Source organism: Vibrio sp. Vb1554 (assembly GCF_033344235.1).
On sequence record NZ_JAWPOJ010000029.1, the window covers coordinates 1 to 51,616 of the forward strand.

Annotated in this window: 42 protein-coding genes and 4 tRNA genes; 26 read left to right on the top strand and 20 right to left on the bottom strand. The window is 44.2% G+C overall.

Features of this window, described 5'->3' with window-relative positions; translation table 11 throughout:
• Window positions 1–186: 186 nt before the first annotated feature.
• Window positions 187–663, bottom strand: coding sequence for a DM13 domain-containing protein (locus tag R8N28_RS19310; RefSeq protein WP_005376099.1), 477 nt, complete (start codon window positions 661–663; stop codon window positions 187–189).
• Between the two features lie 195 nt (window positions 664–858).
• Window positions 859–3,183 carry an FdhF/YdeP family oxidoreductase gene (locus R8N28_RS19315; RefSeq protein WP_065275324.1) on the bottom strand — a complete coding sequence of 775 codons (2,325 nt, stop codon included), beginning with the start codon at window positions 3,181–3,183 and terminating at the stop codon, window positions 859–861.
• Between the two features lie 666 nt (window positions 3,184–3,849).
• Between R8N28_RS19315 and R8N28_RS19320 the strand changes: the two genes are divergently transcribed.
• The 10 genes from R8N28_RS19320 (at window position 3,850) to R8N28_RS19365 (ending at window position 17,283) form a co-directional block, all read left to right on the top strand.
• Window positions 3,850–4,734: a LysR family transcriptional regulator gene (locus R8N28_RS19320; RefSeq protein ID WP_005460961.1), complete on the top strand. Its 885-nt coding sequence runs from the start codon at window positions 3,850–3,852 to the stop codon at window positions 4,732–4,734.
• A 53-nt stretch (window positions 4,735–4,787) separates the two neighbouring features.
• On the top strand, window positions 4,788–5,618 hold the full coding sequence (gene fdhD / locus R8N28_RS19325) for a formate dehydrogenase accessory sulfurtransferase FdhD (RefSeq protein ID WP_025526892.1): 831 nt from the start codon (window positions 4,788–4,790) through the stop codon (window positions 5,616–5,618).
• Between the two features lie 406 nt (window positions 5,619–6,024).
• Window positions 6,025–7,419, top strand: a complete 1,395-nt coding sequence (uhpT, locus tag R8N28_RS19330; protein ID WP_021707729.1) for a hexose-6-phosphate:phosphate antiporter — start codon at window positions 6,025–6,027, stop codon at window positions 7,417–7,419.
• A gap of 138 nt (window positions 7,420–7,557) precedes the next feature.
• A complete protein-coding gene (gene uhpA / locus R8N28_RS19335; protein ID WP_065275325.1) occupies window positions 7,558–8,166 on the top strand; it encodes a transcriptional regulator UhpA in 609 nt (202 codons plus the stop codon).
• Window positions 8,166–9,668, top strand: coding sequence for a signal transduction histidine-protein kinase/phosphatase UhpB (gene uhpB, locus R8N28_RS19340; protein WP_065275326.1), 1,503 nt, complete (start codon window positions 8,166–8,168; stop codon window positions 9,666–9,668). Before uhpA ends, uhpB begins: the two co-directional genes overlap by 1 nt.
• A gap of 6 nt (window positions 9,669–9,674) precedes the next feature.
• Entirely contained in the window at window positions 9,675–11,015 is a 1,341-nt protein-coding gene (locus R8N28_RS19345) for an MFS transporter (RefSeq protein ID WP_005376086.1), read from the top strand.
• A 124-nt stretch (window positions 11,016–11,139) separates the two neighbouring features.
• Window positions 11,140–12,357, top strand: a complete 1,218-nt coding sequence (gene manA, locus R8N28_RS19350; protein ID WP_065275327.1) for a mannose-6-phosphate isomerase, class I — start codon at window positions 11,140–11,142, stop codon at window positions 12,355–12,357.
• Window positions 12,358–12,709: 352 nt separating this feature from the next.
• Window positions 12,710–13,972: a hydroxymethylglutaryl-CoA reductase gene (locus R8N28_RS19355; RefSeq protein ID WP_065275328.1), complete on the top strand. Its 1,263-nt coding sequence runs from the start codon at window positions 12,710–12,712 to the stop codon at window positions 13,970–13,972.
• 407 nt (window positions 13,973–14,379) lie between these two features.
• On the top strand, window positions 14,380–15,948 hold the full coding sequence (locus tag R8N28_RS19360; RefSeq protein ID WP_065275329.1) for a DUF1800 domain-containing protein: 1,569 nt from the start codon (window positions 14,380–14,382) through the stop codon (window positions 15,946–15,948).
• Between the two features lie 9 nt (window positions 15,949–15,957).
• A complete protein-coding gene (locus tag R8N28_RS19365; protein ID WP_065275330.1) occupies window positions 15,958–17,283 on the top strand; it encodes a DUF1501 domain-containing protein in 1,326 nt (441 codons plus the stop codon).
• A gap of 86 nt (window positions 17,284–17,369) precedes the next feature.
• Here the strand turns inward: R8N28_RS19365 and R8N28_RS19370 are convergent, their stop codons facing one another.
• The gene (locus R8N28_RS19370) at window positions 17,370–18,464 is read right to left on the bottom strand and encodes a ketoacyl-ACP synthase III (protein ID WP_053349917.1); all 1,095 of its coding nucleotides are present in this window, start codon (window positions 18,462–18,464) and stop codon (window positions 17,370–17,372) included.
• Window positions 18,465–18,626: 162 nt separating this feature from the next.
• Here R8N28_RS19370 and trxC point away from each other — a divergent pair, with 162 nt between their 5' ends.
• Together trxC and R8N28_RS19380 are read left to right on the top strand one after the other, a co-directional pair.
• Window positions 18,627–19,061, top strand: a complete 435-nt coding sequence (gene trxC, locus R8N28_RS19375) for a thioredoxin TrxC (RefSeq protein WP_065275331.1) — start codon at window positions 18,627–18,629, stop codon at window positions 19,059–19,061.
• Window positions 19,062–19,237: 176 nt separating this feature from the next.
• Entirely contained in the window at window positions 19,238–20,398 is a 1,161-nt protein-coding gene (locus R8N28_RS19380) for an MFS transporter (RefSeq protein WP_033907039.1), read from the top strand.
• A gap of 49 nt (window positions 20,399–20,447) precedes the next feature.
• Here R8N28_RS19380 and R8N28_RS19385 read toward each other — a convergent pair whose 3' ends face one another.
• Together R8N28_RS19385 and R8N28_RS19390 are read right to left on the bottom strand one after the other, a co-directional pair.
• Window positions 20,448–20,837, bottom strand: coding sequence for a nitrous oxide-stimulated promoter family protein (locus R8N28_RS19385; protein WP_054575964.1), 390 nt, complete (start codon window positions 20,835–20,837; stop codon window positions 20,448–20,450).
• Between the two features lie 14 nt (window positions 20,838–20,851).
• A complete protein-coding gene (locus R8N28_RS19390) occupies window positions 20,852–21,361 on the bottom strand; it encodes a GNAT family N-acetyltransferase (protein ID WP_054579612.1) in 510 nt (169 codons plus the stop codon).
• 136 nt (window positions 21,362–21,497) lie between these two features.
• On the opposite strand from R8N28_RS19390, the gene R8N28_RS19395 reads away from it, so the two are divergent.
• Entirely contained in the window at window positions 21,498–21,689 is a 192-nt protein-coding gene (locus R8N28_RS19395) for a DUF2986 domain-containing protein (protein WP_005376066.1), read from the top strand.
• A 49-nt stretch (window positions 21,690–21,738) separates the two neighbouring features.
• On the opposite strand, the gene R8N28_RS19400 is transcribed toward R8N28_RS19395, so the two are convergent.
• Window positions 21,739–23,910 carry a TonB-dependent receptor gene (locus tag R8N28_RS19400; RefSeq protein ID WP_005376064.1) on the bottom strand — a complete coding sequence of 724 codons (2,172 nt, stop codon included), beginning with the start codon at window positions 23,908–23,910 and terminating at the stop codon, window positions 21,739–21,741.
• A gap of 89 nt (window positions 23,911–23,999) precedes the next feature.
• Window positions 24,000–24,737, bottom strand: a complete 738-nt coding sequence (locus tag R8N28_RS19405) for a siderophore ferric iron reductase (protein WP_065275332.1) — start codon at window positions 24,735–24,737, stop codon at window positions 24,000–24,002.
• 419 nt (window positions 24,738–25,156) lie between these two features.
• On the opposite strand from R8N28_RS19405, the gene R8N28_RS19410 reads away from it, so the two are divergent.
• Window positions 25,157–26,488 (top strand): anaerobic C4-dicarboxylate transporter, encoded by a 1,332-nt coding sequence (locus R8N28_RS19410; RefSeq protein WP_065275333.1) that lies wholly within the window; start codon window positions 25,157–25,159, stop codon window positions 26,486–26,488.
• A gap of 87 nt (window positions 26,489–26,575) precedes the next feature.
• Here R8N28_RS19410 and R8N28_RS19415 read toward each other — a convergent pair whose 3' ends face one another.
• Window positions 26,576–27,064 (bottom strand): NYN domain-containing protein, encoded by a 489-nt coding sequence (locus R8N28_RS19415; RefSeq protein ID WP_005387978.1) that lies wholly within the window; start codon window positions 27,062–27,064, stop codon window positions 26,576–26,578.
• Window positions 27,065–27,183: 119 nt separating this feature from the next.
• Here R8N28_RS19415 and R8N28_RS19420 point away from each other — a divergent pair, with 119 nt between their 5' ends.
• Entirely contained in the window at window positions 27,184–27,624 is a 441-nt protein-coding gene (locus tag R8N28_RS19420; RefSeq protein WP_017820187.1) for a DUF4174 domain-containing protein, read from the top strand.
• A gap of 16 nt (window positions 27,625–27,640) precedes the next feature.
• Here R8N28_RS19420 and cobA read toward each other — a convergent pair whose 3' ends face one another.
• The 4 genes from cobA to nirB all read right to left on the bottom strand — a co-directional run bounded on the left by cobA (window position 27,641) and on the right by nirB (window position 32,520).
• Window positions 27,641–28,399 carry a uroporphyrinogen-III C-methyltransferase gene (gene cobA / locus R8N28_RS19425; protein ID WP_065275334.1) on the bottom strand — a complete coding sequence of 253 codons (759 nt, stop codon included), beginning with the start codon at window positions 28,397–28,399 and terminating at the stop codon, window positions 27,641–27,643.
• 173 nt (window positions 28,400–28,572) lie between these two features.
• Window positions 28,573–29,424 (bottom strand): formate/nitrite transporter family protein, encoded by an 852-nt coding sequence (locus R8N28_RS19430; protein WP_025767739.1) that lies wholly within the window; start codon window positions 29,422–29,424, stop codon window positions 28,573–28,575.
• Between the two features lie 194 nt (window positions 29,425–29,618).
• Window positions 29,619–29,942, bottom strand: coding sequence for a nitrite reductase small subunit NirD (nirD, locus tag R8N28_RS19435; RefSeq protein ID WP_005387969.1), 324 nt, complete (start codon window positions 29,940–29,942; stop codon window positions 29,619–29,621).
• A gap of 13 nt (window positions 29,943–29,955) precedes the next feature.
• Entirely contained in the window at window positions 29,956–32,520 is a 2,565-nt protein-coding gene (gene nirB / locus R8N28_RS19440; RefSeq protein ID WP_065275335.1) for a nitrite reductase large subunit NirB, read from the bottom strand.
• Between the two features lie 527 nt (window positions 32,521–33,047).
• Here nirB and rnk point away from each other — a divergent pair.
• The 5 genes from rnk (at window position 33,048) to R8N28_RS19465 (ending at window position 38,434) form a co-directional block, all read left to right on the top strand.
• Window positions 33,048–33,455 carry a nucleoside diphosphate kinase regulator gene (gene rnk / locus R8N28_RS19445; RefSeq protein WP_005390213.1) on the top strand — a complete coding sequence of 136 codons (408 nt, stop codon included), beginning with the start codon at window positions 33,048–33,050 and terminating at the stop codon, window positions 33,453–33,455.
• A gap of 238 nt (window positions 33,456–33,693) precedes the next feature.
• Entirely contained in the window at window positions 33,694–34,653 is a 960-nt protein-coding gene (locus R8N28_RS19450; protein WP_025767735.1) for a GGDEF domain-containing protein, read from the top strand.
• A 227-nt stretch (window positions 34,654–34,880) separates the two neighbouring features.
• Complete coding sequence (locus tag R8N28_RS19455) at window positions 34,881–35,867, top strand: ABC transporter substrate-binding protein (protein ID WP_065275336.1); 987 nt, start codon at window positions 34,881–34,883, stop codon at window positions 35,865–35,867.
• Window positions 35,868–36,000: 133 nt separating this feature from the next.
• The gene (locus R8N28_RS19460; protein ID WP_226977227.1) at window positions 36,001–37,206 is read left to right on the top strand and encodes a GGDEF domain-containing protein; all 1,206 of its coding nucleotides are present in this window, start codon (window positions 36,001–36,003) and stop codon (window positions 37,204–37,206) included.
• Window positions 37,207–37,441: 235 nt separating this feature from the next.
• Window positions 37,442–38,434 carry an LLM class flavin-dependent oxidoreductase gene (locus R8N28_RS19465; protein WP_005376038.1) on the top strand — a complete coding sequence of 331 codons (993 nt, stop codon included), beginning with the start codon at window positions 37,442–37,444 and terminating at the stop codon, window positions 38,432–38,434.
• Window positions 38,435–38,439: 5 nt separating this feature from the next.
• Here the strand turns inward: R8N28_RS19465 and R8N28_RS19470 are convergent.
• A tRNA-Cys gene (locus R8N28_RS19470) sits at window positions 38,440–38,513 on the bottom strand.
• A 36-nt stretch (window positions 38,514–38,549) separates the two neighbouring features.
• Window positions 38,550–38,636, bottom strand: a tRNA-Leu gene (locus R8N28_RS19475).
• Window positions 38,637–38,936: 300 nt separating this feature from the next.
• Between R8N28_RS19475 and R8N28_RS19480 the strand changes: the two genes are divergently transcribed.
• Window positions 38,937–39,866 carry a CHAD domain-containing protein gene (locus R8N28_RS19480; RefSeq protein WP_065275626.1) on the top strand — a complete coding sequence of 310 codons (930 nt, stop codon included), beginning with the start codon at window positions 38,937–38,939 and terminating at the stop codon, window positions 39,864–39,866.
• Between the two features lie 69 nt (window positions 39,867–39,935).
• The gene (locus R8N28_RS19485) at window positions 39,936–40,724 is read left to right on the top strand and encodes a lipase family protein (RefSeq protein WP_005375991.1); all 789 of its coding nucleotides are present in this window, start codon (window positions 39,936–39,938) and stop codon (window positions 40,722–40,724) included.
• A gap of 74 nt (window positions 40,725–40,798) precedes the next feature.
• On the opposite strand, the gene R8N28_RS19490 is transcribed toward R8N28_RS19485, so the two are convergent.
• The 4 genes from R8N28_RS19490 to R8N28_RS19505 all read right to left on the bottom strand — a co-directional run bounded on the left by R8N28_RS19490 (window position 40,799) and on the right by R8N28_RS19505 (window position 43,211).
• Entirely contained in the window at window positions 40,799–41,053 is a 255-nt protein-coding gene (locus R8N28_RS19490) for a hypothetical protein (protein WP_005375990.1), read from the bottom strand.
• A gap of 130 nt (window positions 41,054–41,183) precedes the next feature.
• The gene (gene amyS, locus R8N28_RS19495) at window positions 41,184–42,707 is read right to left on the bottom strand and encodes an alpha-amylase (RefSeq protein WP_065275337.1); all 1,524 of its coding nucleotides are present in this window, start codon (window positions 42,705–42,707) and stop codon (window positions 41,184–41,186) included.
• 307 nt (window positions 42,708–43,014) lie between these two features.
• A tRNA-Cys gene (locus R8N28_RS19500) sits at window positions 43,015–43,088 on the bottom strand.
• Between the two features lie 36 nt (window positions 43,089–43,124).
• Window positions 43,125–43,211 (bottom strand) — tRNA-Leu (locus tag R8N28_RS19505).
• A gap of 550 nt (window positions 43,212–43,761) precedes the next feature.
• Here R8N28_RS19505 and R8N28_RS19510 point away from each other — a divergent pair.
• From R8N28_RS19510 to R8N28_RS19525, 4 genes are all read left to right on the top strand, one after another.
• Window positions 43,762–45,393 carry a methyl-accepting chemotaxis protein gene (locus tag R8N28_RS19510; RefSeq protein ID WP_005375988.1) on the top strand — a complete coding sequence of 544 codons (1,632 nt, stop codon included), beginning with the start codon at window positions 43,762–43,764 and terminating at the stop codon, window positions 45,391–45,393.
• 201 nt (window positions 45,394–45,594) lie between these two features.
• On the top strand, window positions 45,595–46,824 hold the full coding sequence (gene alr, locus R8N28_RS19515; RefSeq protein WP_062730974.1) for an alanine racemase: 1,230 nt from the start codon (window positions 45,595–45,597) through the stop codon (window positions 46,822–46,824).
• Between the two features lie 311 nt (window positions 46,825–47,135).
• Window positions 47,136–47,867 carry an AzlC family ABC transporter permease gene (locus R8N28_RS19520; protein ID WP_062730973.1) on the top strand — a complete coding sequence of 244 codons (732 nt, stop codon included), beginning with the start codon at window positions 47,136–47,138 and terminating at the stop codon, window positions 47,865–47,867.
• On the top strand, window positions 47,864–48,172 hold the full coding sequence (locus R8N28_RS19525; protein ID WP_017820198.1) for an AzlD family protein: 309 nt from the start codon (window positions 47,864–47,866) through the stop codon (window positions 48,170–48,172). The genes R8N28_RS19520 and R8N28_RS19525 overlap by 4 nt, the downstream gene beginning before the upstream one ends.
• A gap of 140 nt (window positions 48,173–48,312) precedes the next feature.
• Here R8N28_RS19525 and dld read toward each other — a convergent pair whose 3' ends face one another.
• Complete coding sequence (gene dld, locus R8N28_RS19530; RefSeq protein WP_065275338.1) at window positions 48,313–50,019, bottom strand: D-lactate dehydrogenase; 1,707 nt, start codon at window positions 50,017–50,019, stop codon at window positions 48,313–48,315.
• 382 nt (window positions 50,020–50,401) lie between these two features.
• On the bottom strand, window positions 50,402–51,304 hold the full coding sequence (locus R8N28_RS19535) for a LysR family transcriptional regulator (protein WP_017633645.1): 903 nt from the start codon (window positions 51,302–51,304) through the stop codon (window positions 50,402–50,404).
• Between the last annotated feature and the right edge of the window lie 312 nt (window positions 51,305–51,616).

The window sequence follows — 51,616 nt, forward strand, 5'->3', positions numbered from 1 at the left end:
TCATAATGTCACCTGTTAACTTATGAGGTGATGATATCACCTCTAACTAAGTGACCAAATTCACTATGCCACTACAAAACAAAGGCTCTTAAATTTAGAATGTTTAAGAGTCTTTGCCTCTTAATTATGCGAAACAACATCCTAGCGTAAAGTGAAAAGAAAAGCCTTTCACTCTACTGCTAAGATTTATTGATACTTTGCCGAAGTAATGAACTCACCGAATGTCTCGCACCATACAACAACCGTATTGTATTCAGAAATTGAAGTGCTTTGAGGAACCTCAACAACGAAGTTATCGAACGTTTTGACATCACCAATTAAGCTCATCTCAGATTTAAGGTCATTAAACTCTTGTTCCGTTTCGACAAACTTAGGAGATAGATAGAGTTTATAGTCTGGTCCGGGAGCGAGTTTTCCTACCAACGTAATGACTTCAGAACTCAAATGAATTTCTCCCTCTCCCCAATGAAAAGCATCGCTACCTTTGAGTTCCCTCTTAAACACTGCGCTGTATTCTGCACCTTGCTTGCTCTTAGCAACTTGTTCATCGGTCGGCGCAGGTGGTGCAATAAGGATCGGTAAAGTATAGATACCTATCGCAATGCCAATAGAAACTGCCACTAAGTGACTGATTGTTAATTTAATTATATTTTTCAAGGTCATAAGCATCTTCTTATTAGTTTTACTACTTGAAATTAGATTCAAATCGGCCTTATCTGTCTATTATCGAGCAGCATAATGTCATTAACATTATACACAAGCTATGCGCACTAAATGCAGACTGAGCGCAATTAAAAACGGCTGATAATTAATATCAGCCGTTTGCTTATCGGAAATGTCGTTGTGCCGGTTTGGTCACTATTCCGCTTCCACCAAAGCGATCTTATCGGATGTCGATTTTTCCAATTTTATCGCAATAAACTTAGAGGTTGGCGTAAACGTTCTATCCCCATAACTGTCCAAAGGAACTAATGGGTTTGTTTCTGGATAGTAAGCCGCCGCCTGACCTGCTGGTACATCATAGGCAACAAGCGTAAATCCGCTCACACGGCGCTCAACGCCATCTTCCCACAATGACACCATGTCCACTTTGTCGCCCGGTTCAAAACCGAGTTTACGAATATCCGCTTCATTGATAAACAGCACTTCGCGCATACCAAATACTCCACGATAACGGTCATTCAAGCCGTAAAGTGTCGTATTGTATTGGTCGTGTGAGCGCATGGTTTGCAAGATCAAATCTGGCTTTTGGCCTTTTTCGAGTATCGCTTCGCTGATCAACTGCTTCGGCAACTCGCTAGAGCTGAACTGTGCTTTGCCGCTTGGTGTATTCCATCGACGCTCAGCAGCTGGGTTTACCAAGTGGAATCCACCCGGGTGTTTAAGCTTATGGTTAAAGTCGGTAAAGCCCGGAATCGTGTCGGCAATCAAATCGCGAATACGGTCGTAATCTTCAATCGCCCACAACCAATCAATTGGTTTTGCCCCGAGTGTAGCATTGGCAATACCGGCAATAATCGCTGGTTCTGAACGCAAATGCTCCGAACGCGGTTTTAGCTGACCAAATGAGATATGTACCATGCTGAAGGTATCTTCAACCGTCACGCCTTGTGGGCCAGTCGCTTGCTGATCAATCTCAGTACGGCCTAAGCACGGAAGAATAAGCGCATCTTTACCTGTGACAAGGTGAGAACGATTTAACTTCGTCGAAATGTGTACGGTTAAATTACAGTTTCGCATTGCGTTGTGCGTACGTTCTGTGTCTGGCGTTGCTTGTGCAAAGTTGCCGCCCAAACCGATAAATACTTTCGCTTGCCCTTCTTCCATCGCTTTAATGGCTTGCACAGTGTTGTGGCCTTCACCGCGCGGGACGGCAAAGTTAAATCGACTTTCAATGCGATCCAACAACAGCTCTGAAGGTTTTTCATCAATGCCCATCGTACGGTCGCCCTGAACGTTACTGTGACCACGCACTGGTGAAAGACCCGCGCCCGGCTTACCAACGTTACCTCGTAACATTTGCACGTTTGCGACTTCTTTAATGGTTGGTACAGAGTGACGATGCTGAGTCAACCCCATCGCCCAACACATGATCACACGTTCTGCACGTCGATACATGCTCGCCACCATCTCGATTTCACTTAAATCAAGACCCGATTGTTCCGCGATGTGTTCCCAAGAGGTTGCGTCCACTTCAGCCAAATACTCATCAATACCTGTTGTGTGTTGCTTGATGAATTCACGATCAAATACCGCTTTGCCACCGTTTTGCAATGCCTCGCGTTCCCATTGCAACAAGAATTTCGCGATGCCACGAAATACTGCCATGTCTCCGCCCAAAGCAGGACGCAGGTACGCCGTGTTGGTAGGCTCTGAGCCGTTACTCAACATCTCAATCGGCATTTGTGGGTTTTGGAAACGCTCTAACCCGCGCTCTTTCAGCGGGTTTAGACAGATAACCTGTGCACCACGTTTTACCGCTTCGCGCAGAGGTTCCAGCATTCGTGGGTGGTTCGTGCCCGGATTTTGACCAATCACGAAAATCGCATCAGCTTCTTCAAAATCATCAAAGATCACTGTGCCTTTACCAACACCAATGGTGTCTTTCATCCCTATTGCACTGGCTTCGTGACACATGTTGGAACAATCTGGAAAGTTATTGGTACCGAATGCGCGCACAAATAGCTGATACAAAAACGCCGCTTCGTTGCTTGCACGACCAGAGGTATAAAACTCAGCTTGGTGTGGTGAATCCAATTGATTGAGATGTTTCGCGACAAGTGCAAAAGCCTCATCCCAAGAGACTGGCACATAGTGATCGGATTCAGCATCGTATCGCATTGGGTGCGTGATACGGCCTTGGTATTCCAACCAGTAATCGGTTTGCGTTGAGAGAGATGAAACGCTGTGATTGGCAAAAAAATCAGGGTCAACCAGACGATTGGTCGCCTCCCAGTTTACCGCTTTCGCGCCATTCTCACAGAAATTGACTTTACCACTATCTGGCGACTCACCCCATGCACATCCCGGACAGTCGAAACCGCCATTTTGGTTGGTTTTGAGCATAGTGCGAATGTTTTTAACTGCATTTTCACTGCCCCACCAACTTCTGGTTACGGCTTTCAGTGCACCCCAACCACCAGCTGGACCTTTGTATGCTTTTATTTGTTCTTTTTGGCTCACGACTTTACTCCTCGCAGATATACCAGCAAGCAGGGTGCCCGTGAAAACAAGCGCGTTATTTATTGAGATAATGCGGAAGTATTGAAGGGCTTAGTTTCTAATCCATGTATTTTTTAATCCAAATAAGTAACCACTCAACATGCTCTCGCTTGTCCGAGCGTTTACTTATCTAGATTCTTGATATCGGATACCCGCCTACTGTTTCTAAGACTGGTAGATTCAATTCGCATTGTTGCGTCTTGATCTAAATCAAAGATTAAGTCGATATTCAATATGCGTCCAATTGATAATCCTGACCGAGTGATAAACAAAATCTATGACGAATTTTTCCACTGACGGTCATCACATTTTTAATCAATACAATTTATGAGGTTAATCGTTTTCCCATTCGATTCCACCTAGTTCGCTTAACGAACTCAATAAAATCGGCACTCTTGATAATAGATAATATCTATCACACTATAGATACTTTAAATTTGACCCTAATTAATATCAGGAATAGCCTTGATTCAGATCAATTTTGAGTGTGGTTTTATTCTTGACTTGGTTTTGGTTTTCCATTTCCCAGTTAAAACGCTCCAGCGCTTAAAAAGTACGGTAGTGCTGTGCCCTTTTTAGGGAGTTCCCCCGTACATGTGACTCACAACGCAAGGTTAACAAGCCATTATGGATATCAAACAACTTAAATATCTCATCGCACTTGAACAGACCAAACACTTTGGTCAAGCCGCCGCATTGTGCCACATTACGCAGCCTACCTTGTCCATGAGAATCCGAAGCTTAGAGGAAGAGCTCGATCTCGAATTAATCCAAAGAAGTCAACGATTTGAAGGATTCACTGAAGCCGGAGAACGCATTTTAGCTTGGGCAAAAACCGTCTTAGCCGCTCATGATGGATTGCAAGCTGAAGCCGCCAACTGCCGTGGTCAGTTGGTCGGCTCTCTTCGGCTTGGAATGGTGCCACTCGCCAGCCAAAACCCTATGCAATTGCTCAAACCATTAGCTCAACAGTTCCCTGAGTTACGCTTTCAAATACTCTCCATGACGACCGAACAGATCATAGACCAACTCAATCGCAATCAACTTGATTTGGGGATGTGTTATGTCGATCAAGTTAACACCGCTTACTTCGATGTTATCGAACTAGATTCAACCAAACTTGGCGTTTTATTCGATGAGCGTCATTTTGATTTTGCCGAATCTGAAGTGTTGTGGGAGTCACTCAATAACATTCCGCTAGGGCTGCTTTCGAAGGGCATGCACTATCGCCACTCAATTGATCTTAGCTTTGTGAGTAAAGGGCTGGTTCCGCAAACCGTCATTGAAAGTAACTCCACCTTTCACTTGATCCAAGCAGTAACCAGTGGCCTTTGTTGCGCCATTATGCCTCTGAATTGTGGATTGGAAGAGTTGAACGATACGCTTCGCATTATCCCTATCGAAGAAGCCGCTGTTCACGCCCCACTAGGTTTGTTAAAGCGAAAACAAGAACCCTTCTCCGCGCTAACCGATCAGTGCTTCGCAGAAGCAAAAAACATATTCAATCGATAACAACAACCCACACGTCAATTTTTGGCATACATAACGGCTTATGAGGTGATTTCATGAGATGTACTACTCAATCTTATTTTGAACTGTCCGATTTCAATCAAGCACCACCTCAACCAAGTGCGTTCAATTACCGAGAATTGATTGATGGCCGCCCAGTACAACAAATGTCGCTGGCGAGTGAATCCGCCTTAGCTATCAGCTACAACGGCATTAGCCAAGCGGTCATGATGGTGACGCCAGGCCATCTGGAAGACTTCGTAAAAGGATTTAGCCTAAGCACAGGCATCGTCCACGATTTCAAAGAGATCAAAGACATTGAAATTGGCGGCGATCACGAATCTCACTATGCGGAAGTGGAAATCAGCAACCGCGCTTTCTGGGCGTTAAAAACACAACGCCGAAATCTTGCTGGCACAACCGGATGCGGCATTTGTGGTGTAGAGGCTCTGGAACAAGCTTTGCCTGATTTGGCGTCGCTGACACCGTCTCTTCCTCCGCGCTCCGATGTATTCGAAGGGCTGCGAGACAAAGTCGCACTGCATCAAGAAGCCGCACGTGAATCTGGCGCGTTACACGCCGCCTTATTTGCAGATTTACAAGGCAACATCAAGTTGTGCCGAGAGGATATCGGCCGCCACAACGCGCTAGATAAGTTGATTGGCGCATTGGCCAACAATCACATCGAGCCTCAAAGTGGCTTCGCAATCATGACAAGCCGTTGCAGCTTAGAGTTGATCCACAAAGCCGTTCGCGCGCGTATCCCCACTCTGGTTTGCTTATCTGCACCTACAGCGTTAACCGTCGAATGGGCAAGAAGAAACCATTTGAACCTAATTCACTTACCAAAACACGGCTCGCCGCGTCTATACAGCCCTGCGCCTTAACACGTCAACCTAGCCGAATTCCTAATATTTCTAACAGAGACCTCCGGGTTTCTGTTGTTTGCTTCTCATTCCCAATTGATACTTAGCGACAAGCCACCATTCTCTCCAACCAAACGTGCTCACCCCTTGTCTGCACTAAGCTTACGCATATTAACCCGCTTGGATTTGAACGCTTTCCAATCTGATAAGAACCCAGTCAAAAACCCATAGATTAGTAAGGATTTTGTGTGACTCTTTTCACGCTTTTCCGCCTTACTAGGCATTTCTAGGAATTTTTCCTAGCCGATCTAGGCAACCATCTCATGTGCCTCACAAAACCACTCTCTAGAATTCCGCTCAGTCAAAGGTAACAAGAGCGCATAACGGTCTCCGTTGTGTTTCTAAAACAATTACAAGAGAGTTCATCATGTTAAAATTCCTCGAACAGGTGCGGAAGCCGACCCTCGATCTTCCTGTCGAAGTTAGAAGAAAGATGTGGTTTAAACCGTTCATCCAATCTTACTTGGTCGTATTCATCGGCTACCTAACCATGTACTTGATTCGTAAGAACTTCAATGTCGCGCAAAACGACATGATCTCAACTTACGGTTTGAGCATGACAGACCTAGGTCTTATTGGCCTTGGCTTCTCCATCACATACGGCATCGGTAAAACCGTTGTGTCTTACTACGCTGACGGTAAGAACACCAAGCAATTCCTCCCTTTTATGCTGATCCTTTCTGGTCTTGCAATGCTTGGTTTCAGCTTCAGCATGGGCGGCGGTAGTGCAAGCCTGTTCTTGATGGTGGCTTTCTACGCTCTAAGTGGTTTCTTCCAAAGTACTGGTGGCCCTTCTAGTTACTCAACCATTACAAAATGGACACCTCGTAACAAACGCGGCTCTTACCTAGGCTTGTGGAACATGTCACACAACGTTGGTGGTGCGGGCGCAGCGGGTGTTGCTCTTTTCGGTGCCAACTACCTATTCGACGGCCACGTAATCGGCATGTTCGTGTTCCCTTCTATCATCGCGATCATCGTCGGCTTTATCGGTATGCGCTTTGGTAGCGACTCTCCAGAAGCTTACGGTCTAGGTAAAGTAGAAGAACTTTTCGATGAAGCAGTGAGTGAAGAAGACACCGCCGCTGAAGAAAACCAGATGACCAAAAAAGAAATCTTTGTTGAATACGTTCTTAAAAACAAAGTTATCTGGCTACTTTGCTTTGCCAACATCTTCCTTTACATCGTGCGTATCGGTATCGACCAATGGTCAACGGTATACGCGTACCAAGAACTTGGTCTGTCAAAAGAAACTGCAATCTCTGGCTTTACTCTGTTCGAAGTCGGTGCGCTTGTCGGTACTTTGATGTGGGGTTACTTATCTGACTTAGCAAACGGTCGCCGCGCATTGGTTGCTTGTGTGTCTCTTGGTTTGATCATCGTATCGCTTGAGTTCTACCAACACGCCACTAGCGAGTTCATGTACTTAGCCTCTCTATTTGTATTGGGCTTCTTGGTGTTTGGTCCGCAACTTCTTATCGGTGTTGCCGCGGTTGGTTTTGTCCCTAAAAAAGCAATCAGTGTAGCTGACGGAGTAAAAGGTACATTCGCTTACCTAATCGGTGACAGCTTCGCGAAACTTGGTCTCGGTATGATTGCCGACGGTACACCTATCTTCGGCTTAACAGGTTGGAAAGGCACCTTCGCAGCCCTAGATACCTCCGCCATGATTTGTATTGTTTTGCTTGCTTTCGTCGCTATCGCGGAAGAGAAGAAGATTCGACACGCGAAGAAGCTTCAACTTGCACAAAACCAAGCCTAGCTTCTCTGCGCGCTTTACTTCGGTAAAGCGCGCAAGATCATTAAAAAGCATGGCTCAATTCAGTATCATTAAAGATTTTTCTATTGGCTCCTGTTGGAGCTTATTGTTGTTAGTCGTCTGCTCTATTTGGTTGTAATAATGATTCATGTTGCTCTAGTTGATGATCACGTCATCGTGCGTTCAGGTTTCGCACAATTATTAAATTTAGAAAGTGATATTACCGTTGTTGGTGAATTCGGCTCTGTCGCCGAAGCGCGAAAAGGCTTGCCTGCGGTACACCCTCATGTCGTCATCCTAGATATCTCCATGCCAGATGAAAGCGGCTTAAACTTTCTCAGCGAAATACCAACTGGCATTGCCTGCGTGATGCTTAGCGTGCATGACTCCCCTGCGATGGTGGAAAAATCACTAAAGCTAGGTGCAAAAGGCTATCTTAGTAAACGCTGTAGCCCAGACGAACTTATTCAAGCCGTGAGAACCAGTGCTTCTGGCGGCTGTTACCTCACATCAGATATTGCACTTAAACTTGCAACGCCTAGAGACAACACCACCTCTCTATGCCAACTGACAAAACGTGAAAACGAGGTATGTCAGCTACTTGCCACTGGGTTGGATGTAAAGTCTGTCGCGGCAGAGCTTGGCTTGAGCCACAAGACTGTGCATGTTCATCGTGCGAATGCCATCGACAAACTCGGCGTGAAAAACAACGTTGAGCTCGCCAAACTATTTTCTCAAGAGTCCTTTTAATGCGAGCTTATGCTGTTACCACCATTTGCGGACTTTTTGTTATGGCTTGCGCCTGGTTTTGCTTGTGGGTGATTGCCTATTACTTTGTCAATGATCCCGAGTTGGCGATCTTATTGTTTCCTTTCGCTTTACGATTAGGTGTCGCCCTTCACACTCGCACCGCTTATTGGCCGACGATTTACCTTTCGGAGTGGGGACTTTCCATCGCACTTGCGATGTTACTGGGTCAACCGCAGTGGCTTACCGTGCTGATTGCGAGCATTGCCAGTATCCCGGTCACTCTGATTGCGAAAAAATACTACTACGGAGACCAAAACCGCCATTTAGCCGTGATGGGCATTGTGATCATCATTACCGCCTTCATCAACGTAATGGCGGTCGGATTTCACGTGCCTTCTGTTTACATGGTATGGCTGGCTAGCATTTCTGGAGGCTTGCTCGTGGTGCCTATGTGCTACCTGTTGTGGAGCTATTTGTTCCAAAGTCGTTGGTCTCCGCTTAGCTCTCTCCTACTTAGTAATGCCGTTGTATTTCAGGTACGTCATATCGTGCTTTATGCGCTGCTTTTGATCGGCAGTATTTTGGTGCAAACCAGCTTGCCTGAAGAGCTAAAACGATTTGCGCCATTTTGTATGGCGATTCCAATCATCGTGCTTGCTCTGCGTTACGGCTGGCAAGGTGCTCTGCTCGCCACCATGCTCAACAGCATAGCGCTGATTGCGGCTCGTAGCGGCGTATCGAATCTAGAAATCACCGATTTGTTATTATCTCTCTCGGCGCAAACCATTACTGGCATTATGCTCGGTTTAGGGGTTCAGAAACAAAAAGACCTCAATCACAAACTGCGCGGTGAACTTGCGCGCAATCAGAATTTGTCTCGCCAGCTTATCAAAGCTGAAGAGTCCGTAAGACGCGATATTGCGCGCGAACTGCATGACGAAATAGGACAGAACATCACGGCAATCCGCACACAAGCCAACATCATTAAACGAGTGAACAACGCAGAAACACGCGTTGGTTGCGCGGACATGATCGAAGGGCTTTCCCTCAACGTGTACGACACCACTAAGCGACTGTTAAGCAAGCTAAGACCAAAAATGCTGGATGATTTGGACTTAAAAGAATCCGTCGAGCAACTGACGCGAGAGATGGAATTCGCCAATCACGGAACAACTGTTCAACTGAACTGGCAAGGCGATTACACCAGCCTGAGTGACACACTCAAAGTAACCCTATTCCGTTTATGCCAAGAGTCATTAAATAACGCTGCCAAGTACGCAGAAGCGCAGTTGATCAATATTGAACTGACAATTGGAGAAGCTGCGGTGTCACTGATGATTCACGATGATGGTGTCGGATTCAAAGTTCAGGACAGCATGAAAGGCATGGGCGTTCGCGGCATGCAAGAACGTGTGCACGCGTTAGGTGGAAAAATGGTTATCTACTCCACCAGCGATCAAGTGACCGGCACACAAATCAGCATTACTTTACCTAAGGTGTAACTCAAGATGTTTGGATTTTTACGTTCACCTAAATTTACTCAACCGAGCCTGAGCAACGAGCAAATCGATCAGCGTTACCACCATTGGCGTTTGCACATTATGTTGGGGATGTACATCGGCTACGCAGGTTTCTACTTTACCCGTAAGACCTTTAACTACGCCGCACCAGCGATGATTACCGATCTTGGCTTAGATAAAGGTGATTTGGGTCTTATCGGTACGCTTTTCTACATTACTTACGGCTGTTCGAAGTTTATTTCTGGCACGATTTCGGATCGCTCTAATCCTCGTTATTTCATGGGATTAGGATTGATTGCGACAGGTCTGGTCAACATCGCGTTCGGCTTTTCTAGCTCACTCGCGGCTTTCATTACTCTGTGGATCTTAAACGCGTGGTTCCAAGGCTGGGGCTGGCCTTCATGCTCCAAGCTGTTAACGACTTGGTATTCACGTTCCGAGCGTGGCTTCTTATGGGCGATTTGGAACACCGCACACAACGTTGGTGGCGCGCTGATCCCTATTTTGGTGGGCTATTTAACGTTGCACTACAGCTGGCGTGAAGGTTTTATTCTACCCGGCATCATCGGTGTATTACTCGGTCTATTCGTTTGTTGGCGATTGCGCGACAAACCCACAACAATGGGTTTACCAAGTGTCGGCCAATGGCGCAACGACGCGCTAGAACTTGCGCAAGAAAATTACGGACGTGGCCTCACCTACCGCGAAATTCTGAAATCGTACGTATTTAACAACAAATACATCTGGCTGCTCGCGTTCAGTTATGTGTTGGTTTACATCGTTCGTACCGCAATCAATGACTGGGGAAACCTGTACTTGACCGAGCAGCATCACTATAGCCTGATTAACGCCAACGCTGCTCTGTCTATGTTTGAAATCGGCGGTTTTGTTGGTTCATTGGTTGCGGGTTGGGGCTCAGACAAACTCTTTGGCGGTAACCGTGGGCCAATGAACTTGCTGTTCGCGATTGGGATTTTCTTATCTGTCTCTGCGCTTTGGCTGATGCCTCTGACCAACTTTGCATTCCAAGCGGCGGGATTGTTCTCCATCGGCTTCTTTGTTTTTGGACCACAAATGCTGATCGGTATGGCGGCGGCGGAGTGCTCTCACAAAGATTCTGCCGGCGCGGCAACAGGATTCGTGGGCTTGTTCGCCTACATGGGCGCAGCATTGTCTGGTTATCCACTGGCGTTAATTCTTGAAGAATATCATTGGACGGGTTTCTTCATCACCATTTCAGTTTGTGCAGCCGTCATTGGCCTTTTGTTGCTGCCATTTTTGCAAGCGCAGCCATCACGAAAACCACTCGAACCAAAGCCTCGGTTGTAAATCGACTTATCGCCCTTAGGGCAAATTGGCGAGTGACCTAACCGCGCTCGCCCTCCTTATTTAACGTATCTCTGCTCAATTTTTCTTCCGATTCAGTTCGGAGGGTTAACTATGGGAAAAATTCATGAATTTGAACACTATTTCATCGCATAGCTTCTTTCAAATGAACAACAAAATCCAAAACTACGCCTGGGGAAGCACCTCTTCTATTCACGATTTGTTTGGCTTTTCTAACGAAACGAATGAGCCTCAAGCAGAAGTATGGATGGGTACTCACCCAAACGGCTGCTCTGAAGTTCAGGTTGAGCAAAACACGCTGCCTTTGTCTGAACTGATCAAACAAAACCAACCCGCTTACTTATCAGCAGAAACCGCAGCGAAATTTGGCGACCTGCCCTTTCTGTTTAAGATCTTAGCGGCCGAACATGCACTGTCGATTCAAGTTCACCCAAGCAAACAAGATGCCGAAATAGGCTTCGAAAAAGAACAAAGTGCCGGGATCCCACTAAACGCAAGCCATCGTAACTACAAGGATCCAAACCACAAACCTGAGTTGGTGTACGCGCTGACAAGTTACCAAGCCATGAACGGTTTTCGTTCGTATGACGAGATTATTGAGGCATTTGGCCTTTGCGATATCGATGAGCTACGCACACCGCTAGATGCATTCAAACGCGAAATCAACTCACAAGGTTTACGAGATTTCTTTGTGCACATTCTGACCATGGAAGGCGAAACAAAAGAGCGAGCACTGAAACAGCTTCTTGCCTGCGCCTCACGTCAATCAGAGCATGGCACTGATAGCGACGTTTTCCAGCTCATCTTGGATCTATCCACTCAATACCCTGGCGATGTCGGCTTGTTTGCGCCATTACTGTTGAATGTCATCACGCTGCAACCTGGCGAAGCGATGTTCCTGAGCGCAAGAACGCCACACGCTTACATTAAAGGAACGGGATTAGAGATCATGGCGAACTCAGATAATGTTTTGCGTGCAGGACTCACGCCGAAACATATGGATGTTGAAGAACTGGTTAAATGCACAGATTTTGTGCCTAAGCCGTTTAACAGCCTTGTTCTAGAACCTAATGCCAATGGTTGCCAAAGCCTTTACCCCGTTCCAGTGGAAGACTTTAGTTTCAGCATTCTTAACCAACCGAATCACGACGTGGTTGAGGCAAACAGCGCAGAGATTTTGATGGCGATTGATGCCGACCTGACACTCATCAGTGATAACGGTAAGACGTTAACCGCCGCGAAAGGACAATCTGTATTTGTTCCTGCTTACGTTGGCCATTATCGCATTCAAAGTGCGGGACGTGTGGCTCGCGCCTTTAACTAGTTTTTGAACAACCGATTCAAACTAACGTCTGGCCCAAGGGACTGGGTTAGACAATTTATTCCTTTCATAGATTGAACCATTCCGCTTTTAAGGCGCTCATGCTTACACCTTGCCGAATCCAAACACCTACAGGCCAGTTTCTCTAAAAGCCATAACCTCCCGGATCTGCCATTTACTGCAACATTCATTGTCAAAACCCATTTATGTCCCGTAAATTCGTCGCTCCAATATCAAATCACTTGGATAATAAAGGCGCTTGCATAGTGGTATTTGTTGCAAAACGTATAATCAACGTTGTAATCAAAGCCTCAATCACTACAATCTCTGGTTCGATTTTTCAGTTAACGTTTGTATGCCGAAGTTAAACCAAGATAACCCTGTTCAAAGCTCCGCCCTTTCCGATATCGAAACCAGCAGTAAGATTCAATCGGCATTAGAACCGAAGTTTCACAAGCCAGAGAAACGTCTCTGCTTAAGCCCTAGCCTGTCGGATAAGCATTTGGCGCGCCGTTGGCAAGTATTGGAACACGTGACCAATAAAGATCATCTTCTTGATCCTTTCACGCAGTCACATTGCGATGCTTACTCCAACAACATCGAGCACTTCATTGGTACTGTTAATGTGCCGGTCGGCATTGCAGGCCCTTTGCGCGTCAACGGCTTGTATGCGAACGATGACTTTTTGGTTCCGCTCGCAACGACAGAAGCCGCGTTAGTCGCTTCCTACAACCGTGGCGCAAATCTTATCACCGCCGCTGGTGGCGCGAGCGCATTGTTACTAAGTGAAGGGGTGAGCCGAACACCAGTATTCGCCTTTAATCACCTTGCTGACGCCGGCCAGTTCGTCAGTTGGGTTGTGACCCAGTTTGACGTATTTCGTCAAATTGCGGAATCCACCACCTCACATGGCAAACTCAAAGACATCAATGTAAATATCGAAGGAAACCATGTTTATTTGGTCTTTGAATACGTGACTGGTGACGCTTCCGGACAAAACATGGTGACCATCGCAACAAACGAAGTGTTCCATCATATTTTGGCGACCAGCCCAATCAAACCAACTCAAGCATTCTTGGATGGCAACTTATCAGGCGACAAAAAACCAAACGCACACACACTGCGCTCGGTACGCGGTAAGAAAGTATCCGCCGAAGTGACCATTCCTGCTGAGTTGGTGGAAAAATATCTGCATACGACGCCGGAGTCTATGGTTCAATTTGGCAAAATGACCACGGTGGGTGGTTTACTCAGCGGGACAATTGGCGTCAACGCGCATTACGCAAATGCCCTTGCCGCGCTGTACATTGCTTGTGGTCAAGATGCAGCTTGTGTTGCAGAGTCTGCCATTGGAATCACTCGTATGGATGTAGACGCTCAAGGCAACTTGTACGCGTGCGTGACCTTGCCAAACATCATGGTGGGGACGGTTGGTGGTGGTACTGGCCTTCCAACGCAAAAAGCATGTTTGGATATTTTGGGTTTGCACGGCAACGGCAATGCGAAAGCGTTAGCCGAAGTCGCAGCTGCGCTTTGTCTGGCTGGCGAACTCTCGATCGTGGGCGCATTTTGTGCCGATCACTTTTCTCGTGCTCACCATAAGCTTGCCCGAAAATAACCTTTGTTGCTTTGTACAAGAGAACATCCGTGTGGTTTTCTCTTGTGCAAACCAATGGACTTTATTTATTGGCTCAATAATTTCTTGAAACTAACTTAAGCCTTAACAAACATACCAATCTCTTGTTAACAGTACTTTAGCTGTCCCCCTTCTATATCTATTGCGATATCTCTGCTTATTACTCTTCACTGGCCATATTTAATATCAGTATCTTAGAAAAAATAGCATCAAAAACTTCTAGCACTATAGTACCAAATTGAACGTTTGAGTTTTTTGTTCACCACTTATAGCTACTATACTCGCCTATGCAGCTGCTTGATTTTCATAAATTTACTAAACAGCTCAAAAGAGCTTAATAACTCCCGTTAAATGGACTTAAATCGTTACTTCGGGTAAGCGAGTTAACTATGAGACGTCAGAAGCTAAATAAAATCTCTGCTTGGGTACTAGGATTGGCTATCTTATTGCTGAGCCATGTGTCTAATGTATCAGCACAAATACAGCAATCCCCATCCGATCAAACCGTTGCGCGTTTTCTCTATCAAACCTCTTTTGGACCAACACCTGCGTTAATTAATGAGGTTAGGGAAAACGGCTTAGAGGATTGGATACAGAAACAAATCAACCTGCCAGCAACCTACCATCAACCACTTTATCAAACGCCTTTTTCTAAAGGCCTACAGTCAAACCGAGAAAATGCTTGGTATCAAATTGTTGTTACTGCTGAAGATCAGCTTAGGCAGCGAACGGCTTATGCATTGAGTCAGATCGTAGTCGTTTCTCGTTATGGCGGCGTTCTTTCCAGCAAACCTACAGGGTTAGTGAATTACTACGATCTGTTGGTTGAGCATGCGTTTGGCAACTACCGAGACCTGTTGTATGACGTTTCCATCCATCCAGTCATGGGGAGCTATTTGTCTATGCTCGGTAGTGCAAAAGAAAATAGTGCGACAGGAACGCTTCCCGATGAGAACTTTGCTCGAGAGTTAATGCAGTTATTCACTATCGGTTTGTATGAACTCAATTTAGATGGCAGTAAAAAGCTAAACCACGCAACAGGCAAACCTATCCCCACGTACAATCAAACTGATATTCAAGAGCTCGCGCGAGCATTAACTGGATGGAAAAATTCCGACATCGCATTCGTGAAACCGATGCGAGTTATCAGTCAACGGCACGACACCGGCGAGAAGCGATTTCTAGGGAACGTGATCCCATCGGGTCTAACCGCACAAGAAGAGCTTTCAAAAGTGATTGATATGTTGATGTCTCACCCAAATGTTGCTCCATTTGTTTCAAAGTTACTTATACAACGTTTGGTCAGTTCAAATCCAAGCCCAGAGTACGTCGCGCGTGTTGCTACGATATTTAACAACAATGGGGAAGGAGAAAAAGGCGATCTAACCGCCGTTGTTCGAGCCATATTGCTCGACCCTGAAGCATTAGGGATGACGGATACCCCGCCTGTAAAAGTGAAAGAACCGATACTGGTCCTGACTAATTTTCATCGAGCATCAGGTTTTACGGTTAAAGGATCACGTTACGAAGACGCAACAACGATGATGAACATCGCTAATCAAGGGCCGCTTCGTTCTCCTTCCGTGTTTAATTTTTACTCTCCAGACTATCAGCCGTCTAACGAGTTTACGGAGTCTGGTATTAACTCGCCAGAGTATGAACTTCTCAATTGGTCTGTTTATACCGATTTGGTCAACTATATGTTAACCAGCACTCGTAGAGGAGGTGGTGATTCCTACCACTTCGATCTTAACGAGTTTTATCTTCTTCTGGACGATCACCGTGCCTTAGTCGAATTGGTTAACGAGCGTTTCTTTGCTGGAACGGCTTCTGCTGAATTGAAAGAGCTCATGCTCACCGCCCTGAATGATTATCGTGGGGACTATGTGCCAACAACAAAACTCGCTCTAGTGATATTTACCGCCATTTCTGGCGACGAATTCTATATTCAGGATTAGGAGTGAATTATGGATATTTCACGACGACATTTTATACAAAGCACGCTATCGATGGGCGCACTAGCCTCTCTTAGTCTGCCAGGTTATTCTCTCGCAGCGCCATCTAATGACTTTCGAGCATTAATATGTGTTTATTTAGCTGGCGGAAACGATGCGTTCAACACCGTACTACCATTATCGGAGACGCACTATCGTCAATATTCCAAAGTCAGAGGGCCACTCTCTGTCGCCAAAGAAGACATACTCCCTATCAATTTAAGTGCTGTCGATAGCTCAAATCACCCAGTGAAGCTCGGCTTACACCCAAAGTTAAATGCGTTAACTTCCGTTTTCGAACAAGGCGATGCCAGCATCGTGCTCAATAGTGGCATTCTCAACCATCCCGTCACCAAACAAGCTATTGAGCAAGGTGAAGCATCACTTCCCGAGCAACTGTTTTCTCATAATTCTCAAACAGACGCTTGGTTACTTGGTGGAATGAGCGAGTCTAAAAATCTTGGTTGGGCTGGCAGAATGTTGGATGTATTAAACTCTGAATCAGAAATAACACCGCTATACAGTGTGCATGGCAACTCGCTTTGGTTACGGGCAATGGAACACCGCCAAACCGTCCTGAAAAAAGATCGCGCAGTTCAGCTTACCGCGATTGATAACCCGCTATACAAGGGGATCTATGATCGCCTTCTCTCTCATCAAACTGACAATCCATTTAATGGTCATTTTAATTTGATGGTTGATGAGTCGATGGTAATGAGTAGTGTACTGAGCGAGCAACTCAACCACATTGCTGACGAGCCGCTGTTTACGTCATCGACGCTCGGCAAGCAGATGCAAACCGTGTACAAATTGATAGCAAGCCAAGATGTCCTGAAGCAGCAACGACAAGTCTTTTTCGTTAAACACTCTGGGTATGACCTGCACGATTCGCAACTGACACGTCATCCAGTGTTACTTGAGGATCTCGCGACAAACCTTTTAGCAATGTATCGTGCGGTCGAACGGTTAGGGCTAAACAAGCAAGTCACCTCTTTCACTATGTCTGACTTCGGTCGACGGATGATGAGCAACGGAAATGGTACCGATCATGGCTGGGGTGGCCATCAACTATTAATTGGAGGCGCGGTAAATGGGAAACAACCTATCGGTACATGGCCGGAACTAATACTGGGCGGAAACGATGATTACTCTCAAGGCCGACTCATACCCAAAATTGCCGCTGATCAAGTTGGTTCAACACTAGCGCAGTGGATGGGCGTGAGTGATAACGCTGCACTGGAATACGTCTTCCCGAACATCCGTAATTTTACTCATTCAAACCTGGGTTTTATGGCTTAAGATATTTTTCAGGTTAGCTGTAGAACGCATCATCAAATAAGGGAGCCTCGCGCTCCCTTACTCATCTTATGTTTGCAGAGTGTCCGTTACACCTCGTCGCGACGGCGTTCGTTACACAGCTTAATGGCACGCTCAAGTAATTCTAACGCGGATTGCTCACATTCAGGCAGAACCGCATCACTTTCAGAAACTGGCGTTACGCGGTCACCCCATTTCAATACTGCCGCACCCCATGTCAAACCTGCACCAAATGCAGCAAGAAGCATATTATCACCTGGGTTAACTCGACCTTGCTCTACCGCTTCACACAATGCAATTGGCACCGTCGCAGCTGAAGTATTGCCATAGTTTTGAATGTTAACAAACGCTTTGTCGTGTGGAATTCCAGACAGGTCACACAAGGTTTGAATAATACGAATATTCGCTTGATGCGGAATCACAACATCGATTTGTTCCGTCGTTAACTGTGATGCTTTCAGTACGGTTTTCGCAGCTAGCCCCATGCCTTTTACTGCACGTTTGAAAATTTCTTGTCCTACAAAGTTGAAATCCCAGTAACCGTTGTCTTCCGCAAAGCGATCCATACAAGTACCAAACTTTGGTACGGACAGAATATCGCGGCCTTTTGCGTCACAACCGATTTGAGACTGTAGTAAACCCGTTTCTTTTTCCGTTCTTGATAACACAACGGCGCCCGCACCATCACCAAATAGAACAGCGGTATCTCGCATTGCCCAATCGATGTAGAAAGACAATCTTTCCGCACCAATAATGATCGCGTTACGATAGTTACCTGATTGAATCAAACGTGTGCCCGTTTCTAGGCCATAGACAAATCCCGTACATGCGGCATTTAAGTCAAAGGCAGCGGCTGCACGAATACCTAGGTTCTGCTGTACCTTAGACGCGATATTTGGAATCAATGAATCTGGTGAACAAGTCGCCACAATGATTAAATCCACGTCTGTGGCATCGACGCCTGCTCGAGCTAATGCATGTTTAGCAGCAACGGTCGCCATGTCTGACGTGTTTACATGACTAATGCGGCGGTTTTCGATACCAGTGCGGGTACGAATCCACTCATCGGAAGTATCGAGGAAAGTGCTAAGATCATCGTTAGAGAGCACGGCTGGCGGAACACATTTCCCCCAACCTGTAATTTCAGCGTAGTAATTTGTCATCGCAGACCTATTTATTGTTGTATTTTAATAAAATTTCTTAGAACCTTAGGCTCAAATACAAACCTGCGCTGCGTTATTTCGGCAGGTTAAAAAATAAGTATACAAATAATGAGGCTGACTGGTAAGTCATGTTTTCATCAATACGTAATAAAGGAAGAAGTCATGTCATCGTTTAAAACTCGCTGCCCTTCGTGCGGCGGTCTAAATCGTATCCCTAATGAGCGCGTTGCCGAATCTGCAACTTGCGGTAAATGTAAAAGTGCACTTTTAGACGGCTCGCCTATCGAAGGTACACAAGATAACTTTTCTGCTCTATTACAAAGTGATATGCCTGTTGTAGTAGATTTTTGGGCCCCATGGTGCAACCCGTGCGTTGGTTTTGCTCCTGTTTTCTCTGATGTTGCTCATGAGCAAGCCGGAACGGCTCGTTTTGTTAAGATTGATACCGAAGCTCAACAACAACTTGCGACGCAATTTGGTATTCGCAGTATTCCTACCATTATGGTTTTCAAGAATGGTCAACGCGTTGATATGATCAATGGTGCGTTACCTAAAACTCAATTCGATCAATGGTTAAATCAAGCACTTACTAAATAATCTTCCACGCCAACCTTGTTTGTAGGTTGGCGTTTTTATGCAACTTATCAACCTATCTAGTTAACAAATATTATTTATCGAAACGACTTAAATTTATCATTTTACTTGCCTAACTATTAGCCTCATATTCGCGCCGAATAACCCTTAGATTTCATTTAACTTATAGGCGCAAAACAGTGGAAAACACAGTCGTTCCTGCAGCATCACCACGAGTTACAGTTCCAGTCGTCGCACTGTCTCTTTATGCGGTGGCTTCGGGCTATTTAATGAGCTTGATCCCTCTCATGCTCGGTGAATACAACATCTCAGCAGATTACGCGAGTTGGTTGGCGAGTGTGTTTTATGGCGGCTTATTAACTGGCGCGATTTTTATTGAACGTATCGTACGTCAAGTTGGTCACCGTAACGCGTTTATTGGTTGCTTGGCCGTATTTTCGCTAACTATCGTCACACTACCCGTGTTTGCTAACGGATTGATGTGGCTTGCCGCTCGCTTTATTGCGGGTATCGCGGTTGCTGGTGTTTTTGTCATTGTTGAGTCTTGGCTAATGTCTGGAGACGAAGCATCGCGTGCGAAACGTTTGAGCTTGTACATGCTATCGCTTTATGGTGGTTCAGCATTAGGCCAGTTTGGTATTGGCGTGCTTGGCGTAAGTGGCGGCGTTCCGTTTATTGCGATCACGACGTTGATCTTAATGGCGATGCTGGTGCTAATGTTCATTGAGTGTGAGCAGCCAAACAGCCATGAATCAACCGCTTTATCATTTAAGCAAATTGCCAAACTAAACCATGCAGCAATTATTGGTTGTGTTGTTTCAGGTTTGACCTTAGGCGCGATCTACGGATTAATGCCAGTTGAGTTAACTAACCGTAAAATTAGCCATCAAGACATTGGTACATTGATGGCGCTAGTGATTCTAGGTGGCATGCTAGTTCAACCAATGGTGACCGCGCTAAACAAATACATGAGCCGCACAGTGCTAATGGCGTTTTTCTGTATTTTGGGTATTTTTTCGATCGGTATGACCTTTATTTCCTCGTCAGCCGTGGTATTGGCTGCTGCATTATTCTTTTTAGGTGCAGCTACTTTTGCCTTGTACCCGATAGCAATCAACTTAGGTTGCGAAGGACTTGATGAACGCTTTATTGTCTCTGCGACACAAGTCATGCTGTTTAGCTACAGCATCGGCTCTGTTGCTGGCCCAGTTGTCGCTGATAAATTCATGGGCCAAGAACACGGCTTACTAGGCTACTTGTTTGCCGCTTTGGTTGCGACTGGCGTATACATGCTACTTGCTGCGAGCAAAACCAAGCAGCGTATGGCCGCTGGCCTCTAATCACGCCGCTTCTACTCAACGAAAACGAGGGCATGTCGCCCTCGTTTTTTTATTCTTCGAATTTTTGTTTAGATAAACGCTTGTGACGGTTTGACGCGTTCGCTGCAGGCTTTTCCGGTACCATGCGCTTTTCATGAAGCAAATGACGAACCGCCAAGATGGGATGTTTCAGTAACATTCTGGGGCCAGAGTAACGCATGACCAAACGCATTTGTTCTTTCGGCTCTGGTTTGTAGCAGTGAATCGGACATTTGTTACACGTCGGTTTATTCTCTCCATAAGGACAGCGGTCGAGGCGCACTTCTGCGTATTCAAGCAGCTCACGACATTCTGAGCATAAGTCACGTTTTGTTCCATGATGGTCATGACAGTAAACCTCTACCATGGCTTTTACTGTCTTAAATTCAGTGGCGAGTTTGCCAAGTAAAATATCGCTCATGCGCTATCCAAAAATCACAACATCATTGTGTAAAGTTCTAACGTGCGGCCATTATCATATTGCTGCTCAACTCGTTCAAACTCAAAGCCCAGTTTTTTGAGCAAACTTATACTACGAATATTGTCATTATTGGTGATGGCAACCAAATTATCGAGTTTCATTTCCTCTCTAGCGTATTCCAGCACTGCGGTTGCAGACTCCGTTCCGTAGCCGAAGCCATAAGCGGAAGGTAAAAATCCATATCCGAGATCATAGTATTGTAATGTGTCACGTTTAACCAACCCACAAATCCCGATGGGTTGCCCATCTTCTTTCTTCTCTACAACGAGTAAACTCACGCCTTTAATTTGTTGCATGCGTAGCATGTTTTCTTTTATGTAACGCGCCGCTTCATATTCGGTACGAATTTGTTTGTCTCCGACAAAACGGTAGAAGTCTGGGTGGTTATAAAGTTCTAGTATAAATGGTGCATCATCTACACTCACAAGACGCAGTATCAAACGTTCGGTGTACAGTGTTTTCATTTGGGCTCCATTAAAACGCGATAGATGATTGGACATAGGAACGTACTTGAATTTTGCGACCGATACCGGCGCTTATTTAGTTGTAACTTGATAAAAAAGTAACTATCCTGCCTCGCTAAATTAAAGGACCACCACCATGAACCGCAAGAAGAAAATCAATCAGATCTTGAAAGCGAAGCAGAAGAAGCATAACGCTAAGCTACATAAGAGCAATAAGCCGCGTTATATCTCCAAAGCTGAACGCGCGAAAATGGAAGCTGAAGAACAAAACCAAGCTTCAGAACACACGGAAAACGTTGTAGACACAGCGCAGACAGATCAAGCCTAAAAGAAAAGCCGCTTTCAGCGGCTTTTTTGATATTCGGAGAGAGTTAGCTTTAGTATTCGACACTGTAGTTCAGTGTGAATGTGCGACCTCTTCCTTTGTAGTCGTACGCTGCTGCATCGTAGTGTGCTGCATAAAGAATCTGCGCACGTTGTCCCCAAGCGGTTGTGTAGTCTTCGTCAAATAGGTTTTGAATACCAAAACCTAACTGCCCGATAGGTAGTGTTACGTTACCAAGAAGATCAAACGTAGTGTATCCATCTAGTTTATTGTTTGCGTCATCTTCGTAATCAAACATCGTCTGGCTTTGTAAACGTACTGAATAGCCATCCTGATAGTAAGCCGCCCACGCGTTCGCTTTTGATGTACTTGCTTTACCCGCGCTTAGATCTTCCCACTTACCGTTGGTTTTAAGCTCAGAAACCACATAGTGACCTGATGCACCTAACAAAATATCACGGTTTACCCAGTAGTTAATGTTTGCTTCGGCACCGTATACACGTTGCTCGTCATCAACATTGGTGATTAGGAGCGTCTTCTTGTCATACTTGATTGAGTTATCCGAAACCGAGTAGTAACCCGCCGCTTGCAGTGCGACAGTATCCGTATCTAATCGGTAACCAATTTCATAGCTGTCCGTTTTGATGCCCGACATTTTTGAGTCAGATACATTAATGCTATTGTTCAACGCGTAGTGACCATTTGCATCCGCGGCATCGTAGCTACCTTGGCCGTAGTACTTTGCAGGATCAGCGAGTTCGAAACCTTGAGAGAAGTTCGCCCAAAGCTGAGATTCATCGTTAAGCTGATAAATGGTGCCCAAATTAAATAAGCTCACAGAGTAGTCAGTGCTGCCACCTGGTACCGCATCCGCTGATACACCATTACCCGATGCGATCTTCTTTTGTATACTATAGGCAACAAAATCATCAATCTTATTGTCCATGTATTGGTAGCGGTAGCCTGCTTGTACTGACCAATCTTGATTGATTTGGTAATCCCCCTGGACAAACATTGCGTAAGACGCCACATCAACATCAGGGTAACGCCCCACTTCGGCATAGGTTCGATTAATTAAGTTCCCAGAGCTGTTCGCAATGGTTGGATCGAACAGAGCCTGGTTACTTTCAAAACGGTCTAAGTACGCATCGACACCATAAACAAGTTTGAATGACTCCCAGCTTTTAGCTAACGCTAAGCGCCCAGCAAAAACTTCTGTTTTTTGTTGAGAGGCACTTTGGTAATAAGGAGTAAAGGTTTGGTCTTCACTACGGTAAGATAACTCGCCTATCAGTTGATGACCGAATACGCTGTCGTGAGCGTAGTTCGCACTTAAGAGAACTCGCTCTGTACCATGTTCACGGTCGGAATCGAACCCCTCTCGTACATCAACAAATTTATTGTTAACAATGTACAAACCGTATGGCGAATCTTGCTGGCTGTCATAGTATTGTGCGACAAGGTTTAACTTGCTGGCATCGGAGATTTGAATCTCGGTCGATCCCATAACATCGAGCGTTGAATTATACTGCAAAGAGCCCTGTGAAATGTCTGGGGTGACAATGTCGCCATTTGCGTCAAATGCACCTTGTGTCTCGGTGTACACAACCGAACCTCTAGCGGTAATTCGCTCATTACCACCCGAGATAGACTGAGCGAGTTTGTAATCAAAGTCATCGCTGCTATTAAAACCTGTAGTGCCACTCACGTAGGATTCAAACGACAAGTCATCCGAGTACGCTTTCTTGGTGATAATGTTAATAACACCACCAGTAGCGCCTGCCCCATAAATGGAGGTTGCACCAGATAGTACTTCAATTCGCTCGATGTTGAATGGGTCTATTGCGTCTAACTGACGACTAATCGGGCGAGAAGACTGTAACGAGACACCATCAATCATTACCAACATTGCTCTACCGCGAAGGTTCTGACCATAGTTAGTTCGACCACCGGTGCCGACGTCTAAAGAAGGGATGGTTGCAGAAAGAATATCACCCAGTGTCTTGCCCGCACGATATTGCTGAGCAATCTCTTCTTGGCCAACAAACCAAACCGTTCCTGGAATATCGGAGATCGATTTCGGCATCACACTGCCTACAACAACCAATTGCTCATCGCTCGGAGTCGATGTTTGTTGAAGATCTTCTGCTGCTATTGAGCTAACTGCGTATCCACTGCTCATCGCAAGTACGATGAGATTGAAAGAAAACGTCCTTTTCATCATTGTATTTATCTTTTTGTTGTCAACAAGAGCATGCAATGATACTTATTCTCACTCTCAAATCGAGCACTGTTACACAAGTTAAATAAATGTTAATTAAGAACCTTCTTGCTCATAAGCTGTCGATTTTCCTCTAAACGAGGACAATCTGCACAAAGCTTTCTGCCTTCACACTTATAGACTAAACAACAACTTTTTCTTACTAACTTTAGCGGCTGATCAGATTCCGTCTCATGAAGTGAGCGGCTATTATCAACATCCAAACCCATTGCGCTTAGCCACAAGACCGCATGCTCCTGAAGTGTCGAGTTAGTCATTTGCGGAAAGCGCTGTTGGAGACGAATTAAACAAGCCATGATTCCGTCCGACATCAATTGATGGGTGAAGCCAGGACGAATGCGTGTCCATTGACTCATCTCTTGTTGATAGAAGTCGAACAGTTCTCGGATTTGACGCCCCGCCTCTTTTATCAACGCTTCTGGCTCGCCATGTATATGCGCTTCGTCGGCGAATCGGTACCCAGAAACAAAACAAGGTTTGAGGTGCTGCGCTATCTCGCGAATGTTTGGCAACGTGTGGTAACCGTAAATAGAGATGAATGCGACATAAACTGGCTGCCAACAAAGTAAATCCCACGTTCTTGTCAACCAATATGCTTTTCCCGCTTCCGGATGAGCCTCCGAGATTTGCTGGTAAAGGCCTTGGATGATCGGGGTGATATCATTCTCGATATGGATAGCTTCTTGCCCTATCTCGCCGATATCACCGTGTAGATAAGGTGTAATCTCACTCGAAGTTTGAAACAGTTGCGGGAAAAATTGCTCAGACATGATGGCTTATTGTTGGTGTAGTCATTCTGACACCTTTATACCCAAGCACCAATCGCAATGCAAACTATTATCCTTTGCGTTTTCATAACAAAGAAGCACTCTTAGGGTTAGTTATGAATGTATTTCCGCGTTCTGTGAAACTGTAAGGTCTGGTTACGTATGCGATGAATAGCAACAAACTCTTAAACCTCTTCGCATTTAACGCTCACATGATCGCAAAAATACACAGCATAAAAACACCCTGATAAAACTGTGTTAACAGTTCCCCTGTGTAGCGTGAGTTATTGCCAATAATTGAATATTGCTGTTTCTTATCTAGCGGATTGTGAACAACATGAAGTATTTTCTTTCTGAATATCGAGACAATACAAAGAGGTAATTTGGCTATGTAGCCCTCTGTTTTGAATAAGGAAATCCACATGTTGTATCTTGAGTTTCTATTTTTGCTCGTGATGCTGTATATCGGCTCACGTTATGGTGGTATAGGCCTTGGGGTCGTATCCGGAATTGGCTTGGTGATTGAAGTCTTCATCTTTAAGATGCCGCCAACCTCTCCTCCTGTCACCGTTATGTTGATCATTTTAGCGGTGGTAACATGTGCTTCCATTCTTGAAGCCGCTGGCGGTTTGAAATACATGCTGCAAGTTGCCGAGCGTGTGCTTCGTAAGAACCCAAAACGCGTCACCCTTATTGCTCCGTTCGTGACTTACTTTATGACCTTCCTACTTGGTACAGGTCACGCGGTTTACTCTATCATGCCAATCATTGGCGACGTTGCACTTAAAAATGGCATTCGTCCAGAGCGTCCTATGGCTGCCGCTTCTGTCGCGTCTCAAATCGCAATCACAGCCTCGCCAATTTCAGCAGCAGTGGTTTACTACTTGGCGCAACTCTCCGACATTCAACACGAGATCACTCTGCTCTCAATTCTGCTCGTTACTGTACCTGCAACGCTATTCGGTACGTTGTTGATGTCACTTTACAGCCTAAAGCGTGGTAAAGAGCTAGACGACGATGAAGAATACCAAGAGCGTTTGAAAGATCCAGTGTGGAGAGAAAAAATCCTCAACACAACTGCAACGTCTCTTGATGAAGTACTACCAACAAGTGCTCGTAACTCTGTATTGCTGTTCATTGCTTCTATCTTGGTTATCGTCATTATCGCGATGTGGCCAGACATTCGTACCATCGTAGATGGCTCGAAGCCAATCAGCATGGCAGTTGTGATTCAAATGATGATGCTCTGCTTCGGCGGTATCATTTTGCTTGCGACCAAAACTGACCCGCGTGACGTACCAAATGGGGTGGTATTTAAATCTGGTATGGTGGCGGCGATTGCTATCTTCGGTATTGCATGGATGTCAGATACCTACTTCCAGTACGCTATGCCTCAATTTAAATCTGGCATCGTAGAGATGGTAACCAACTATCCTTGGACATTCGCGCTTGCGTTATTCATTGTGTCGGTTGTGGTGAACTCTCAAGCTGCAACGGCTCGCATGATGTTGCCTGTTGGTCTCGGCTTAGGTTTGGAACCTGCGCTGCTTATCGGCTTGATGCCAGCGGTATACGGCTACTTCTTTATTCCAAACTACCCTTCAGATATCGCGACTGTGAACTTCGATACCTCGGGCACAACTAAGATTGGTAAGTGGTACTTCAACCACTCATTCATGTCTGTGGGCTTAATCGGCGTGATTAGTGCGTGTTGCTTGGGTTACTTGCTAGGGCAAATGATCATTCCTTCGTAACTAGCCAAATCAACGATAAATTAGAGGCGAGTCATTGTACGTTTTCGTACAGCCTGAGTGACTCGCCTTTCTTTATTGCACTATTAACTACAGCAAGAAATCGTCATCAATCGCGACAAAATTGTCGGCACAATCAATCAGAGTTTGAGATGTAAGTTTAGGTACACCATAAACGGTCACCGTTTTATTGAAGCGCTGCTGAATTCTCTCTACTAGCAGACTAAAGTCTCCATCTCCCGAAACTAGAATCACTTCCTCAACTTCGGGAGCAATTTCAATTGCATCGAGAGTAATACCCACATCCCAATCGCCTTTCGAGCTGCCATCACGACGCTGGATGTAGGGTTTAAGCATCACCTCAAATCCAACACCGCGTAAAATGTGATGAAACTGACGTTGTTTTGGATCGTTACTCGCGATGGCATAAGCACGAGCACTTACCACCTCTTTCCCTTGTGTGGCGACATACCAAAACTGGTTGTAATCAAAATTGCTTCGATACGCTTCGCGACAGGTGTAATACACATTCTGTACATCAACCAAAATGGCGATTTTTTGTTTGCTTTCCGAACTCATCTATTTCTACGCTCAATTTATTTGCTGCCTACCCTATGCCAGTTTTGGAAAAAGCACAATGAGCCAATTCCACTAAACTTAACGTATAAAAAGTTATTTGGGTTTCTAGGGGAACTGTCATGGGCGGAAAGTTACTAGTGATACTGCTTTCTTGTATCTTGTCATCGACAGCATTTGGTTATCCAGCGCACTCCAAATACTGGCCACATAGAAGTGTGCTCTACTTTGCGCCGGAAAATGATGAATACGTCAAACAATTCTTGCTAGAAACACTTATGAATGAGTGTGAGTTGGAAGACAGAGATGTCGTCACACTGGTCATTACAGAACAAGGTTATACTTTTCCTGCTTGGCTTAAAGAAGAGTTCGACCTAAAAATGCTAGCTCGTCTTTATGCGGTCGAAAAAGGTTCTCATACTGCTATTTTGCTTGGTAAAGATGGTCTAGAAAAGCACCGTTGGGGCGCAGAAACAGACTGGCCGTTTATCAACAACCTCATTGATCAAATGCCTATGCGTAAGCAAGAAATGCAGAGGCAACAAAGCCCCTGTAAAATATAGTCACTTCTGGGCAGTATTACTTTGCGAACCAATCCAATTTGTTGTGCAGCTGAGTAACGCTACCAACCACAATCAATGCTGGGCTCACGGCTTGCTCTGCCATGCTCGATAGCTCGTTCAACTTTCCTTGGAACACGCGCTGCTCTGGGCGCGTACCGTTTTCAATAATGGCGCATGACATCTCAGGGTCTAAGCCGTGAGTGATCAGCTTATCCATAATATGGCCGCTTTGCTTTAAACCCATGTAGAACACAAGCGTGTTGTTGGATTGCGCCAGTGAATGCCATTCAATCTCACGACCATCTTTTTGTACGTGACCAGTGATGAATTGAACGCTTTGCGCATAGTCGCGGTGTGTTAATGGAATACCAGCATAAGCCGTTGCACCCGCTGCCGCTGTGATACCCGGAACCACTTCGTATTTGATACCAAATTCCGCTAGTTCTTCTAGCTCTTCTCCACCACGGCCAAAGATAAATGAATCACCGCCCTTCAGGCGCACAACACGTTTACCTTCTTGCGCTTTTTGCACCAAGATTTGGTTGATTTGATCTTGAGGCACACAGTGAAAGTCTAATTTTTTACCTACGTAGATCATCTCTGCTGATGCATGAGCCAATTCTAGAATGTCTTTCGACACCAAACGGTCGTATACAACAACTTCAGCCGCTTGAATGGCTTTTAAGCCTTTTACTGTGAGCAAATCAGGATCACCAGGACCTGCACCAACAAGAGAAACAAAGCCGCTGTTTAAAGATGAGTTAACAGTTGTCATATCAACGCCTATCGAAAATTTGGACATAAAAAGTAACACTCAAGTCATTAACTCAAGGTTAAAATCACCCCAAGGAGTTATTACTTTTTATAGCTAAATCAATACAATACTTATCGAAAGTTAAATGAGTTGAATAGCCCTACCTACCATAGGTAGGGCCAGATAAAAGCGGTTTATTTTGCGATTGCAGGCTCTGCTTTTACTTCTTCTTCAACTACGTTGATAGAAGGCGCTGTTTTCGCGTGAGTTAGGTACAGTGGAATACAAGTCATTACGAGACCACCGACAATATTACCTAGAATGGTTGGAATAAGGTTGAAGTTCAACCAAGTCGCGATACCAAAATCCGCACCTAGAATCATACCTAGTGGGAATAGGAACATGTTTACTACGGTGTGTTCAAATACTAGCGCAAAGAAGATGAAAATTGGGAACCACATCATTGCTACGCGACCAGACACCGAACGTGCCGTCATGTTGCCGATAACGCCTAGACACACCATTAGGTTACAGAAGATGCCGCGTACGAAACATGTGATCCATCCGTCCATACCCATGTTTTCAAAACCAAGGCTACGCGCGGTAGAAACAGCCACAAATTTCTTCGCTACTGCGTTCAGTTCTAGAGAGAAGTTACCTGTTAGAGAGATAGCCACTAGGTAAGCAACGATCAGAGAACCGATAAGGTTACCCAAGCCTACAAGACCCCAACAACGGAAGATACGACCCCAAGTGATGCCCGGACGGTTAGCAAACTTAGCCAGAGGCGCTAGACCAAAAACACCGGTTACTAGGTCATACCCCATCACACTTAGAATTACGAAACCAACGGGGAAAACAAGTGCTCCTACAAGACCGATACCCGTTTGTACAATCGCGGTAATAGCAACCACCACCGCAAGCGAAAGAATAACGCCAGCCATCGTACCGCGAAGCAGAAGGTCTCGCGTGCTTGTATTGGTTTTCGCTTCACCAACATTGATCATGGTTTGCACGAATTCTGCAGGCTTAAAATCAGTAGACATGAATGTGTCCTTATCCAAAATTGAAAGTTAAAAAGTTAAAGATTGAATAGAGAAAGGCTTCCCGTTGACACCTGAACGCTGTCTACAACACCTCGCTTCCCTGTTCCCCTGAGATGATGCTTGGAAAGCCTTTGTCTATTGAATCTAGGTTTCAGTTCATTCCCTCCCCTAAGAGGAGGGAATGAAAACCAAGCTTACGCAGAGATTTCTACTTCGCCGTTGGTTACGCGGGTTTTGTACGCTTTCACGCTAAAACGCTCGTCTTCCATGCACGCACCTGTTGTCAGGTTAAAGCGTTGCTTCTTAAGTGGGCTAGCCACCCAAAGCTCGCCTTGGTGCTCACAGATCAAACCGCGAGAAAGCACGTTTGATTGGAAGAACGGGTCTGTGTTGCTGATCGCCAGCACTTCTTCTGCTTGTGTTGGGCGGAATACCGCAACTTGCTGACCATCAACCAGTGCACAAACACCTGTGCCCGGTACGATGTCGCTGATTTGGCAAATCTTTTCAAATGACATAATCAACCTTCCCTTATGCTTCAGTGATCGCTACGTGTAGGATGTCGCCTTTCGCTTCAGGATGTTTTTCCGTGAAGGTTGCAGGGCGGTGCTGTTCACGCTCTTGTACAAACACAACGTTTTCATCGCGCTTGTCAGAGTTGATGAAGTGCGCGAAACGAGTCAGTTGTGATTCGTCGTTGATGGTCGCAGTCCACTCACACTCGTACTCGTCTACAAGCTTCGCTACATCAGCTTCTAGTTGAGTGTTGATGCCAAGTTTGTCTTCAACAATCACTTCGCGTAGGTAGTCAACGCCACCTTCCATGTTTTCCATCCAAACTGATGTGCGTTGTAGTGGCGCAGCAGTACGGATGTAGAACATCATGAAGCGGTCGATGTACTTGATTAGTGTTTCTTTATCTAGGTCACTTGCAAGTAGGTCTGCGTGACGAGGTTTCATACCACCGTTACCACATACGTACATGTTCCAACCTGCGTCAGTCGCGATAATACCAAGGTCTTTACCTTGTGCTTCCGCACACTCACGAGTACAGCCAGAAACACCGAACTTCATCTTATGAGGTGTACGAATGCCTTTGTAACGGTTCTCGATGTAAGAACCCAGACCAACAGAATCTTGAACGCCGTAACGACACCACGTTGAGCCAACACAGGTCTTCGCCATACGAAGGGCTTTTGCGTACGCTTGACCTGTTTCGAAACCAGCGTCGATAAGCTTGCGCCAGATCTCTGGAAGATCGTCTTTTTGAGCACCAAACAGACCAATACGTTGAGCACCGGTTACTTTGGTGTATAGGTTGTATTCTGCTGCAACGTTCGCTAACGCACCCAGTGCTTGAGGTGTTACTTCACCACCCGCCATACGTGGGATAACAGAGTAAGTACCGTCTTTTTGGATGTTACCTAGGAAGTTATCGTTCGTGTCGTGCAGCTTAACCAGTTGTGGCTTAAGAATGTACTCACCCCAGCAAGAAGCCAAGATAGAACCAGCCAGTGGTTTACAAACTTCACAGCCGTAACCTTTACCGTATTTCTCTAGAAGCTCATCAAACGTTTTGATCTCTTCAATACGGATTAGGTGGAACAGCTCTTGGCGTGAGTATGCAAAGTGCTCACACACGTCGTTCTTCACTTCGATACCAGATTTAGCAAGCTCAGCATTTAGAACAGACGTCACTAGAGGAATACAACCACCACAGCCTGTACCCGCGCCCGTCACGGCTTTGATGTCGCCCAATGTGTGGTGCCCATCAGCAACCGCCTGTGCGATCTTGCCTTTTGTCACGTCGAAACAAGAACAGATCACTGCGCTTTCTGGTAGAGCGTCTGCACCTAGTGCTGGTTTCTCAGCGCCTGCGTGTGCAGGAAGGATCAACGCATCCGGGTGTTCTGGTAGGTCGATTTCGTTCAACATAAGTTGAAGCAGGTCGCCGTAGTCAGACGTATCGCCAACCATAACCGCGCCAAGCAGTTTCTTGTTGTCTTTAGAAACGATAAGACGTTTGTAAACTTCTTGTTCTTCGTTCTGGTAAACGTAACTCTTACAGCCTTCAGTACGACCGTTCGCGTCACCGATTGAACCTACTTTTACACCCAGAAGTTTCAGCTTCGCAGACATATCAGCGCCTTCGAATTTGCTTTCTGTGTTACCTAGTAGGTGATCAACGGCAACTGTCGCCATCTTGTAGCCAGGAGCAACAAGGCCGTAGAACATTTCGTTCCAAGACGCACATTCACCGATAGCGTAGATGTTCTCATCAGAAGTCTGACAGTGGTCGTTAATAGCAACACCGCCACGAGGTGCCACTTCTAGCTCCATTTGGCGTGCTAGTTTGTCTTGTGGACGAATACCTGCAGAGAATACGATGAAGTCTGTTTCTAGCTCTGAACCGTCAGCAAAACGCATAACGTTGCGTGCGTTTGTGCCTTCTGCCGCAATCTCAAGCGTGTTTTTGCTGGTGTGAACGTTCACGCCCATACGCTCGATCTTTTGACGAAGTTGGTTACCACCAGCAAGGTCAAGTTGCTCAGCCATTAGCTTCGGTGCGAACTCAACAACATGCGTTTCTACACCCAGTGCTTTCAATGCGCCTGCTGCTTCAAGACCTAGCAGACCACCACCGACAACAACGCCTGATTTGCTCTTCTTCGCACACGCTTCGATCGCTTTAAGATCTTCGATAGTACGGTAAACAAAACAGTCTTTGCTTTCGTGACCTTTGATAGGTGGAACAAATGGGAATGAGCCAGTAGCAAGAATCAGCTTGTCGTATTGAACTTCGCGACCAGTGCTTGAGTAAACAATGCGGTTTTCACGGTTGATGTTGATCGCGCGTTCGCCGATCAGCATGTTAATACCGTGTTTCTCGTAGAAGCCTTCTTTTACTAAAGAAAGTTCATCTGCAGTATGGTGAGAAAAGTAAGAGGAAAGGTGCACACGGTCGTATGCGACACGAGGTTCTTCACAGAAAACCGTAATGTCCATATTAGACATATCAGCTTTCTCGACTAAGTCTTCAATATAACGGTGCCCTACCATACCGTTACCGATGATTACTAGCTTCAACTTGCTCATTATAATTCCTAAGGGTTAGGTTCTTATCACTGAGCTCATTGTTAATTGTGAAAGAAAATTAATACATGATGTAAATCAATTACAATTTCAAACTACCCTAAAGGGGTAGATGAACGTATTTATCTGACTATTGCGAAATAAAAAGTAATTTATTAACGGATATTGGTAGTTTTAACAAACTGAGATAACCGAAGCCATGCTAGCAACGGACTATACCGTTTTGCTTTTATGAAGTTAGGCTGACCATCGAAACCGAGCACACCTACGATAAATCCTGCTTTGCTTCTAAACGACGCACTCACTTGACTTCACCGTTTCAAGGTGATCAGAGAACAATATCTGAAGTGATTGAAAGATTTAGAAAAATCAAGCTTCACAACAAAAATTTTTTACTAGCTAAGTCGCACTATAAAGACTAAAATCGGGTTTAGTTCATATGGAATAGCGTCCATATGATTGATACCGTAATTGACATATAGAGTGCCGTCCCATTTTTGTGAGGCGGCCTTTTATTTGGGAGTCATAAAATGTCAGAAAACAATTCTATCTACATCTCAAGCTTAGATATGAACCGAATCACTGCTTTGTTGGATAAAATGCCAAACATCGCAGCGGAGCTTGTGGAATTAGAAGCAGAGCTCGACCGAGCAACAGTTCTTGAGCCAGAACAAATGCCAGATAACGTGGTCACGATGAACTCGACTGTAGAGTTTAAATTTTCAGGTGAAGATAGAACCATGACAAAGACACTGGTTTACCCTTCTGAACTGAAAAGCAGTGATGATATCTCTATTTTTGCACCCGTAGGCAGCGCACTGATCGGTTTGTCTGTCGGCCAAAAACTTGACTGGCCAATGCCAAATAATCAAGTGAAGACAATTGAAATTGTCGATATCACATACCAACCTGAGCGTTGTGGTGCACTAAACCGCTAACCCTCAGTAGTCCCGGTGCAAAGGCCTCCATTTAAGACTTTGCACCAGGAGAGCCCCTCGCTTACCCCCTATTTCCTTCTTTGTTTTCCAAGCATTTACTTTACTGCTCTTAAGTAACATCACCGATTCTTTATTATTTACCGCATATTCAATATTTATATCTCCAAGCTCAATCATAGAAATTGCAAAGTATTTTTCGTATATTGTCGCTCCGAAAACGACGTAAATTATGCGCAAAATGGAAGAATATCTAACTCGAATTGCCTGCTTAGAAAAAGAAAATGAAGAGCTGAAGCGGAAGAATGCGCGACTACAAGAAAAGTTGAATGCTGCACTCGACAGTAATGGACTGTGTTTGTGGGAGCAGCATATTCCTTCAGGTACTTTGACGATATTCAATATGCAGTGGGGCAAAATGCTAGGTTATCAGCCCCATGAGTTAACCGCGACGGTTGAAACGTGGAAAAACAATCTCCACCCTGAAGATTATGATCTTGCGGTGGGTGCATTTGAAGATCACCTAGCAGGCAAGACCGACCTTTATGAGGTAGTGCATCGCATGATTCATAAAGACGGCAGTGATAGCTGGGTCTACGATCGAGGGCGCATCGTCGAGTATGGTTCTGATGGCGAACCACTACGGATGATGGGCACTCATATCGATATTACAAAAGAAAAGCGTTATGAGCAGCAACTGGCCAAGTTGGCTTCGAGTGATCCATTGACTGGATTGTTAAATAGAAAAGCAATTGAGGAAAACTTTAATCATCAACCTCAAACCGAACCGTCTCAGCAGTCTGCTTTAGTGTTTGTTGATATAGATAATTTTAAAGCAGTTAACGACCAGCTAGGCCATCATACTGGCGACACCCTCCTCATCAATATCGCCAATAGCTTAACAGAGCTTGCGTCAAGCAAGTCTCAAGTTGGACGCATAGGAGGCGATGAATTTGTTATCTTAAACTGGCATTCAAGTCGAGAGGAAATATCCCAACTTTGCAATCAACTCTTAGATTCAATCATTCCAGCGATAAATCAAGACTTACATAAAGTAACGATAGGAATGAGTATCGGTGTTTGTCTCTTTAACAAAGGAAAGCAACCGTTTAATGAAGTGTATCAAAAAGCCGATCACGCAATGTATGAGATAAAGAAAAATGGCAAAAATGGAGTACAATTTTTCAACTTAAAAAGTTGATATCTCTCCATAAATCATCATGTTATGAAATCAGTCATTTGCTACAACTTGAACTAACTAAAGATAAATTCTTTATATCTAAGCCAGTTACCGAAATTACCCCTAGGTACTCATAAATTTGGCACGATACAAATAAATCCCCTCCTCTCCTAGCATCAACCCAATAAGCAACTACACTCATTTAACTGATAGATTAATTACTACTATTATGAAGGGAGTTGTTTTTGATGGATACAAAACAGATTTCTACAGCTATCATAATTTTAGTTCTTTCTGCATTAGTAGTTGCTTATTTAAAGTTAACAACGGTATCAAATGCTATCCACAAACCTACAACAATCGGTATATCTAAGACGCCTCTGTCAGCCCCTTTTATCATTGCAGAGCACATAGGTGCGTTTGAAGAAAACGATTTAAACGTCGAACTTATCATGTGCTTTGGAGGGGTCGAATGTTCAAACCTACTTCTAGAAAACCATGTTAATTACGCCACTTTTTCTGAAAGCGTACTGATGTTTAAAAGCTTTGAATACAAAGATTTAGCATTAATCACTTCTTTTGCATCTTCTACGAATGATATTAAGCTGCTAACTAAAAAGCGGTCTGGCATAGAAAGTATAGATAAATTACCAGGAAAAAAGGTTGGTGTAATAAAAAAGAGCGCTAGCGAATATTACTTAGACTTGTTGCTACAGGTAAATGACATTGATTTAGAAAAAGTAGAAAAAATATCATCAACAACGCAGGTTATTATAAATCATTTAATGCAAGGAAACGTCGATGCAATATCTACTTGGGAGCCATACGGATTTATGGCCAAGAATAGAATAAATGAAGAAGTAAAGAACATAGGAATTATTGGCGTGTATAAACTTTACTTTTTGCTTGTATCAAAAGAAATACACATTGAAAAATCAGATCAAGAAGTAATGAAAATAATAAAGTCACTTCATCACTCAATTAACTGGATGGATAAAAACCCTCATTTAACAATGAAAATACTATCACAAAAACTTAACACAACAGTTGAAGAAATATCTTGGAGTTGGGATGATTATAACTTTCGATTAAATTTAACGAATTCTTTATTATTTACATTACAATCAGAAGCTAATTGGGCATTAAAACAAAACTATGTAGAAGGACAGATTCCAAATTACAGAAAAATATTTAAAGAAAACTATATCAATTCATATTTTGATGGTCTAGATTAAAATGCATCGTTCGTTAAACCACTATTTAGCATCACTATTCAGTCTAAGCGTAATACTATGTATCAGCGTTATAGTATACATAAGCTTCATAAAAATAGAAGATTATAAAGCCAAGAAACAATTAAACCAAATAATGGACATACAAATATCATTAGAGTCATTAAGTAGTTATCTTTGGGCTTACACTCAAAATAGGGGAAAAAACAATTTCACACAATTCATGATTTCTCATAACAAATTAAACGAATTATTATCTCAAAATGAAGATGTTTTATACCTTACTAAAGACCTAAAAAAAATGAATCTCGAACTGTATTTTTTAGTTCAATACGAAAATAATCATTTACTAGACAAAGATCGCCATTATGATTCAGTCGTAAATTATAATAAATCAAATCCTGTCATACAATCCAGAATAAACATTGTATCCCAGGATATGAATAATGAAATAATATATATTTATAAAAAAATACTTAATAATAAGTCTACAAAACTACAAAATTTAAATTATTACACTCAAGCAGGTATTATTTTTATCTCTCTAGTTGTTATGCTATTATGCTTTTATATAAAAATAAAGTTCAAGAGAAGCTTTCAAAGGTTTATAAATGGAATAAAACAATTAAGCAGGTCAAATTTTGACTATAAAATCCCTTCAGAAAATCAATTCACGGAATTTGAAAATCTGTCTTGTTACTTCAATAAAATGGCGGCATTGTTAAACCACACAACAATATCAAAATCAAAACTTAAAGAAGAAGTAGAGAATCAAACTTCAGTTCTAAATCGTCAAAAAGAAAGTTTGGTATTTTTGTCTGAGCACGACTCCTTAACTAATATCTACAATCGTCGAGCAATAGAAAAACATTTGATCCAGCTTACGCGTAATTTCAGAGGCAGTGAGAATAGTTTTAGTTTGTTTTTTATAGATTTAAATTTATTTAAGGATATTAACGATAGCCATGGCCATGAGGCAGGTGATGCAGTGTTAAAATCTGTAGCTAGTAGATTATCAAGTATTATCGACGAATCAGACATGGTAGGCCGCTTTGGTGGAGATGAATTTATTATTATTCATCGTTCACACACAACAGGTACGTCTCTGTCTGCATGTGCACTACGCTATATCCAAGAAATAGAAAAAGTAATTCATTTTAAAGGTAAAGAGTTATGCGTCGGAGCTAGCATTGGTATTGCACTCTATCCTGAGCATGGGTCGAATGTACATGAATTATTAACAGCGGCAGACAAGTCTATGTATCAGTCAAAACGTTCTAAAGCTAGCTCGTTCACTATTGTCGACAACAGCAGTTCGCTGTTAAAGAGGCCTATGTTTTAATCTAAAGTAGCTGTGGAAACGTTCTACATGCGAATATTCAACGACATCGACCACTGTGGCCACTTACAGTAATAAAGCCGCTTTTATCACATAGCAAAAGCTAAACTCGTAAGCTAAACGCTCTCCAGGCATTGAAGAAAAATAATCCATTGTGAATGGTTAATCCTCCCCTTTTAAACGTCAACTTTCACCACCATATGATAGTTAAGATTCATTAACAGGCTATAACTATCCTATGTCTTTTCCTCGTTTATCTGTTCTGGATTTGGCACCCGTGTCCGACGGAACAAACTTCACCGAAACGTTCGAACGCTCCGTTGAATTAGCTCAATCAATCGAGTCCTGGGGCTATCATCGGTTTTGGATGGCTGAACACCATAACATGCCCGACATCGCCAGTGCCGCAACCAGTGTATTACTCAGTCATATTGGAGCGCACACGAACTCGATCCGTTTAGGATCAGGTGGAATCATGTTACCTAACCATGCACCACTAGTTATTGCAGAGCAATTCGGAACGTTAGAGGCATTATACCCTGGTCGTATTGACCTCGGATTAGGACGCGCACCAGGCACCGACTACCAAACAATGCATGCATTAAGGCGGGAACCAGAGCATATGGATCCTGACTTTGAAGAGCTGTTGGAGGAACTTAATTTCTTTCTTGGTCCCGTATCTCGAAATCAACCAGTCGCGGCTTATCCAGGTAACAACACATCTCTGCCGATTTGGCTTCTGGGGTCGAGTACATACAGCGCACGTTTAGCAGCTAAGAGAGGCTTACCTTTCGCATTTGCTGCACACTTTGCTCCAGATGCAATGTCTCGTGCTCTAAACTTTTATCGAGATGAGTTTGTCCCATCCGAGCATTTAGCTCAACCCTATGTGATGATTTGTGCCAACGTTATCGTAGCGGATACTCAGTCACATGCAGATTTTCTCGCGACAACAGAGAAGCAAAAATTCTTAAAAATGATTCGCGGCAATCGCGAAAAACTTCGCGCACCAGTGAAAAGTATGGCACCACTATGGTCAGCACAGGAAAAGCTTCACGTTGAAACTCAATTACGTGAATCTATCCATGGTGATCAAACATATGTAAGACAGAAAATTGAGAAACTTTTGGAACGCACTGGGGCAGATGAAATTATGGTAAACACGATGGTGTTTGAACAATCTGAGAAGTTGAGATCCTACAGGTTACTATCGGAACTCATGGACAAGTAAAAGAATGGAGGCGCCTCCCGGAGTCGAACCGAGGTCCACGGATTTGCAATCCGCTGCATAGCCACTCTGCCAAGGCGCCTTTCTGATTTTTTATCTCTGTTACCAAAGATTTTGATGGTGCCCCGGGCCGGACTTGAACCGGCACAGCGCGAACGCCGAGGGATTTTAAATCCCTTGTGTCTACCAATTCCACCACCAGGGCAACGCAATCATGCATGGGTTAGACACCATCTATCTCGCGACCTTTGCCGTGAGAACGAGGCGTACTTTAACGGATTAATTTATCTGGTCAACAAAAAATTAGTCTTTTTTATTCAAATGGTTAAAAAGACGACTCTAACGAACAAAGGGCGATCATTTTGCTTATTTGATCATCAATACGCTTTGCTTTCGTGCCTTTTAACCTTCTCATTTTATATCAATGAAGAGCCAACAAATCGCGCAAGTTAACAGTATGGGTATAAACTTAACGTGTATTTCAGAGAACAAAATAGCGCTCATCATGTTTCGAAAACCATCATTTCACTTACCCTTACATGCCGACTCCGAACTCGACTTCGTAGTGCCCCACTTCTTCCTTAGTGAATTTGATTATGCACGCTCTCTGGAGCAGGGAGTCATCGAAGACTTAGATCCTGAATTTACACATCAATATCGCGTCACACTGAGGCGCATACGCTCACTATGCTTACTACTTCGCGAACTGCTCCCTCCTTTTGAACAGCGTATTTTGAAACCTCATTTAAAAATAATGATGAAGAAAACAAATAAGCTGCGTGATTTGGACGTATTTATCTTGGGCAAAAAACAATACATTGAAATGCTCCCAAACCACAAATCGTCTCTTGAGCAGCTTTTTGGCTTTATCGAAGCCGAACGTGCTTACGAACAGGCAAAAGTTACGCGTTGGCTAGCTACAGAAGAATACACAACGCACTGCACTTTGGTCAGGAATAGTCTGCTGCGAAGTACGCAACACGAACCAGTGGATAGCAACGTACCTGCGTTACTCTTCGCAAGCCAAAAAATCTACGATCAATTTAAAGAAGTTGATAAAGCACGGCGCAAGATCTCGGACAAAAGTCGTGACAGCGTGATTCATTCGATGCGGATAAAGTGCAAAGCGCTGCGTTATCTGTTAGAAGGGTTTTCCACGCTCTATCCTTCCCAACAGCACAAAAACAACGTGAAACAACTAAAACTATTGCAAGATAAACTCGGTGACTTTAACGACACTTCAAGTCAAATTGAATTTTTCGCACAACTCAAAGAGACAGCAAATCTCAATAAACAAGATCGTAAGGCTTTGAAAAAGCTAATTAACGTGCTTAGCGAACATCATGAACTCTCTCGCCAAACCATCTTGACGCATTTAAGCCAGTTTGAGTCTTTCATTCGCGATACCAATACACAGAATCTCTACCGACCCTAAATCAAGGTTCACGTATTTTTAATATTCATTAATTACAGTCAACCGTTAGGCTCCACTAAGAAAGTTAACGTGAAACCATTAAAACGATACCAATACGAGCGCTATGCGGTGCTTTGTAATCTCGCCTACCCTCGCGTCTTCAGACAAACTCAATATGGATTCGATCCTAATGGGCAACGAGTCATTAGAAATGAACACGGTAAGATTATGATTCGCGTGCTCTGGAGTAAAAAACAGAGTGAAGTGGTCGTAGTGATTAAAGGCTCACACAGTATCAGTGATTGGTTGTTGAACTTCGCGATGTGGACGAGAAGCTGTCGAAGGTTGGGACTAAACTATCGCATTCACGCAGGTTTCTATCATCTGTTGTTCCAAGAAAGTTTACCGAGCCGGAATGAAGATCGGTTAGGGTTGACCGTGATCGAACGCCTCGAAGGTATCGTTGTACCACTTATTCTCAGGGGGAAAAGAATCACTATTACTGGCCACTCTTCAGGTGGCGCGATTGGCAGTGTTTTTGCTGACTATATTGAGAAAAAATACCCAAAAAGCATTAAACGCGTGGTCACTTTCGGACAGCCCGCTGTCGGGGATTGGACGTTTAAGAAACGCTACCGTTTGGGGCACAAAACATACAGGATTTGTTGCGACATCGACATCGTGACCTTTATGCCGCCCGTACCTTTTTTGTATTGGCATGTAGGCAAAATGCTATGGTTATATAACGGGAGAATATACGAGAACACCCCAACGCTCATACGGCTTGGGCGCTCCTTATTTAGTTGGTTAATGCGACCGTTCTCTTATCACTTTATGAGTAAATACATTCGCGACAAAGACTTTTTTGATGAACGCTGAGTTAAACATCCGAAAGGTATGAAGTATAGACACGAAAAAGCCGGACTTCGCCGGCTTTACGATTAAGTGGTGATCTACAGAGAGGCAATTTCTTTTTCAAGTTGATATTTGTTATCTGTGACAATTCGCTCTAACACTTCAACACGTCGCTTCAAGTCACCAATTTGCTTGTTAAGGTTATCTTGTTCTTCTCGGCTCATCGTATTACGTTCAGATATCTCCAACGCTCTTACTTCTTTACGATGGTTCAAGATTAACTTTATTATCCCGCCCCCAAATATGGCACCGAACACAATAGCCACAACCAATACATCAGCAATAGATTCCATTCTTTATCTTCCTCTAGATTATGCTCAAATATAAGTTACTCATTTGTAGAATGAATATCAAATAACACATTGATTCATTGAAAAGTTTTATTAAGAATTGCCTACTCTGTATCAAAATCACAGGAATGGATTATTCAACGCCAACCCAAACCGAGACAGATCCGCCGTTTACTGGGAACTCAGCCCAACCATTCGCATCAGTCCAAACTTCTTCAGTTCGGATACCCAACTTGTCTACGTAGCGAGCACTTGGTTTACCCGTATACATCCACTTCGAGCCGCCAGGTCCATCACTCATGATCACGGCCATTGAATGTGGATGATTTGCATCACCTTCTCGAGTCCAACCAATTACGTCCCAGTGGTCGAGATAAGAATGTTGTTTGCCATAGGCATAATCTTTACGCAGTGTTACTAGCTCTTTAATGTAAGGCACTTTGACCATATTGATGTCATGCCCTTTATCACTGTACTGCGCGCCGTAGTAATCTGCATAAAACACGGATGGATAACCTTCTTCACGCAATAAGATAAACGCGTAAGCGAGCGGCTTAAACCACCAATCAACCGTCGACTCCAAAGCCTGCAAAGGTTGAGTGTCATGGTTTTCTACTAAGGTTACCGCTTTGACTGAATTGTCCTTCATCAGCGTACCATTCATGATTTGACGCATATCGTAGCTACCACCCGATTTAGACGCATTGTAGAAGTTCATATGTAACGGTGCATCGAATAGAGACATGCTGCCAGAAGTTTTGGTGATAAAGTTATGCAGCTGATTCACATCGTAGTTCCAGTACTCTCCGACCGTGAATAGTTCTTTCCCTGTTTTCCAACGTAGGTGATCAATCCATTCTTGCAGGTATTGATATTTGATGTGCTTCACCGCGTCCATTCTAAACCCATCAACACCAGTCATGTTGATATACCACTCGCCCCAGTCTTTCAGCTCTTGCTTAACTTCAGGGTGATCCATGTCTAGATCAGTGTACATAAGGTAATCGTAGTTGCCTTTTTCCGAGCTAACTTCCCAATCCCATGCCTTACCCTCACCTTTGAATTTGAAGATAGCTTTTTCTTCGCCAGCATCGTCCCAGTCCACGCCATCAAAGTGGTACCACGTCCAATGAAAGTTTGAGTACTTGTCGTTGCGCCCAGGGAAATCAAACTCTACCCACGTTTCAATCCATTTGTCGCCGAGCTCAATATTTCGGTTGTTCCAATCGACTCGCTTGGTGTCGACCCAGGATTTACCATCCGCACCGCCACGGTGGTTAAACACTACATCACCATAAATTTGAATGTTATTTGCGTGTGCCGCTTTGATAGCATCGAGGTATTGGTCTTTAGTACCGTATTTGGTTCGCACCGATCCTTTTTGATCAAACTCCCCCAAGTCATACATATCGTAAACGCCATAACCGACGTCGTTGCTACCACCAGCACCTTTATAGGCGGGCGGTAGCCATAACGCGGTGAAGCCGTTGTCCGATAGTGCCGGCGCGTTGTTTTCAACTTGTGTCCAGAGTGCACCGTCATTTGGCACATACCAATGGAAGTACTGCATCATGGTGCCATTTTGTGCCGCCATTACAGGCGAACTGAGCAGCAAAGTTAAGGGTAAAAGTGTAGGTTTAAGGTTGAATGTTTTCATTATTTTTCTCTCACGTTAAGGACTAGAATCCTCCTTTCTGCATATACGCACCAAGCGATACTAACTTTGACGCTAGCTAGGTTGCTGCCTGTAATACAAAAAGTTCGGATTACAATCGAAGAGAAACTATCACCAATCACACTATACAATTATTGAGTTGTCTAACATTTATAAAATCAATGATTAGCGCGTTAAAAATATTGAATGGTGATCAAAACATGGGAGACTTTAGGAAAGCGCGAAGGGTTACGAAAAGGCGGATTAAAAACGAAAAAAGCCAGTCATTTAAGACTGGCTTTCGAAATAGTGGAGGCGCCTCCCGGAGTCGAACCGAGGTCCACGGATTTGCAATCCGCTGCATAGCCACTCTGCCAAGGCGCCTTTCTGATTTTTTATCTCTGTTACCAAAGATTTTGATGGTGCCCCGGGCCGGACTTGAACCGGCACAGCGCGAACGCCGAGGGATTTTAAATCCCTTGTGTCTACCAATTCCACCACCAGGGCAACGCAATCATGCGATGGGTTAGACACCATCTGTCTCAGCGACCTTTGCCGTGAGAACGAGGCGTACTTTAACGGATTAATTTATCTGGTCAACAATAAATTTTATCTTTTTGATTTAAGTGCTTAAAAAGCGATCTGACTAGTACGTTTGGCATTCAAATAGACCAATAAGCACCCGTTCCCTTTCATTAGCCTTGAAGTCATACGCATATTAGTGTCCGTAACTGCTTCGAGGTAAACACGCGACTATCACGTTATGAACGCTGATCTTTTCACCGCTGTAACATCTGTAACAATTTGATTCCCTACTCTTGGCACGACTGCGTACAGAACATCATATTTTGTTACCGATAACTTTATATCGAATGTGGTCGTACCTTTATAAAATCATTGACTTTTTTTATTTTCAAACAAAGCTCAATTCATTATCGAAAATATCAATAAATAATGGTACGTTACACGAGTTGCAGTAATTTAATGGACATATATCACATATAAGGATGTGGTTTACTTTGGCGACACAACATAAGAAAAACAAGGTATATCACTAATGTCTATCAAGAATCTTTCTATAGCGAAAAAGATATCGCTATCGTTTTTACTCATTGCCATCGTCAACATTGCATTTGGCGTGTTTTTATCTACAGAGCTCAAAAGCATCAAATCTGAGCTTTTAAACTATACCGATGATACGCTTCCTGCAATGGAAAGGGTCGATTCGATTCGAGATCATTTGTCTCGCTGGCGCCGAGCTCAATTTGCTGCGTACACTTATGAAGACGCAGACCAAGTCAAAACTAAAATTTCTAACAATATTAGAGAACGCGAAAAGATCACTAGAGAGCTCAACGCTTACGGTGAAACTATCTGGCCTGGCGAAGAGCAGCAAACTTACCAGCGTCTTATGCGTCAATGGAAAAAGTACTTGGTTACTATGGACCAGTACAATGAAGCGATGCTAGCTAACGACAAAAGCAAGGCCCACCCTATTTTGGCGAACTCTTTGTCTGCTTTCGAAGCGGTTGACTCAGAGTTAGGCGAACTAATCCGTCTCCTTAAAGAAGCTATGGACAGCAACAAAACTCACATCCTGTCCTCTGTAAATGGATTGAGTAATTCTTCAATTGCAAGTAACGTGATTATTCTACTGATCATGGTAGGCATGACATACGTGCTGACTCGCCTAATTTGTGGCCCACTTAAACTTGTTGTTGAGCAAGCAAATGCCATCGCGACAGGTGATCTATCAAGTGACATTGACCGTAAAGCAATCGGCAATGACGAGCTTGGTGAACTGGCAGACGCGACCACTAAGATGCAAGATGACTTACGCCAAGTTATCGATAACGTGATTGCTGCAGTTACTCAGTTAAGCAGCGCTGTCGAAGAGATGAACCAAATCTCCGATATTTCTGCGTCTGGTATGAAAGATCAACAGCTGCAAATTACGCACATCGCAACAGCAATGACAGAAATGAAAGCGGCCGTAGCCGATGTTGCTCGTAACACTGAAGACTCAGCGAACCAAGCTAACGAAGCAAACCGACGCACACAACACGGTGTTCGTGAAACCCAAGGTATGGTTGACGCGATTCAAGAAGTTTCAAACGTAATTGGCGCTGCAGGCGATACCGTAGCAGAGCTTGAACAGCAATCGAATAAAATTAACGTGATCGTGGATGTTATCCGCGACATTGCCGATCAAACCAACCTACTTGCACTTAATGCAGCCATTGAAGCGGCGCGTGCTGGTGAGTCTGGTCGTGGCTTTGCCGTCGTTGCAGACGAAGTTCGAACTCTTGCCGGCCGTACGCAAGATTCAACGAGTGAAATCACTTCGATCATTGAGCAGCTACAATCACTTGCAAAAGACGCAAAATCAGCTACTGAACTTTCTAGAACCAGTATCTCAGAATGTGCAGAACAAGGCATTCAATCAAAACAGCTGATGAGCGACATTGAGCATTCGATTTCGGACATCTCAGACATGGGTACCCAAATCGCCACGGCTTGTAACCAGCAAGACTCTGTTGCGGAAGAGCTTAACCGCAGCATTGAAAACATACATTTGGCATCTCAAGAGGTCTCGCAAGGTTCGGAGCAAACCGCACAGGCGTGCCGCGAACTAAGCCAGCTATCCATTTCTCTTAAAGATGTAATGAGCCGCTTTAAACTGAGTTAAACTCAGTGGATACCTTAGTAGATATCAAATCAATCCCGATTTGCTTAAATTGAATGTCATCACTGAGGTATATTTAGGTATATATTAAATCACTATCTTAATAAACGCTCCAAAGCACCACTTGGAGCGTTTTACTTCGTCAGGTACTTTCCCCAAGTACTCAATAACATAACCAATACAAAAAACGCGTACGGAGACTTTATGCGCTTAAATAAAACCTTACTATCACTGACTATCGCTGCTGCAATCGCGATTCCTGTAATGCAAGCTACTGCTGCTCCTCTTCAAATTAGCAATACAGCAGCAAAAGCAGAGCAAGTTCAAGGTGCTAACGCTTGGCTAGAAATAAACTTAGGTCAGTTCCGCGATAATATTGAGCAGTTTAAATCGCACATGGATGGCAAAACGAAAATCTGCGCCGTGATGAAAGCCGACGCATACGGTAATGGTATCGCAGGCCTGATGCCGACTATTATCGAGCAACAAATTCCTTGCGTTGCCGTTGCAAGTAACGCCGAAGCACAAACTGTTCGCGACAGTGGCTTTAAAGGCCAACTTATGCGTGTACGCTCAGCGGATATTGGCGAGATTGAAGCCGTAATCGACCTAAATGTCGAAGAGTTGATAGGCACAGCAGAGCAAGCTAAAGCACTGTCTAAACTAGCCGAGAAAGCTGGTAAAGAAATCAAAGTTCACCTTGCTCTGAACGACGGTGGTATGGGGCGTAATGGTGTTGATATGACGACAGAAGCGGGCAAGAAAGAAGCGCTAGAAATCGCTCAACAAGCTGGCGTTAATATTGTTGGTATCATGACTCATTTCCCTAACTACAATGCAGACGACGTGCGCCAAAAGTTAGCTTCATTCAAAGACAGTTCTGCATGGCTGATTAAAGAAGCGAATCTAAAACGCGACAACATTTTACTGCACGTAGCAAACTCTTACACCGCGCTTAATGTTCCTGAGGCCCAGCTTGATATGGTTCGTCCTGGTGGCGTTTTATACGGAGACTTACCAACTAACCCTGAGTACCCTTCTATCGTGTCTTTCAAAACACGCGTGGCATCCGTTCACCACCTGCCAAAAAATAGCACAGTCGGTTACGACAGCAGCTACACAACAAGCAAAGAAAGCTTAATGGCGAACATTCCTGTTGGTTACTCTGATGGTTATCCACGAAAAATGGGGAATACAGCAGAAGTTCTGATCAATGGCCAACGTGCAAAAGTTGCGGGCGTTGCTTCAATGAACACCACAATGGTAGATGTTACAGGTATAAAAGATGTTGAGCCTGGTTCTGAAGTTGTTTTGTTTGGCTCCCAACAAGGCAAAACGATTTCAGCTACTGAGATGGAAAAACACGCAGAAGTCATCTTCCCTGAACTATACACGGTTTGGGGAAGCGCGAACCCTCGTGTCTACGTAAAATAAACCTACTCAGTTATTCGTAACAGAGCGAAAAAGCGAGCCTGGTGCTCGCTTTCTTTCTTATTTACTAATCTGTACTAGCTCGTGATGTTATCAATTAAACAGAACTTACTATTTCTGTTGTTTTAATCTCCTTTAGCACTACCAAGTACGACTCTCTACACTCTGTTTCTTAAAGCCGCTTGGATGGCTCATTTTTATATAGCACTTAGTGTTTGAAAGCCCCTCCAATTGATGTTAAACATGAAGTTTACAAAAGAATAACAAACACACTCGTATGGCACTGCCCCTTTGCCTGCTAGCTAGGTATCTCTATGACAGAAAATACTCAACATCTTCAACGCTCCTCCGCTGAGTTGCACGAATTTAATCGGCTTGACGTCTGGAACGGATTCACCCAACTTTTACCCCTCTCTATGTTCGTGGTCATATTTGGCCTCGCTTTCGGTGTTGCTGCCGTACAGACTGGACTAGATGTATTTCCCACAATGTTGATGAGCACACTGGTCTTCGCCGGTGCTTCACAATTTGCCACGTTAGAAATGTGGGGAGCAGAAGTCCCTCTCATTCCAGTTCTTATTACTGTATTTGCTATTAATGCTCGTCACCTCTTGATGGGAGCCACACTTTATCCATGGTTACGACAACTCCCACCAACAAAACGTTACGGTGTAATGCTGGTAGCATCAGACGCTAACTGGGCAATGGCACTCAATGCATTTGGTAGAAAAGAACCAGGCTTTGGCTTGCTTATTGGTGGCGGCTTAGCGATGTGGTCTTTTTGGATTGTGGGCACCTGGATCGGCATTTATTTTGGTAGCGCAATCAAAGATCCGGTGGGCCTCGGGCTCGATATGGTTATGGGATGCTTCCTGCTGTCTATGGTGGTGGCCGGGCCGAAAGACTTAAGAATCTTTGCGATTTGGGCCATAGCAGCAGCCTCTTCTATGTTGGCGTATTGGTATTTGCCAGAGAATAGCCACGTAGTGGTTGGCGCCATTACTGGCGGAGTATTGGGTGCTTGTTGGAAGGAGAAGAAAGCATGAACATCGAAACAACCTTAGGTGGCACACTGCTTATCATTATCGCTATGGCGTTAGTCACGCTCATAACCCGCTGGGGCGGAGTGTATGTTATGTCATTCATTCCAATTAGCGAACGGGTTCAACGTTTCATTACTGCGATGTCAGGCTCCGTATTGGTTGCCCTTTTAGCTCCGCTAGCAGTAGAGGGTGATAACGGTGCTAGAGCAGCACTGTTTTCTACTGCCGTTGTCATGTTCATCGTGAAAAAGCCTCTACCCGCAATCGCAGCAGGCATCATCGCCGCCGCTGCAGTACGTGCTCTTTAGTCGTTGTTTCAAAGCCGATACCAGTCATCAATAAAAGACCCAAAACACAAAGCCCTGATGTCACAAGTGTCATCAGGGCTTATCTTATGCTCATCATTTTAACGATGAACAACGATTATTAATCATGGTGAGACAGCACATTACGCACAGCAGTTACAATTGCGCTTATATTTGTCCATTTTACCAATACCAGGGTTAAAGGTATTGGTTGGGTCTAATTCGTGGTAAAACTTCTGCAACGAGTTTTCGGCTTCATACAAGTGACCCACGTTATGTTCTGCTGGGTATTTGGCACCACGGCTATTGAGGTGCTCAAGCATCAGCTTTTTCATCAACTTCGTGTCAGTCCCTTTTTTGAAAATGTAATCTTGATGGAAGACGTAACACATAAAGTGACCATAATAGAGCGCTTGAACAAGGTTCTTACTTACCTCTTCAGGCAAAGTTTCTAGCCACTCTTCATCATTACGTCGCAAAGCGATATCAAGTGCAACGATGTCTTCTACGTCTTTTCGGTGAATCGTCTCGTAACGAATTGCTGCACCTGCTGCTGCAAAGCGATGTAAATAAGCTTTTTTACCCTCTTCCGGCGTACACTCGAAGAAATCACAGTCGTCTTCAACAGCCCAAACTTCTTTGAGGTATTTTTGTGCTTCAGCAATACCACCATCACTCATTTTCAATACCAGGTGATGCTCATACTTGTCACGGAAATCCAGCATTCGCTCTGGTAAATGTTGTGGGAACAACTTGCTCGCGTAGTACAAAATGGTGTCTGGCAGATATTTACTGACAAACGGGATGCGCTCTAAGAAATTTTCTACCTTAGCTTTAAGTGCGAACATTTTTGGCAGCTTATCTGTGCCTAACAAGTCGATGGATAAGAACACATCCTTGCCGTACTTCTCTGCCATGTTGAAGATATCTCGATGCAAGTATTCTCCCATCTCAGGCAAGTTATCAAACGTAGATAAGAAGTCTTTTCGCAACTTCGTTAGTTTCGCAGGGTCATTGGTGCCAAGGTAAAAAACCTGCTCTTTTTCGGGTACTGGGTAGCTGTCAACCCGAACGGCAAAAACACCCAACTTGCCAGCACAGCCACTGGCTTCAAATAATCGGCGTTCATCGGCATTAAAGCGAGAAGGAATGTCAGAAGTCACGTCTCGAACACGTTCATCGTATTCTCTGTCTGATGCCATTCGCTCATCATGAATGATCTTCGCTGGGTCAAAGTTCCCTTCTTGCAGGTTTGTTAGAATTTCTTCTGGCGTTTCACCTAATCCTTCAATACCAAGGTGGTTCACCAAATGTAACTGGCCTTGCTTATCGACCTGCGCGTAGATCGCCAGTTCCGTATAAGCAGGACCACGCTTAACTAGCGCACCGCCTGAGTTATTGGCGATACCACCGACCACAGTGGCACCTAGCGATGAAGAGCCGATGATAGAATGCGGTGCTCGGTTCACTGCCTTCAACTCTTTCTCCAAAGAGTGTAAGCTCGCACCAGGCAAGCAAACCGCCTGCTTACCACCATCTAATAAGTGAATCTTCTTGATTTTGGTAATATTGATCACAACCACATCGCGATCATAATCATTACCACTCGGAGCTGAGCCCTCTGTTAAACCTGTTTTAGCCGCCTGCATGATAATGATGCAGTTTGCTTCAACACACTGTTTAATAATCTTCCATTGTTCTAGAAGAGTGTTAGGAAACACGATAGCAAGCGCATTACCACTACCCGAACGAAACCCCGAGCGGTAATATTTCGTTTTAACCTCGTCGGTTAGAACATTTTCTTCCCCCACGATGGTTTTAAATTCTTCAATCAGCTGCTTTTGTTTCATATCCGTATCTCTAGTTATTGTACTTCGCTCACAACACCGCTTAGCGGCAGGCATGGCGTTTGAGCCACTATAAGCAGTCCATTTCTCTGCGTCTATGTCAGGCGGACGAACAATACGTAATCAATAAACAACAAACAAAATAATTCTTTATTTTTCTGTTACTTATCTTTCACATTTGAGAAATTTAACGTAAGAAACAGACCGTTTCTTAAAAGAAACAATAGCAAAACCATTTGTTAACAGTTGTTCGGGGTATCTTGTTATCAATATTAGTGAAGAAAACGAGGAGAAGCGTAAGCTCCTAAATTTAAGAGGACTCTTAGAAATGAAGATGGAAACATAAGCTCAACACCAACATAACGATCGGTGTTGAGTTATTGGCTTAAAATCGATGGTTTTGACTTTGAAAGCTTGTGTATAGATGATCGATAAAGATTTTAATTTTTTCTGGTTGCTGACGAGTGTAAGGGTACACCGCATAAATACCCAAACATTTGGCTGTTTCGTCTTTAAATAACTGAATCAGACTGCCTTGCTTTAAGTCTTCATAAACCAATACACGCGGCACATAGATGATTCCCTGCCCTAACAGCGCCACATTTCTCAATACAGAAGAATTGTTAGTACAGAGGTTACCGTCGACGGTGATTTGATATACCTCGTCTCCATCTTTAAACGCCCACTCATGCGCTCCGGTTTCTTGGTAGGAATAGACTAAACAATTGTGTTTAGCCAAGGCTTGAGGTTGTTTAGGTATGCCATGTTTAGCTAGGTATTGGGGTGACGCGCAAATGATCCAATTTGCATCCACCAGCTTTCTTGCAATCAGACTAGAATCTGGCAACACACCCGTTCTAATTGCCAAATCAAAACGTTCATTCACGATATCGACGAAACGATTATCTAGATCCATATCGATATTGATGTCTGGGTATTTCTGATTAAATTCATTAATCACTTGAGGAAGAATTAATTCACCAGAGATAGTAGGCACCGAAATTTTAATGTTTCCAGATAAGTTTTTACCTAAACCCACAATGGATTCTTCCGCCGTTGCCACCGCTTGATAAACCGCTTTTGCATGAGTAAAAAACGCTCGTCCTGCTTCAGTCAACGTTAGCGTTCGCGTTGTTCGGTAGAGAAGCTGTACACCAAGCTCTTGTTCAAGCTTGGCAATCCGTTTACTGACGACCGATTTGGTCAGTGACATATGTCTCGCGGCAGCACTGAATGAACCTTGCTCGATCAAGTGATAAAAAATGATGTAATCGTCGGTATTTCTCATGCGTCTTCGTCAAATCCTTTGGAAGCCCGTATTGTAAACTGAAATTGGCTGAGGTGCGAAACATCGGGTCACACTTAATATCAGAAACTCGTGACAGAGATGGGGTTGCTAAGCTCACAGGTAATGAAAAAGAGATGGTGTGAATTTATCAGTCTTCAGATACAAAAAAACCAGCTTTCGCTGGTTTTAAGTTGATGCACTTGGCATCGAGATACCGCCATGGCCATATCTGAATAATTTGGAGCGACACACGAGGTTCGAACTCGTGACCTCAACCTTGGCAAGGTTGCGCTCTACCAACTGAGCTAGTGT

Bases quoted from the DNA above. Each gene is read 5' to 3' on its own strand.
- R8N28_RS19310 (WP_005376099.1), bottom strand. From the start codon at position 663: ATGACCTTGAAAAATATAATTAAATTAACAATCAGTCACTTAGTGGCA.
- R8N28_RS19320 (WP_005460961.1), top strand. From the start codon at position 3,850: ATGGATATCAAACAACTTAAATATCTCATCGCACTTGAACAGACCAAA.
- fdhD (WP_025526892.1), top strand. From the start codon at position 4,788: ATGAGATGTACTACTCAATCTTATTTTGAACTGTCCGATTTCAATCAA.
- uhpT (WP_021707729.1), top strand. From the start codon at position 6,025: ATGTTAAAATTCCTCGAACAGGTGCGGAAGCCGACCCTCGATCTTCCT.
- uhpA (WP_065275325.1), top strand. From the start codon at position 7,558: ATGATTCATGTTGCTCTAGTTGATGATCACGTCATCGTGCGTTCAGGT.
- uhpB (WP_065275326.1), top strand. From the start codon at position 8,166: ATGCGAGCTTATGCTGTTACCACCATTTGCGGACTTTTTGTTATGGCT.
- R8N28_RS19345 (WP_005376086.1), top strand. From the start codon at position 9,675: ATGTTTGGATTTTTACGTTCACCTAAATTTACTCAACCGAGCCTGAGC.
- manA (WP_065275327.1), top strand. From the start codon at position 11,140: ATGAATTTGAACACTATTTCATCGCATAGCTTCTTTCAAATGAACAAC.
- R8N28_RS19355 (WP_065275328.1), top strand. From the start codon at position 12,710: ATGCCGAAGTTAAACCAAGATAACCCTGTTCAAAGCTCCGCCCTTTCC.
- R8N28_RS19360 (WP_065275329.1), top strand. From the start codon at position 14,380: ATGAGACGTCAGAAGCTAAATAAAATCTCTGCTTGGGTACTAGGATTG.
- R8N28_RS19365 (WP_065275330.1), top strand. From the start codon at position 15,958: ATGGATATTTCACGACGACATTTTATACAAAGCACGCTATCGATGGGC.
- R8N28_RS19370 (WP_053349917.1), bottom strand. From the start codon at position 18,464: ATGACAAATTACTACGCTGAAATTACAGGTTGGGGGAAATGTGTTCCG.
- trxC (WP_065275331.1), top strand. From the start codon at position 18,627: ATGTCATCGTTTAAAACTCGCTGCCCTTCGTGCGGCGGTCTAAATCGT.
- R8N28_RS19385 (WP_054575964.1), bottom strand. From the start codon at position 20,837: ATGAGCGATATTTTACTTGGCAAACTCGCCACTGAATTTAAGACAGTA.
- R8N28_RS19390 (WP_054579612.1), bottom strand. From the start codon at position 21,361: ATGAAAACACTGTACACCGAACGTTTGATACTGCGTCTTGTGAGTGTA.
- R8N28_RS19395 (WP_005376066.1), top strand. From the start codon at position 21,498: ATGAACCGCAAGAAGAAAATCAATCAGATCTTGAAAGCGAAGCAGAAG.
- R8N28_RS19400 (WP_005376064.1), bottom strand. From the start codon at position 23,910: ATGATGAAAAGGACGTTTTCTTTCAATCTCATCGTACTTGCGATGAGC.
- R8N28_RS19405 (WP_065275332.1), bottom strand. From the start codon at position 24,737: ATGTCTGAGCAATTTTTCCCGCAACTGTTTCAAACTTCGAGTGAGATT.
- R8N28_RS19410 (WP_065275333.1), top strand. From the start codon at position 25,157: ATGTTGTATCTTGAGTTTCTATTTTTGCTCGTGATGCTGTATATCGGC.
- R8N28_RS19415 (WP_005387978.1), bottom strand. From the start codon at position 27,064: ATGAGTTCGGAAAGCAAACAAAAAATCGCCATTTTGGTTGATGTACAG.
- R8N28_RS19420 (WP_017820187.1), top strand. From the start codon at position 27,184: ATGGGCGGAAAGTTACTAGTGATACTGCTTTCTTGTATCTTGTCATCG.
- cobA (WP_065275334.1), bottom strand. From the start codon at position 28,399: ATGACAACTGTTAACTCATCTTTAAACAGCGGCTTTGTTTCTCTTGTT.
- R8N28_RS19430 (WP_025767739.1), bottom strand. From the start codon at position 29,424: ATGTCTACTGATTTTAAGCCTGCAGAATTCGTGCAAACCATGATCAAT.
- nirD (WP_005387969.1), bottom strand. From the start codon at position 29,942: ATGTCATTTGAAAAGATTTGCCAAATCAGCGACATCGTACCGGGCACA.
- nirB (WP_065275335.1), bottom strand. From the start codon at position 32,520: ATGAGCAAGTTGAAGCTAGTAATCATCGGTAACGGTATGGTAGGGCAC.
- rnk (WP_005390213.1), top strand. From the start codon at position 33,048: ATGTCAGAAAACAATTCTATCTACATCTCAAGCTTAGATATGAACCGA.
- R8N28_RS19450 (WP_025767735.1), top strand. From the start codon at position 33,694: ATGGAAGAATATCTAACTCGAATTGCCTGCTTAGAAAAAGAAAATGAA.
- R8N28_RS19455 (WP_065275336.1), top strand. From the start codon at position 34,881: ATGGATACAAAACAGATTTCTACAGCTATCATAATTTTAGTTCTTTCT.
- R8N28_RS19460 (WP_226977227.1), top strand. From the start codon at position 36,001: ATGGACATACAAATATCATTAGAGTCATTAAGTAGTTATCTTTGGGCT.
- R8N28_RS19465 (WP_005376038.1), top strand. From the start codon at position 37,442: ATGTCTTTTCCTCGTTTATCTGTTCTGGATTTGGCACCCGTGTCCGAC.
- R8N28_RS19480 (WP_065275626.1), top strand. From the start codon at position 38,937: ATGTTTCGAAAACCATCATTTCACTTACCCTTACATGCCGACTCCGAA.
- R8N28_RS19490 (WP_005375990.1), bottom strand. From the start codon at position 41,053: ATGGAATCTATTGCTGATGTATTGGTTGTGGCTATTGTGTTCGGTGCC.
- amyS (WP_065275337.1), bottom strand. From the start codon at position 42,707: ATGAAAACATTCAACCTTAAACCTACACTTTTACCCTTAACTTTGCTG.
- R8N28_RS19510 (WP_005375988.1), top strand. From the start codon at position 43,762: ATGTCTATCAAGAATCTTTCTATAGCGAAAAAGATATCGCTATCGTTT.
- alr (WP_062730974.1), top strand. From the start codon at position 45,595: ATGCGCTTAAATAAAACCTTACTATCACTGACTATCGCTGCTGCAATC.
- R8N28_RS19520 (WP_062730973.1), top strand. From the start codon at position 47,136: ATGACAGAAAATACTCAACATCTTCAACGCTCCTCCGCTGAGTTGCAC.
- R8N28_RS19525 (WP_017820198.1), top strand. From the start codon at position 47,864: ATGAACATCGAAACAACCTTAGGTGGCACACTGCTTATCATTATCGCT.
- dld (WP_065275338.1), bottom strand. From the start codon at position 50,019: ATGAAACAAAAGCAGCTGATTGAAGAATTTAAAACCATCGTGGGGGAA.
- R8N28_RS19535 (WP_017633645.1), bottom strand. From the start codon at position 51,304: ATGAGAAATACCGACGATTACATCATTTTTTATCACTTGATCGAGCAA.